At 57.2% G+C, this 56,475-nt stretch carries 56 protein-coding genes (2 of these 56 running past the window's edge); 28 read left to right on the top strand and 28 right to left on the bottom strand.

The features are described 5' to 3' along the window. Window positions 1–587 carry the start of a primosomal protein N' gene (locus tag HCU74_RS13350; RefSeq protein ID WP_168450910.1) on the bottom strand. 1,588 nt of this gene lie to the left of the window's left edge, so the window shows 587 of its 2,175 coding nt (coding positions 1–587); it begins with the start codon at window positions 585–587; the stop codon falls past the left edge of the window. Window positions 588–823: 236 nt separating this feature from the next. On the opposite strand from HCU74_RS13350, the gene rpmE reads away from it, so the two are divergent. The 4 genes from rpmE (at window position 824) to HCU74_RS13330 (ending at window position 3,820) form a co-directional block, all read left to right on the top strand. Beyond that, the gene (rpmE, locus tag HCU74_RS13345) at window positions 824–1,042 is read left to right on the top strand and encodes a 50S ribosomal protein L31 (RefSeq protein ID WP_168450944.1); all 219 of its coding nucleotides are present in this window, start codon (window positions 824–826) and stop codon (window positions 1,040–1,042) included. Between the two features lie 51 nt (window positions 1,043–1,093). Next, window positions 1,094–1,918, top strand: coding sequence for a thermonuclease family protein (locus HCU74_RS13340; protein ID WP_168450909.1), 825 nt, complete (start codon window positions 1,094–1,096; stop codon window positions 1,916–1,918). A 116-nt stretch (window positions 1,919–2,034) separates the two neighbouring features. Then, window positions 2,035–3,282 (top strand): malic enzyme-like NAD(P)-binding protein, encoded by a 1,248-nt coding sequence (locus HCU74_RS13335; protein WP_168450908.1) that lies wholly within the window; start codon window positions 2,035–2,037, stop codon window positions 3,280–3,282. 130 nt (window positions 3,283–3,412) lie between these two features. Then, on the top strand, window positions 3,413–3,820 hold the full coding sequence (locus tag HCU74_RS13330; RefSeq protein ID WP_168450907.1) for a PaaI family thioesterase: 408 nt from the start codon (window positions 3,413–3,415) through the stop codon (window positions 3,818–3,820). Here the strand turns inward: HCU74_RS13330 and HCU74_RS13325 are convergent. Both HCU74_RS13325 and ilvD read right to left on the bottom strand, forming a co-directional pair. Then, a complete protein-coding gene (locus tag HCU74_RS13325; RefSeq protein WP_168450906.1) occupies window positions 3,817–6,564 on the bottom strand; it encodes a bifunctional diguanylate cyclase/phosphodiesterase in 2,748 nt (915 codons plus the stop codon). The genes HCU74_RS13330 and HCU74_RS13325 overlap by 4 nt on opposite strands. A gap of 168 nt (window positions 6,565–6,732) precedes the next feature. Further along, entirely contained in the window at window positions 6,733–8,577 is a 1,845-nt protein-coding gene (gene ilvD / locus HCU74_RS13320; RefSeq protein WP_168450905.1) for a dihydroxy-acid dehydratase, read from the bottom strand. A gap of 211 nt (window positions 8,578–8,788) precedes the next feature. Between ilvD and HCU74_RS13315 the strand changes: the two genes are divergently transcribed. After that, a complete protein-coding gene (locus HCU74_RS13315; RefSeq protein WP_168450904.1) occupies window positions 8,789–9,865 on the top strand; it encodes a mechanosensitive ion channel family protein in 1,077 nt (358 codons plus the stop codon). A 28-nt stretch (window positions 9,866–9,893) separates the two neighbouring features. On the opposite strand, the gene HCU74_RS13310 is transcribed toward HCU74_RS13315, so the two are convergent. After that, complete coding sequence (locus tag HCU74_RS13310; RefSeq protein ID WP_168450903.1) at window positions 9,894–10,370, bottom strand: NUDIX domain-containing protein; 477 nt, start codon at window positions 10,368–10,370, stop codon at window positions 9,894–9,896. A 199-nt stretch (window positions 10,371–10,569) separates the two neighbouring features. On the opposite strand from HCU74_RS13310, the gene HCU74_RS13305 reads away from it, so the two are divergent. Next, window positions 10,570–11,352: an SDR family NAD(P)-dependent oxidoreductase gene (locus HCU74_RS13305; protein ID WP_168450902.1), complete on the top strand. Its 783-nt coding sequence runs from the start codon at window positions 10,570–10,572 to the stop codon at window positions 11,350–11,352. A gap of 21 nt (window positions 11,353–11,373) precedes the next feature. Here the strand turns inward: HCU74_RS13305 and HCU74_RS13300 are convergent, their stop codons facing one another. The 5 genes from HCU74_RS13300 to trxA all read right to left on the bottom strand — a co-directional run bounded on the left by HCU74_RS13300 (window position 11,374) and on the right by trxA (window position 17,241). Continuing rightward, entirely contained in the window at window positions 11,374–12,372 is a 999-nt protein-coding gene (locus HCU74_RS13300; protein WP_168450901.1) for a sensor domain-containing diguanylate cyclase, read from the bottom strand. A gap of 234 nt (window positions 12,373–12,606) precedes the next feature. After that, window positions 12,607–13,746, bottom strand: a complete 1,140-nt coding sequence (gene hemW / locus HCU74_RS13295; RefSeq protein ID WP_168450900.1) for a radical SAM family heme chaperone HemW — start codon at window positions 13,744–13,746, stop codon at window positions 12,607–12,609. 127 nt (window positions 13,747–13,873) lie between these two features. Then, on the bottom strand, window positions 13,874–15,337 hold the full coding sequence (gene ubiD, locus HCU74_RS13290; RefSeq protein WP_168450899.1) for a 4-hydroxy-3-polyprenylbenzoate decarboxylase: 1,464 nt from the start codon (window positions 15,335–15,337) through the stop codon (window positions 13,874–13,876). An 80-nt stretch (window positions 15,338–15,417) separates the two neighbouring features. Further along, on the bottom strand, window positions 15,418–16,686 hold the full coding sequence (gene rho, locus HCU74_RS13285; protein WP_168450898.1) for a transcription termination factor Rho: 1,269 nt from the start codon (window positions 16,684–16,686) through the stop codon (window positions 15,418–15,420). Window positions 16,687–16,914: 228 nt separating this feature from the next. Beyond that, window positions 16,915–17,241, bottom strand: coding sequence for a thioredoxin TrxA (gene trxA / locus HCU74_RS13280; protein WP_168450897.1), 327 nt, complete (start codon window positions 17,239–17,241; stop codon window positions 16,915–16,917). A 202-nt stretch (window positions 17,242–17,443) separates the two neighbouring features. Between trxA and elbB the strand changes: the two genes are divergently transcribed. Next, window positions 17,444–18,097 carry an isoprenoid biosynthesis glyoxalase ElbB gene (gene elbB, locus HCU74_RS13275; protein WP_168450896.1) on the top strand — a complete coding sequence of 218 codons (654 nt, stop codon included), beginning with the start codon at window positions 17,444–17,446 and terminating at the stop codon, window positions 18,095–18,097. A 55-nt stretch (window positions 18,098–18,152) separates the two neighbouring features. After that, the gene (gene waaA / locus HCU74_RS13270) at window positions 18,153–19,427 is read left to right on the top strand and encodes a lipid IV(A) 3-deoxy-D-manno-octulosonic acid transferase (RefSeq protein WP_168450895.1); all 1,275 of its coding nucleotides are present in this window, start codon (window positions 18,153–18,155) and stop codon (window positions 19,425–19,427) included. Between the two features lie 3 nt (window positions 19,428–19,430). On the opposite strand, the gene HCU74_RS13265 is transcribed toward waaA, so the two are convergent. After that, window positions 19,431–20,849, bottom strand: coding sequence for a TolC family outer membrane protein (locus HCU74_RS13265; RefSeq protein WP_168450894.1), 1,419 nt, complete (start codon window positions 20,847–20,849; stop codon window positions 19,431–19,433). Between the two features lie 146 nt (window positions 20,850–20,995). On the opposite strand from HCU74_RS13265, the gene HCU74_RS13260 reads away from it, so the two are divergent. The 5 genes from HCU74_RS13260 (at window position 20,996) to HCU74_RS13240 (ending at window position 25,748) form a co-directional block, all read left to right on the top strand. Continuing rightward, entirely contained in the window at window positions 20,996–21,454 is a 459-nt protein-coding gene (locus HCU74_RS13260) for a DUF1249 domain-containing protein (protein WP_345889691.1), read from the top strand. Between the two features lie 159 nt (window positions 21,455–21,613). After that, complete coding sequence (locus tag HCU74_RS13255) at window positions 21,614–22,417, top strand: metallophosphoesterase (protein WP_168450892.1); 804 nt, start codon at window positions 21,614–21,616, stop codon at window positions 22,415–22,417. Further along, the gene (locus HCU74_RS13250) at window positions 22,414–23,001 is read left to right on the top strand and encodes a YqiA/YcfP family alpha/beta fold hydrolase (RefSeq protein WP_168450891.1); all 588 of its coding nucleotides are present in this window, start codon (window positions 22,414–22,416) and stop codon (window positions 22,999–23,001) included. The genes HCU74_RS13255 and HCU74_RS13250 overlap by 4 nt, the downstream gene beginning before the upstream one ends. A gap of 130 nt (window positions 23,002–23,131) precedes the next feature. Then, entirely contained in the window at window positions 23,132–25,021 is a 1,890-nt protein-coding gene (gene parE, locus HCU74_RS13245) for a DNA topoisomerase IV subunit B (protein WP_168450890.1), read from the top strand. A gap of 325 nt (window positions 25,022–25,346) precedes the next feature. Beyond that, window positions 25,347–25,748, top strand: coding sequence for a DUF805 domain-containing protein (locus HCU74_RS13240; protein WP_168450889.1), 402 nt, complete (start codon window positions 25,347–25,349; stop codon window positions 25,746–25,748). 56 nt (window positions 25,749–25,804) lie between these two features. Here HCU74_RS13240 and HCU74_RS13235 read toward each other — a convergent pair whose 3' ends face one another. Further along, window positions 25,805–26,470, bottom strand: a complete 666-nt coding sequence (locus HCU74_RS13235; RefSeq protein ID WP_168450888.1) for a nitroreductase — start codon at window positions 26,468–26,470, stop codon at window positions 25,805–25,807. Window positions 26,471–26,717: 247 nt separating this feature from the next. On the opposite strand from HCU74_RS13235, the gene HCU74_RS13230 reads away from it, so the two are divergent. Further along, window positions 26,718–28,553, top strand: a complete 1,836-nt coding sequence (locus HCU74_RS13230) for a putative bifunctional diguanylate cyclase/phosphodiesterase (protein ID WP_168450887.1) — start codon at window positions 26,718–26,720, stop codon at window positions 28,551–28,553. Here HCU74_RS13230 and HCU74_RS13225 read toward each other — a convergent pair. Further along, window positions 28,550–28,801, bottom strand: coding sequence for a DUF2164 domain-containing protein (locus HCU74_RS13225; RefSeq protein WP_168450886.1), 252 nt, complete (start codon window positions 28,799–28,801; stop codon window positions 28,550–28,552). The two genes, HCU74_RS13230 and HCU74_RS13225, sit on opposite strands and share 4 nt — an antisense overlap. 187 nt (window positions 28,802–28,988) lie before the next feature. Here HCU74_RS13225 and HCU74_RS13220 point away from each other — a divergent pair, with 187 nt between their 5' ends. After that, window positions 28,989–29,762, top strand: coding sequence for a sulfite exporter TauE/SafE family protein (locus tag HCU74_RS13220; RefSeq protein ID WP_168450885.1), 774 nt, complete (start codon window positions 28,989–28,991; stop codon window positions 29,760–29,762). A 246-nt stretch (window positions 29,763–30,008) separates the two neighbouring features. On the opposite strand, the gene HCU74_RS13215 is transcribed toward HCU74_RS13220, so the two are convergent. The 6 genes from HCU74_RS13215 to ectA all read right to left on the bottom strand — a co-directional run bounded on the left by HCU74_RS13215 (window position 30,009) and on the right by ectA (window position 36,211). Beyond that, the gene (locus HCU74_RS13215; RefSeq protein ID WP_168450884.1) at window positions 30,009–31,433 is read right to left on the bottom strand and encodes a sodium/proline symporter; all 1,425 of its coding nucleotides are present in this window, start codon (window positions 31,431–31,433) and stop codon (window positions 30,009–30,011) included. 36 nt (window positions 31,434–31,469) lie between these two features. Then, complete coding sequence (locus HCU74_RS13210) at window positions 31,470–32,369, bottom strand: TPR end-of-group domain-containing protein (RefSeq protein WP_168450883.1); 900 nt, start codon at window positions 32,367–32,369, stop codon at window positions 31,470–31,472. Continuing rightward, on the bottom strand, window positions 32,357–33,796 hold the full coding sequence (locus tag HCU74_RS13205) for an aspartate kinase (RefSeq protein ID WP_168450882.1): 1,440 nt from the start codon (window positions 33,794–33,796) through the stop codon (window positions 32,357–32,359). The genes HCU74_RS13210 and HCU74_RS13205 overlap by 13 nt, the downstream gene beginning before the upstream one ends. Window positions 33,797–33,851: 55 nt before the next feature. Next, the gene (locus tag HCU74_RS13200; protein ID WP_168450881.1) at window positions 33,852–34,235 is read right to left on the bottom strand and encodes an ectoine synthase; all 384 of its coding nucleotides are present in this window, start codon (window positions 34,233–34,235) and stop codon (window positions 33,852–33,854) included. 120 nt (window positions 34,236–34,355) lie between these two features. Beyond that, window positions 34,356–35,630, bottom strand: coding sequence for a diaminobutyrate--2-oxoglutarate transaminase (gene ectB / locus HCU74_RS13195; RefSeq protein WP_168450880.1), 1,275 nt, complete (start codon window positions 35,628–35,630; stop codon window positions 34,356–34,358). A gap of 44 nt (window positions 35,631–35,674) precedes the next feature. Then, complete coding sequence (gene ectA / locus HCU74_RS13190) at window positions 35,675–36,211, bottom strand: diaminobutyrate acetyltransferase (RefSeq protein WP_168450879.1); 537 nt, start codon at window positions 36,209–36,211, stop codon at window positions 35,675–35,677. Window positions 36,212–36,442: 231 nt separating this feature from the next. On the opposite strand from ectA, the gene HCU74_RS13185 reads away from it, so the two are divergent. From HCU74_RS13185 to HCU74_RS13155, 7 genes are all read left to right on the top strand, one after another. Then, window positions 36,443–36,967: a MarR family winged helix-turn-helix transcriptional regulator gene (locus tag HCU74_RS13185; protein ID WP_168450878.1), complete on the top strand. Its 525-nt coding sequence runs from the start codon at window positions 36,443–36,445 to the stop codon at window positions 36,965–36,967. Further along, the gene (locus HCU74_RS13180) at window positions 36,954–37,319 is read left to right on the top strand and encodes a c-type cytochrome (RefSeq protein WP_168450877.1); all 366 of its coding nucleotides are present in this window, start codon (window positions 36,954–36,956) and stop codon (window positions 37,317–37,319) included. Before HCU74_RS13185 ends, HCU74_RS13180 begins: the two co-directional genes overlap by 14 nt. Window positions 37,320–37,469: 150 nt before the next feature. After that, the gene (locus HCU74_RS13175) at window positions 37,470–38,423 is read left to right on the top strand and encodes a YbgA family protein (protein ID WP_168450876.1); all 954 of its coding nucleotides are present in this window, start codon (window positions 37,470–37,472) and stop codon (window positions 38,421–38,423) included. After that, complete coding sequence (gene phrB / locus HCU74_RS13170; RefSeq protein WP_168450875.1) at window positions 38,420–39,790, top strand: deoxyribodipyrimidine photo-lyase; 1,371 nt, start codon at window positions 38,420–38,422, stop codon at window positions 39,788–39,790. The genes HCU74_RS13175 and phrB overlap by 4 nt, the downstream gene beginning before the upstream one ends. Window positions 39,791–39,914: 124 nt before the next feature. Then, on the top strand, window positions 39,915–40,511 hold the full coding sequence (locus tag HCU74_RS13165) for a putative ATP-dependent zinc protease (protein WP_168450874.1): 597 nt from the start codon (window positions 39,915–39,917) through the stop codon (window positions 40,509–40,511). Next, entirely contained in the window at window positions 40,508–42,043 is a 1,536-nt protein-coding gene (locus HCU74_RS13160) for an inactive transglutaminase family protein (RefSeq protein WP_168450873.1), read from the top strand. The genes HCU74_RS13165 and HCU74_RS13160 overlap by 4 nt, the downstream gene beginning before the upstream one ends. A 1-nt stretch (window position 42,044) precedes the next feature. After that, on the top strand, window positions 42,045–43,157 hold the full coding sequence (locus tag HCU74_RS13155) for an alpha-L-glutamate ligase-like protein (RefSeq protein ID WP_168450872.1): 1,113 nt from the start codon (window positions 42,045–42,047) through the stop codon (window positions 43,155–43,157). Between the two features lie 131 nt (window positions 43,158–43,288). On the opposite strand, the gene HCU74_RS13150 is transcribed toward HCU74_RS13155, so the two are convergent. The 3 genes from HCU74_RS13150 to HCU74_RS13140 form a co-directional block, all read right to left on the bottom strand. Then, window positions 43,289–43,990, bottom strand: a complete 702-nt coding sequence (locus HCU74_RS13150) for a thiol:disulfide interchange protein DsbA/DsbL (RefSeq protein WP_168450871.1) — start codon at window positions 43,988–43,990, stop codon at window positions 43,289–43,291. A 171-nt stretch (window positions 43,991–44,161) separates the two neighbouring features. Next, window positions 44,162–44,788 (bottom strand): c-type cytochrome, encoded by a 627-nt coding sequence (locus HCU74_RS13145; protein WP_168450870.1) that lies wholly within the window; start codon window positions 44,786–44,788, stop codon window positions 44,162–44,164. Window positions 44,789–44,843: 55 nt separating this feature from the next. Then, window positions 44,844–45,143 (bottom strand): c-type cytochrome, encoded by a 300-nt coding sequence (locus tag HCU74_RS13140; protein ID WP_168450869.1) that lies wholly within the window; start codon window positions 45,141–45,143, stop codon window positions 44,844–44,846. 162 nt (window positions 45,144–45,305) lie between these two features. Here HCU74_RS13140 and yihA point away from each other — a divergent pair, with 162 nt between their 5' ends. Continuing rightward, window positions 45,306–45,965: a ribosome biogenesis GTP-binding protein YihA/YsxC gene (gene yihA / locus HCU74_RS13135; protein ID WP_168450868.1), complete on the top strand. Its 660-nt coding sequence runs from the start codon at window positions 45,306–45,308 to the stop codon at window positions 45,963–45,965. A 7-nt stretch (window positions 45,966–45,972) separates the two neighbouring features. On the opposite strand, the gene polA is transcribed toward yihA, so the two are convergent. Beyond that, window positions 45,973–48,699, bottom strand: a complete 2,727-nt coding sequence (gene polA, locus HCU74_RS13130; RefSeq protein ID WP_168450867.1) for a DNA polymerase I — start codon at window positions 48,697–48,699, stop codon at window positions 45,973–45,975. Window positions 48,700–48,965: 266 nt separating this feature from the next. Between polA and HCU74_RS13125 the strand changes: the two genes are divergently transcribed. Next, a complete protein-coding gene (locus HCU74_RS13125; protein ID WP_168450866.1) occupies window positions 48,966–49,226 on the top strand; it encodes a hypothetical protein in 261 nt (86 codons plus the stop codon). 4 nt (window positions 49,227–49,230) lie between these two features. Here the strand turns inward: HCU74_RS13125 and HCU74_RS13120 are convergent, their stop codons facing one another. Beyond that, window positions 49,231–50,076, bottom strand: coding sequence for a metal ABC transporter substrate-binding protein (locus HCU74_RS13120; protein ID WP_168450865.1), 846 nt, complete (start codon window positions 50,074–50,076; stop codon window positions 49,231–49,233). Window positions 50,077–50,169: 93 nt separating this feature from the next. Between HCU74_RS13120 and HCU74_RS13115 the strand changes: the two genes are divergently transcribed. Genes HCU74_RS13115 through HCU74_RS13105 form a run of 3 tightly spaced genes read left to right on the top strand, consistent with a single transcriptional unit; the run spans window position 50,170 to window position 52,202 of the window. Then, window positions 50,170–50,640, top strand: a complete 471-nt coding sequence (locus HCU74_RS13115; protein WP_168450864.1) for a Fur family transcriptional regulator — start codon at window positions 50,170–50,172, stop codon at window positions 50,638–50,640. After that, window positions 50,633–51,409 carry a zinc ABC transporter ATP-binding protein ZnuC gene (znuC, locus tag HCU74_RS13110; protein WP_168450863.1) on the top strand — a complete coding sequence of 259 codons (777 nt, stop codon included), beginning with the start codon at window positions 50,633–50,635 and terminating at the stop codon, window positions 51,407–51,409. Before HCU74_RS13115 ends, znuC begins: the two co-directional genes overlap by 8 nt. Next, window positions 51,402–52,202, top strand: coding sequence for a metal ABC transporter permease (locus tag HCU74_RS13105; RefSeq protein ID WP_168450862.1), 801 nt, complete (start codon window positions 51,402–51,404; stop codon window positions 52,200–52,202). The genes znuC and HCU74_RS13105 overlap by 8 nt, the downstream gene beginning before the upstream one ends. On the opposite strand, the gene HCU74_RS13100 is transcribed toward HCU74_RS13105, so the two are convergent. The 5 genes from HCU74_RS13100 to HCU74_RS13080 are packed head-to-tail and all read right to left on the bottom strand — an operon-like array spanning window position 52,196 to window position 56,207. Further along, window positions 52,196–52,861 (bottom strand): SCO family protein, encoded by a 666-nt coding sequence (locus tag HCU74_RS13100; RefSeq protein ID WP_168450861.1) that lies wholly within the window; start codon window positions 52,859–52,861, stop codon window positions 52,196–52,198. The two genes, HCU74_RS13105 and HCU74_RS13100, sit on opposite strands and share 7 nt — an antisense overlap. Beyond that, a complete protein-coding gene (gene cyoE, locus HCU74_RS13095) occupies window positions 52,854–53,777 on the bottom strand; it encodes a heme o synthase (protein ID WP_168450860.1) in 924 nt (307 codons plus the stop codon). The genes HCU74_RS13100 and cyoE overlap by 8 nt, the downstream gene beginning before the upstream one ends. Continuing rightward, a complete protein-coding gene (locus tag HCU74_RS13090; RefSeq protein ID WP_246864621.1) occupies window positions 53,774–54,826 on the bottom strand; it encodes a COX15/CtaA family protein in 1,053 nt (350 codons plus the stop codon). Before HCU74_RS13090 ends, cyoE begins: the two co-directional genes overlap by 4 nt. A gap of 26 nt (window positions 54,827–54,852) precedes the next feature. Beyond that, window positions 54,853–55,470: a hypothetical protein gene (locus HCU74_RS13085; protein WP_168450859.1), complete on the bottom strand. Its 618-nt coding sequence runs from the start codon at window positions 55,468–55,470 to the stop codon at window positions 54,853–54,855. Continuing rightward, entirely contained in the window at window positions 55,467–56,207 is a 741-nt protein-coding gene (locus HCU74_RS13080) for an SURF1 family protein (protein ID WP_168450858.1), read from the bottom strand. Before HCU74_RS13080 ends, HCU74_RS13085 begins: the two co-directional genes overlap by 4 nt. 50 nt (window positions 56,208–56,257) lie before the next feature. On the opposite strand from HCU74_RS13080, the gene HCU74_RS13075 reads away from it, so the two are divergent. After that, a protein-coding gene (locus tag HCU74_RS13075; RefSeq protein ID WP_168450857.1) for a DUF2909 domain-containing protein crosses the window boundary here: on the top strand, window positions 56,258–56,475 show its 5' portion. Its footprint extends 25 nt past the window's final position; the window shows 218 of its 243 coding nt (coding positions 1–218); its start codon is at window positions 56,258–56,260; its stop codon lies beyond the right edge, outside the window.

Raw genomic sequence — 56,475 nt, 5'->3', positions numbered from 1 at the left:
TCATTCAGTGGCGGCCCCTGCACGCCGCCCCCTACCGCCGCGGTGGTTGCAGCCTCTTCAACCAACGCTTTTTTCTCCAGCTCGCGCAGGGTTGCCCGACTGAAGCCCAACTCGCCCAGGGCTTCGCGGCTCAGCACACCGTGTTCGCGAAATGCCTCGCAAAGGGCGCGCTGCTGTTTTGCCTGGGGGGGCAGAGTACTGACATCGACACCGGCGCACAGCTGCCAGCGCTCTGCTTTGGCTCGGGCCGGGGTCGCGGCCTTGCGCAGTGCCACCGGCAACATCTGCTGCAAGCACTCACCTACCGGATGGTGGTAGTAATCCGCAGCCCACAACCCCAGACTCAGTAGCGGCGGCGACAGGCTGGGCCGCTCATCGAGGACTTCGCTGACGGCCTTGAGGCGACTGGCATCCACCGCTGCCCCCTCTGCCGGCGCGATCACCACGCCCACCACCTCCCTGCGACCAAAGGGCACCCGCACCCGCAGTCCGGCCTCGATCACGCGGCCAAGGCTATCGGGCCAGAGATAATCGAAACGGCGGCGCAGGGGACAGGGAATCGCCACTGATACAAGCAGAGGGGGCATAGCAGTCCGCAGATAAAAAGAGGGAGTGTATAAGAAATTGTGACCAAAGAGCGGAAATCTGCGGGAAAACCGCCGGGGGCCTTGCTTCTGCGTACGATTCTGCTACTATTCGCGGCCTGTTTTTTCGGTGGTTTTTTGTTCAGTTTGAATGTATCAAACCATTGGCCACCGAGCGCATCAGCCCAGCGCGGTGCCCGGCAAATGACCGGGTGGCGGCGCCCGAAGAGGATTTAATGATGAAAGCCGATATCCATCCAAAGTACGAAGCCATCAATGTGACGTGCAGCTGTGGCAACAGCTTCGCCACCCGTTCTACCCTGGCAGAAGACCTGCACGTAGACGTGTGCGGTGCCTGCCACCCGTTCTACACCGGTAAGCAAAAAATGCTCGACACCGGCGGCCGCGTTGATCGCTTCCGCAAGCGTTTCGGCAGCCGGGGCGGAGCCAAAGCCTGATCATTGTGTCGAGTTTGCACCTTGCGGCAAACCTCAGGACACAATAAAAAAATGCCCGGACGCCACCGTTCGGGCATTTTTGTATTCGCCGTTCTGTTTTTTTTCACGGCGACAGCCATCGCCGACTGCCTGCCCTCCGGGCCACTGGAAGCGGTGCAGGTAGACACCGCAAGTGATGGTGACTCGCTACGACTACGAGACGGGCAGCGACTGCGACTGCTGAGCATCAACGCCCCCGAGCGCGCTCGGGACGGCAAGGCCGGCGAAGATTTCGCCGAGCAGGCGCACCGGGCACTGATAGCCTTACTGCCCGCCAACAAGCGGGTCTATATTCGCCGCCACGGCAGCGACCGCTACCAGCGCCTGCTCGCTGAAGTATATACCCGGCCAGATGGCGGCCACTTGGGCGAAGCATTGCTACGGCAGGGTCTGGCACGGTTTATCGCCGTACCGCCTCAGCTTCGCCAGCCCGACTCCCGCTGCCTTATCGCTGCGGAGCAACAAGCGCGACAGAACGCACTGGGGCTGTGGTCCCGTCCGATTGCGGCAGCGACCGACCTGAGCCACCCCCGCGACAGCGGCTTCAAGGTGATACGGGGGCGAGTCGAAAAAATCAGCACAAGCGCCACAGCAATATGGGTCGACCTCGACGGTGATGTGGTGCTGCGTATCAGCAAACGGGATCAGTCCCATTTTGCCGACCAACCCTGGCAGCACTGGCCGGGAAAAGAAATAGAGGTTCGCGGCTGGCTCCGCTGGCGGAAAACCAAGGGGAATTTCGCACCGTTGAAAATGGACCTCCGCCACCCGTTGATGATTGAGGTGCTCGACCCGGACACCACCGGCGGTACAGAAAGTGGTCGGCGAACACAATGAATTCCTGCAAAGGCAGAGCTGGCGCGGACCTTCGCCAGGGGCAAACTTGTGGGAATAGATACTTTTATATATGCTTTCTCGCCATTTGAGAGAGCACAGACACCGAGAGCATGACAATGTCTAAAGATGTGAAGCAGGCGGCTCTGGATTATCACTCCATTCCGACACCCGGCAAAATCGGCATCTGCCTGACCAAACCCGCTGAGACTCAGTACGACCTGTCGCTAGCCTACAGCCCTGGCGTCGCCGAACCCGTGCGCGAAATCGCCAAAGACCCCCTCAACGCCTATAAGTACACCAGCAAGGGCAATCTGGTCGCGGTAATCTCCAACGGCAGCGCCATCCTCGGCCTCGGCGACCTCGGCCCCGCCGCCAGCAAACCGGTTATGGAAGGCAAGGCACTGCTGTTCAAACGCTTTGCCGATGTTGATTCCATTGATATCGAAGTGGACGCCGAAGACCCACAGGCCTTTATCGACACCGTGCGCCGCATTGCCGGCACCTTCGGTGGGATTAACCTTGAAGACATAAAGGCTCCCGAATGCTTTGAAATTGAGCGCATTCTTATTGAACAGTGCAATATTCCGGTATTCCACGACGACCAGCACGGCACCGCCATTGTTACCGCTGCGGGTATGCTCAATGCTCTGGAAATTCAGGGCAAGTCTATCGAGACCGCGAAAATCGTCTGCCTGGGTGCCGGCTCTGCCGCGATCGCCTGCATGCGCCTGCTGATTAGTCTGGGCGCCACCTACGACAACCTGTATATGATCGACCGCAGCGGCGTTATCACCCCCGGTCGCGCCGGCCTGAACCCCTACAAGGAAGAATTCGCCAATGCCAGCGGTGCAACCACCCTGGCCGAAGCAATCGTTGGTGCCGATGTCTTTGTCGGCCTGTCCGGCGCCAACCTGCTCAGCGAAGAGATGCTGCGCAATATGGCAGATAAGCCTATTGTTTTCGCCTGCTCCAACCCCGACCCGGAAATTGTGCCGGAACTGGCCCTCTCGGTGCGGGACGACCTGATTATGGCCACGGGCCGTTCGGACTATCCCAACCAGGTTAACAATGTTCTCGGCTTTCCCTTCATCTTCCGCGGCGCCCTTGACGTACGCGCCACCACGATTAACGAAGAGATGAAGGTCGCCGCCGTTCACGCGCTGTGCGAACTGGCACGGGAGCCCGTCCCCCAGGCGGTCATTGACGCCTGCTCTGTGGGCGAGCTGAGCTTCGGCCCAAACTACATCATCCCCAAACCGGTAGATCGCCGCCTGCTCGGCAAGGTTTCCGCTGCGGTCGCCAAGGCCGCGGTAGACAGCGGAGTAGCGTTACTGCCCTACCCCGAGCACTACCCACTCAGCTAAATCGGGCCACACCCCCAAAAGCCGCGCCTGTCGCGGCTTTTTTGTCCCTGCCGTAAACGCCACAGCCTTTTACAAGGCGGGGTAAAAACGATAATGTATTCAACGAAAACATAAGTGGCGGGGATGCGCGATGATCGACAAACAGGAATTGGCTGATTTCTTTGCCCGGGAATTCCCCCAGGCTGATATTGAACTGGAGCATTTGGGAAAACTGAGTGCCACCCTGCGCAAACGAATCGGCCACAGCGACCTGCGACCCGGGGGCACGGTGTCGGGCCCAACCTTGATGGCACTGGCTGACGCAGCACTCTACGCTGCCATACTCGGCGAAATTGGCCTCGTGGCCCTGGCGGTGACGACCAATCTGAATATCAACTTTTTGCGCAAGCCCAGCGCCAATCGGGATATCCTCGCCGAATGTCGGCTAATCAAACTGGGCAAAACCCTCGCTGTGGGCGAGGTGTCGCTCTACTCAGAAGGTAACCCCGACCCCGTGGCCCACGTTGTCGGCACCTATTCCATTCCACCACAGCGTTAAATCTGCGCCAGCGTCGCCTTATTGCGGGCTTCCTCGACGTATGCGACAAACTGCGCACTTGGGACAGGCCGACAGAAATAATAGCCCTGGAAGTACTCACAATTCCGCGCTTGCAGTAACGCCAACTGCTCTTCTGTCTCCACACCTTCGGCAACGACTTCCAGACGCAGGTGGTGGGCCATCGACAGAATCGTCTCGACAATCACCAGGTCACTCTCGTCGGAGGCCACATCGCGCACAAAGCTCTGGTCGATTTTCAGTTGGTGGATCGGCAACTGCTTCAGGTAACGCAGCGAGGAGTACCCGGTGCCGAAATCATCGAGGGAAATTCTGACCCCCAGTGTTTTCAGCTCATTCATTTTTGAAATGGTGTCGATCACGTTCTCAACAATCAGACTCTCGGTAATCTCGAGAATAATCCGGCTCGGATCGACGCCGAAGTAGTCCAGAGCGTCGCGCACATCCTGCACAATATCGCCGCAATGGAACTGTCGGGCACAGACGTTGATCGCCAAATGATCGAGGTAAATGCCGTCATTCTGCCACTCCTGTAGCTGCCAACAACCGGCGCGCAGCACCCAGCGCCCCAGCCGCTCGATTAGCGCGCTCTCCTCGGCGATGGGAATAAATTCCCCCGGCGCCACAACACCGCGCTCAGGGTGGTTCCAGCGCACCAGCGCCTCGGCAGACACACACTGCCCGGCAGAATCGAGCTGGGGCTGGTAATACAGCTCCAGCTGATTGTTATCGATGGCGTAGCGCAGCTCCTTCTCGACCTTGAGCCGTTGGTCGGCCCGCTTTTGCATGGCATCTTCAAAGAAGCAATAGGTATTTCGGCCGCTGTTTTTCGCGTGGTACATCGCGGTATCGGCCTGCTTGAGCAGGTCGTCCGCCGATGTGTCCCGAGCGTTGACACAGAGACTGATACCGATACTGGTGGAGATATGGTAGTCATTGCCGTTGATATCAAAGGCTGCGCCCAACAACTCAGTAATATGACGGGCAACCTGCTCGGCGCGAGCGGGCAATTGCTCGCTCTGGGCCACCGGACTCAGCACCAGACTGACAAACTCGTCGCCGCCCACACGAGCGACCAATTCCGCGCCTGCACCGTTGCGCAGCCGTTCGCCGATCTGCACCAGCAACTGGTCGCCAAAGCCGTGCCCCAGCGAATCATTGATATGCTTGAAGCGATCCAGATCAAGAAATAGCAGGGCAAAATGCAGCTCGCCGTGGGCAACACTGGCCAGCAGTGCCTTCAACCGAACGTGGAGCATATGGCGATTAGGCAAGCCCGTCAGCGGGTCGTAAAACGCAAGGTGTTCTATCGCCTGCTGACTGTCGAGTAATTGCAGGGTGCGCTGGTTAAACAGATGGGTGAGCGCCCCCAGTTCTCCGCGATCTTCGGTGAAGATCAATTCCGACTCCCCCTCCTGCAGGGCCAGCTTGGTACGTAGCTGCTGGGACATTTGCTTCATCGGAATGGCAAGCTGGGCGCGTATCAACAACCAGGTCACCACCAGCACGGTCAAAATAGCGTAGATAATGACATCGAACAGGCTATCGACAAACTCCGTGGCTTCAAGCCGAGCGGCGCTGTCGGGCATCACCGTAACGATATTCCAGAAGGTGCCGGGCATAGTGGTGACCGAGACGTAGATCTTTTCCCCCAGAAGAAAGTCACTGCCCATAATGGCACCAGCCTGACTCGCCCTGGTCGCCTCCGCCGTACCAAAAAAATAGGCTGAACTGATTCGCTGCGCTTCCTCGCGGCCAATCTGGTAGCTCTCGTCGCTGATTTTTTCCGCCAGGGTATCAATTGCCGTGCTGCGCTGTTTCAAGCCCTTCATCTGCACGCTGAGCATGGCGACTATCGGCCTGTACTCGGGATATCGCCGGGCCAGCTCATCAATGTGAATATAGGGCTCAAGGGAGTTACCCGTTGGCGAGTCCCCCTCCCTCACCATTTTTTCATTGGGGAAGGACAGCAAGCGACCGCTGCGATCCACTATAAAGGCGTAGCCGCCAAAGCTGTACGTGGCCTGAGCAAGTAGCTCGGCAATCCCTTCCAGCTTCAGATCCACTGTGGCCACCCCCAGCAATTCACCATTGCGGTGCATCGGCGTGGAAACCGTCACCATCTGTTGGCGGGAATGGGGGTCGATATACGGCTTGGACCAGTAGTCCTGCCCAGGGGCCAGATAGCGGGCGGGCACGTACCACTCTTCCCGGTGATAACCCGCACCTTCCATCAGATTGTAGTCGTTATAAAATTCCAGCTCTCCGCTGGCGTTACGACCCCAAAAAATACTGCAGCGCTCGCAGTCAGGCTCAAAGGCGAAGGGCTCCGGCCAAACGCCGCCCCCGGCAATAATACTTTCTGCCCCGGGCGGGTTTAACATATCACGCAGTAGCAGTCGGCCGTTGTCGTGGTCGATCACCCACTGCGCGGCCCGCGCCATATTGTGTGCAATAATCGATGCCTTCGCCGCGCGCCGCTCCAGCTCCGCCAGCACATCGCTTCCTGCGCCGGCAACCGTCTGCGAGGCCTGACTGCGAATCAGCGACTCACCGACGGTTTTACCAATGATAAACAGGCTGACAACAACCAGAATGAAAAGGGCTGCAAAACTGGCAACCACGCGAAACTCAAGCCGGTGAAACCAGCGAATGGGGAAGTCGTTATCCGGTTTTTTTTTGCGCGACGATCTACTTAGCACCTGAATCACCAAGGCTATGGGCATGTGTCACCGATGTCAGTACCTGTTCGGTCATCCCAAGCCCTCCATTGCAGATGCCATTTCAGCACATTCTATCAGCTACACCACATTGGGGGTGTACGTGGTTTTACGACAACGACCTTCGCAAAACCCTACGTACTCCCTTCAAGAATAGCCCAGCGCCGCGTTCTGTCAATCGAGCTGACTGACGTCCCGCACAGCGCCTTTATCGGCACTGGTCGCCATTTTGGCATAGGCTTTCAATGCTGCAGACACCTTGCGCGGACGCTCTTTTACCGGCTTCCACGCGTCGGCACCTCTGGCCTCCATCGCCTTGCGACGCTTGTTCAGCTCGCTATCGTCCAGCAGCACATTAATGGTACGGGCAGGAATATCTATGCGGATAATATCCCCCTGCTCGACCAGCGCAATTGCCCCCCCTGCAGCCGCCTCCGGCGACGCGTGGCCAATTGACAGCCCCGATGTGCCGCCGGAGAAGCGACCGTCGGTAAGCAGGGCACAGGCCTTACCCAGCCCTTTGGACTTGATATAGCTGGTGGGGTAGAGCATCTCCTGCATACCCGGGCCGCCCTTGGGGCCTTCGTAGCGCACAATAACCACATCGCCCGCCTTCACCCGGTCGTGAAGAATGTCATCAACGGCGTCTTCCTGGCTTTCACAAATATGGGCCGGGCCTTCAAAGACCAGAATGCTTTCGTCAACGCCGGAGGTTTTCACCACACAGCCATCAACAGCGATGTTACCGTAGAGCACCGCCAGACCACCTTCGGTGGAGAAGGCATGGGCCAGCTCGCGAATACAGCCATTTTCCCGATCGGCGTCCAGCGACGGCCAGCGGGTGCTTTGACTAAAGGCGGTCTGGGTAGGTATACCCGCGGGGCCTGCCTTGTAGAACTCCTTCACCGCGTCATTATCGGTCACCATGATGTCCCAGGTAGAAAGCGCCGAGGCGATGCTACTCGCGTGCACCGTGGGCAAACCGGTATTGAGCAGGCCAGCCCGGGCCAGCTCACCGAGAATGCCGATAACACCACCGGCACGGTGTACGTCTTCCATATGGTATAGCGGGGTATTCGGCGCGACTTTACACAGCTGGGGCACCGTGCGCGACAGGGCGTCAATGTCCTTCATGGTGAAGTCCAGCTCGGCCTCCTGAGCAGCGGCCAGCAGGTGAAGAATGGTATTGGTCGAGCCGCCCATGGCGATATCCAGGGCCATGGCGTTATTGAAGGCATCACGACAGGCGATATTGCGCGGCAGCACACTGTCGTCGTCCTCTTCGTAATAGCGCTTGGTAATTTCGACGATACGACGACCCGCTTCGCGGAACAGTTTTTCCCGGTCGGCGTGGGTGGCCAGCAGCGAACCATTGCCCGGGAGCGACAGCCCCAGGGCTTCCGTCAGGCAGTTCATCGAATTGGCGGTGAACATCCCCGAGCAGGAGCCACAGGTCGGACAGGCCGAGCGCTCGTATTCCGCTACGGTTTCGTCGTCAGCGGAGTCGTCGACCGCAATTACCATCGCGTCAACCAGATCGAGCTTGTGCTCCGACAGCTTGGTTTTACCCGCTTCCATCGGCCCGCCAGACACGAAAATCACCGGAATATTCAGCCGCATCGCCGCCATCAGCATCCCCGGAGTGATCTTGTCACAGTTGGAGATGCACACCAGCGCATCGGCGCAGTGGGCGTTTACCATGTACTCCACGGAGTCGGCAATAATATCCCGGCTGGGCAGACTGTACAGCATGCCGTCGTGGCCCATGGCAATGCCATCGTCTACAGCGATGGTATTGAACTCCTTGGCGACCCCACCGGCTGCTTCGATTTCGCCCCCGACCAGCTGTCCCATGTCCTTGAGATGCACATGGCCAGGCACAAACTGCGTAAAGGAGTTGGCGACGGCGATGATCGGCTTATCGAAATCGCCGTCCTTCATACCCGTGGCGCGCCACAATGCGCGGGCACCTGCCATATTGCGACCGGCGGTGGAGGTTTTGGAACGGTATGCAGGCATGCTGACCTCTTATCTGTAGACTCTCCAGTAAAGGCCGCAAGTTTACCACAGAGAGGCCATTCTGAGTGGACTGCGACATCGTGGAGAAAGCGCCGTACTATTGCCACTACCGACGACAACGCAAAGGCCGTCAATCTGGTAGATTGGCGCTGTTGCATCTATCCAGCTGCTACGCGGACACCACGCCGAGCAGACGACCACAAGGCCTGATATGAACGATCCTGTAAGCACTGCCCACTCGCTGATCCTCCCCTGGCTGCCCAGCCTGATTACCCTGTTGGTGCTCGGCATCGCCTGGCTGTTCACCGCCAAGATATTTACAGTGCAAAAGGAGCATGGCGCCGATATTCGCTACCGGGAGCAAGGCACCAAGCTGATTTTCCGCCTGCTTGGGCTGGTCATGCTGATCGCCACATTGCCGATGGACAGCGAGTTACGCGGCCAGTTGTTTTCATTGATCGGCCTCCTCGCCAGTGCCGCGATTGCCCTGAGTTCCACATCGGTGATGGGAAACCTGATGGCGGGTTTTATGCTGCGCACAGTGAACAGCTTTCGCGCAGGAGATTACATCGAGTTTCGCAACGAACTCGGGCGAGTATCCCAGCGAGGCTTACTCCATGTGGAAATCCAGAATGAGACCAGCGAGCTGGTGACCGTACCCAATCTGCTGCTGGTACAGGAGCCTTACAACGTTGTGCGGTCCTCCGGCACGGTGATTTCCGCCGATGTCTCGCTGGGCTACGACGTTGACCGCCGCGATATCGAGGCAGCCCTGCTAAAGGCCCTCGAGCAGTCCGAACTGGGCGACGGTTTTGTACAAATTCGCGGGTTGGGCGACTTCTCCGTCACCTATCGTGCCAGCGGTTGGCTGGACGAAGCCGGGCTATTAGTGAGCACTCGCTCCAAGCTCAGGGGCCGTATGCTGGACGCCCTGCACGAAGCCGGCATTGAGATCGTATCGCCCAACTTTATGAACCAGCGGGTGCTCGACCCCGCCGGAAAAATCATCCCCGCCAAACGCCACCGCCAGCGCGAAAAGGACACCGACGGCCACGCCGAGGGCGTGCTGTTCAACAAGGCCGAAATCACCAGCACCGTTGATACGCTGGAAAGCAAGATTCAGTCGCTGAAGGAAAGCCTGAAAAACGAAGAGCTGGATGAAGCCGAGCGCGACGAGATCAAGGCCGAGCTGGGCATACGCACCGAGGAACTCGAAGCAGCCCGCACCATCGCCAAGCTGGAAAGTGAAAAAGACCGCAAAGCCGACAAAGACAGCAGCGACGAATAGGGGTCTGTCCCCGGGGACAGACCCCTGTTTACAGGCGGGTCTTCAGCCAGTCGGTTAATGCCAGGCCCGTCCCCATTGGCCAGGGCTTGATCTCTTCCGGCGGGACAATTTTGTAGTCGTCCAGCTCGTGGTTCAGCGCGATCTGGCCCGCAGCCTTGATGTGATAGGCAATAATGACCTGGTTTTGCTGGGCAAAGGGGTACACGCCCACCAGACGGGTTTCCAGCGCGTGGAGGTTCAACTCCTCCTGGGTTTCCCGCCGCGCGCATTCTTCCGGGTCTTCGCCCGCTTCCAGAAAGCCGGTGATAATCGAATAGAACTTTTTCGGCCAGCTGACGTTGTGGGCCATTACCACGCCGCCTTCAACCTCGACGATCATCGCCACCACTGGCACCGGGTTGTTGAAATGCACAAAACCGCAGCCAGGGTCAGAACAACCGCGACGGATTTCATGGTCAATTAATACCTCACCGATCGGCGCGGCGCATTGGGGACAAAATTTCATCTGTTCACTCTCATTTCACTGCGACAGGACTACACCGATGACGGCTCACCAGCGATTCCTTTCATTACCAAGCCGTCGATAATGCCCAGCCCGGATCAAAACCGCAACTTGGCCGCCCCCGGTCCTGGTATGAACCTGTCCAAGCTGCGCGATTCGTGGCAGCCTGTGTGCCTGCCACCCTCTTTGCACTGGAGTCGCTATGGAATTGAATTTAAACAATCGCCTCGCCCTGGTCACCGGAAGCTCACGGGGCACCGGACAAGTGATCGCAGAAACACTGCTGCGCGAAGGGGCTACGGTAATATTTCACGCATTGGAACAGCGCGATGCAGTGGATGTCGCCAAACGCGCGAAATGCTATAGCTGCTGGGGCGATATCACCAGCGAGGCCGGGCGCGCGCAGCTGGTAGAGCAGATTAGCACCATTGGTGAGATTGATATTCTGGTAAACAACTACGGCACCGGCAGCGCCGGCAAATGGGCCAGCTGCAGTGAAGAGGACTGGCTGACAATGTATCAGCACAATGTGCTGTCGGCGGCGGGGCTATGCCGTGCTTTCAGCCCCGCGATGCGCCGGAAAGGCTGGGGACGCATTGTGCAACTGGGCACTATCGGCAGCCACCAACCGAATAATATTATGCCCCATTACTATGCCGCCAAGGGCGCTCTCGCCACTATGACGGTTAGCCTGACCAAGGAACTCAGCGGCAGTGGTGTCACGGTAAATACCGTATCGCCGGGGCTGATTCACACCGCCGAGCTGGAGCAGAGCTATCGCCGACGAGCCGCAAAGTTGGGCTGGGGTGAGCGCTGGGAGGATATCGTTGCCGGCATTGTGAGCCACGATTTTCCCAACCCCTGTGAACGCATCGCCGAACGGCAGGAAGTAGCAGATCTGGTGGCCTTTTTGTGCAGCGATCTGGCGGGGTTTATCAACGGACAAAACATCCGCATTGACGGTGGTGCCGTGCGCTATGTGTAATCGACGCCGTCAATCACTCGCTCAACCGCCGATTGCGTAGCCTGGGCCGACCGGAAGATGGACCTCTACAAGCTCAGAAATCTCAACGCGATTTCGCCCGGCGTGTTTGGCCTGGTAAAGCGCGCGGTCAGCGGCTTCGATCACTGACTGGGGCTGGCCGGGGGTAACGAGGTCACCGAAGTATATCCCCGCACTGATAGTTACCACCGAAGCGCAGGAAGAACTCTTGTGTGGAATGGCCAGTGCTGCGATACCATCGCGCACCGTGTCCACATGCTGGTAAAACGTGGTCACCAATGACTCACCGATACTGAGCACAACAAACTCTTCACCGCCGTAGCGCGCCACAACATCGGTCTCGCGACTAAAGCCGTCCTGCAGCACCATGGCGATTTCCCGCAGCACATCGTCCCCGGCTTGATGACCATAGCTGTCGTTAAATTTCTTGAAGAAATCCACATCAAAAAATGCAATGCTTAAAGGGAACCCCAAACGTTCATGCAAGCCCACCATTCTCGCCAACTCTGCGTCGAAATGGCGGCGATTATATAAGCCCGTTAGATCGTCGCGACTGGCAATGTTTTCCAGCGCGCTGTTTTGTTCTCTTAGCAGGCGGTTCTTACTCTCGATCTTTCTGGCATAGCGCACTGTGTCGCTGACATCGTGGGCCATCATAATGGTGTGGGTCCAATTTCCGCCGTCATCGTTTAACGGCGACATATTCATTTCACACCAAAAGGTCCCTCCGGTGAGGCGTCCAACTTCAAAGGTGTAACGAAAACTCTCACCCGTGCTCAGGGTTTGACGAATAGTCGAACGCAGGGATTTGTCTAACAAAATGCCATGAAGTTTGCTGGCGCCGTCTACAGGACCTAGGATGTCCGCTCTGTCAAAACCAAACAGCATTGCACTGGAAGGGTTGGCATAGACGCATTCCCAGCCGTGGCTGCCCGTGGCAAATATCATGACTCCTTCGCTGCTAGCATCCAGAGCTGATCTCAAAACCTTCTCATCAATCATAGACTACCCCCATAATCCAAAGGGCGCCGGTAAATTACCCTCCTTTCATGGCTTGAACTACTCGTTATAAACTAATCGCGCTGTAGCAAGGCATATCGGGACTCTACTTGATTTACACGCGGGCGACGATATGTAGATTCCGAAGGTTTACAACTGAAGTGATCACACCGCAACACCGGGCGAAATTTCCCATCTGCTCAGGTGCAAAGATAAAAAGGGGAATAGATTCAAATACTAAAGGAATTCGGCCAGTACACTGTCAAGAAATTCAAAGCCTTTATCCGTTGCTGCGATAGTTCCTTTTCGTCTAACCAGCAAGCCATTGGCGCGCAATTGCTCTAACGAATTATTTATATCGCCCAGAGGCACTCCCGTTCGTTGAAAGAACAGCGCTTCATCCACACCCTCGCGCAGGCGCAGGGCATTCATCATAAATTCGAGGGGCAATTCTTCCCGAGCAATCATCTCCCGCTTGCTGGTGCGGCTACCTATTCGGCTGAGATAATCCTCGGGCTTGCGGGTTTTCTGGTAACGAAACACCTCCCTGCTATCCGCTACGGTGATTTTGCCGTGGGCACCGGCGCCGATCGCCAGATAATCACCAAAACACCAGTAATTCAGATTATGCTTTGCCCGATGCCCCTGCCGGGCATAGGCGGATACTTCATAGCGTCCAAAGCCGGACTCGGCCAACAGCTCATGGCCCTCCTGCTGAATCGCCCCCAGTTCAGACTCCACCGGAAGTTGTGGTGGCCGTTTGTAAAACTCGGTATTGGGCTCGATAGTCAGCTGATACCAGCTGATATGGGGCGCTCCGGCATCAATGGCAGTCGTCAGGTCTGCCAGCGCCTGTGCCGCTGTCTGCCCGCTCAAACCATGCATCAAGTCGATATTGAAATTATCGAAATCAGCCTGCCTGGCACTGTGGATGGCGGCCAGCGCGTCGCTGTCACTGTGGATTCGACCCAATTTCTTTAACTGTTCAGGATCAAAACTCTGCACACCGATAGACAGCCGATTGATACCAAGCGTCCGGTAAGCGGCGAACCGCCCCACCTCCAGGGTCCCGGGATTGGCCTCAAGCGTGATTTCAATGTCTGCGGCAAAGCCCAACCGCGCGCGCAATCCGGCAAAAAGCCTGGAATAGGCCGCTGCACTGAACAAACTGGGGGTCCCGCCGCCGATAAAGATGCTGTGAATCGACCGCCCCTGAACAAAGCCAAGATCCTGATCGAGGTCTTCAAGCATGGCGTCGACATAGGCAAATTCGGGGAGCTCACCTTGACGGGCATGGGAGTTGAAGTCGCAATAGGGACACTTACGCACACACCAGGGGATGTGAATGTAGAGCGACAGCGGCGGCAGAGTATGCATTAACGGGAGAGGCTGGACGGGAGACGGGAAACGCCCAGTGAGCGGCGAAACGCAAGACGCAAGATGCAAAACGCCAATGCCGGTATTGCGTCTCGCATCTTGCCCCTCGCGTCTTGCACCACAGCTCTCACAACCCCAGCTCCTGCCATATCTCATCGATTTTCGCGACTACTGCCGGGTCTTTCACAATCGGCGTGCCCCACTCGCGGTCAGTTTCGCCGGGCCACTTGTTCGTGGCATCCATGCCCATTTTTGAACCCAACCCGGACACCGGCGAGGCAAAGTCGAGGTAGTCGATGGGGGTGTTCTCGACCAGTACCGTGTCTCGCGCCGGGTCCATACGGGTGGTGATTGCCCAGATCACATCGTTCCAGTCCCGGGCGTTGACGTCGTCGTCACATACAATCACGAACTTGGTGTACATAAACTGGCGAAGAAACGACCACACGCCGAACATCACCCGTTTGGCATGGCCGGGATACTGCTTCTTCATGGTGACCACCGCCATGCGATAGGAACAACCTTCCGGTGGCAGATAGAAGTCGATAATCTCGGGAAATTGCCGACGCAACAGAGGCACTAACACCTCATTCAAGGCGACGCCGAGCACCGCAGGTTCATCCGGTGGGCGACCGGTGTAGGTGCTGTGATAAATCGGCTGATCGCGATGGGTAATATGGGTCACGGTAAACACCGGAAAGCGATCAACTTCGTTGTAGTAGCCAGTGTGGTCGCCGTAGGGGCCTTCGTCTGCCATTTCCTCGGGGTCGATGTAGCCCTCCAGAATAAACTCGGCAGTGGCAGGCACCTGCAAATCGTTGCTGATGCTGGTGGTCAGTTCGGTTTTCTCGCCCCGTAACAGTCCGGCAAAAGCGTATTCGCTCAGAGTGTCCGGTACCGGCGTCACCGCGCCCAATGTTGTCGCGGGGTCCGCTCCGAGGGCCACTGACACGGGGAACTTCTCGCCGGGGTGGGTGGCCTTGAACTCCTGAAAATCCAGCGCGCCGCCGCGATGGGACAACCAGCGCATAATCAGCTTGTTGCGACCCAGCAACTGCATTCGGTAAATACCGAGATTTTGCCGCTCTTTGTTCGGCCCGCGAGTAATCACCAGTGGCCAGGTAATCAGCGGCGCGGCGTCGCCGGGCCAGCAGGTTTGAATCGGCAGCTTACGCAGATCGACGGCATCGCCCTCAATGCGGTGCTGCTGGCAGGGCGCCTTGCTGACCATTTTTGGCCCCATGTTCAACACCTGCTTGAACACCGGCATTTTATTCCACGCGTCCCGCAATCCCTTTGGCGGATCGGGTTGGCGCAAAAACGCCAGCAGCTCACCGACTTCGTGCAAGGCCTCAATGTCCTTCTGCCCCATCCCCATCGCCACGCGCTTTTCCGTGCCAAACAGATTGGCCAGCACCGGATAGTCATAGCCCTTGGGATTTTCAAACAGCAAGGCGGGGCCACCGGCACGAAGTACCCGGTCGCAGATTTCGGTCATTTCAAGATTGGGGTCAACAGGGTAGCTGATACGCTTCAGCTCGCCCTGTTTTTCGAGATGCTGGATAAAGGATCTGAGGTCGCGGTGGGTCATGACTAAACGCGAGACGCAAGACGCGAGACGCGAAAACCGCTACTGCACCGGCGTCTGACGTCTCGCGTTTTGCGCCTTGCTTATTTCCTTTTCATTGAATCGAAGAATTCGCCATTGGTCTTGGTGTCTTTCAGCTTGTCGATCAAAAACTCGATCGCGCCGGTGTCTTCCATGCCGTGCAGCAGTTTGCGCAGTATCCACATTCTCGACAGTTCTTCTTCGCCGGTGAGGAGTTCTTCGCGACGGGTGCCGGAGCGACGAATGTTAATGGCGGGGTAGACGCGCTTCTCGGCGATTTTGCGGTCGAGGTGCAGTTCGTTGTTACCGGTGCCTTTAAATTCTTCGTAGATCACTTCGTCCATCTTGGAGCCGGTGTCGATCAGGGCAGTGGCGATAATCGACAGGCTGCCACCTTCCTCAACATTCCGCGCGGCGCCAAAGAAACGCTTGGGACGTTCCAGTGCGTGGGCGTCGACACCACCGGTGAGTACCTTGCCGGAGCTAGGTACGATGGTGTTGTAGGCGCGGGCCAGACGGGTAATGGAGTCGAGCAGAATCACCACATCGCGCTTGTGCTCTACCAAACGCTTGGCCTTTTCAATAACCATTTCAGCGACTTGTACGTGACGAGCAGGGGGTTCGTCAAAGGTCGAGGCGACCACCTCGGCTCCCCGTGCACCGACAGAGCGCTGCATTTCGGTCACTTCTTCCGGACGCTCGTCGATCAGCAGCACAATCACATAACATTCGGGATTGTTGCGAATCACGCTCTGGGCAATGTTCTGCAACATCAGGGTTTTACCCGCCTTTGGCGGTGCAACGATCAGCCCGCGCTGGCCCTTGCCGATTGGCGCGGCGAGATCAATGATACGGCCGGTCAGGTCTTCGGTAGAGCCGGTGCCCATTTCCAGGGTCAGGCGCTCATTGGGGAACAGGGGAGTAAGGTTTTCAAACAGAACTTTGTTTTTGGACTGCTCAGGTCGAGTGAAGTTAACCTGGTCTACTTTGAGCAGGGCGAAGTAGCGTTCGCCTTCTTTCGGTGGCCGGATTTTGCCGGCAATGCTGTCACCCGTTCGCAAGTTAAAGCGACGGATCTGACTGGGCGACACGTAGATATCATCGGGGCCCGCCAGATAAGAGCAATCTGCAGAGCGCAAAAAACCAAACCCATCTTGCAGAATTTCCAGTACGCCATCGCCGTGAATGTCTTCTCCGCTCTTGGCGTGGCGCTTGAGTATGGAGAAGATGATGTCCTGCTTGCGAGAGCGGGCGATGTTGTCGAGGCCAATTTCCTTGGCGATATCGAGCAATTCCTGGGCAGACTTGGTTTTAAGATCAGTAAGGTTCATAGGTTCGTGGGTAGTTGGTTTGAGTAAAGATGAGACTCACGAAGAACGCAGGAGTGCCGGGTGACCTACACAAAGGTGACCGGACGTGCGGACGACGCAGACGTAGCAGAAGCGAAAAAACTAACAGGTATTATTGTGAAAAATGGGGATTGACGAGACTCTATCACCGAATGGCAGGAGCGTAAAGCCTAAAAATCTGCCCCGCCGCAATTCCGCGGGGCAGTGTCATCACAGAGCGCCGTCGATGAAGTCGCAAAGTTGGCTCTTGGACAGTGCGCCAACCTTGGTTGCCTCGGCGTTGCCGCCCTTGAAAATCATCAGCGTGGGAATACCGCGTACGCTGAACTTGGCGGGAGTATCGGCATTTGCGTCAACGTCGAGCTTACAGATTTTGATCTTGCCAGCGTAAACACCAGAGATCTCATCGAGTACTGGCGCGATCATCTTACAGGGGCCACACCACTCCGCCCAGAAATCTACCAGCACAGGCAGATCGGACTTAAGCACTTCTTCTTCGAAGCTGCTGTCAGTGACGTGAACGATGTTGTCGCTCATCTTGGTTCTCCGAGTTGGTATCGTAAAATTCAGGATCGGCGATGATAACACAGCTAAATTTGCGATGGAAAAGCCCATCGCCCCTGCACGGCGGCCGCACATGCGCTAAAGTAGGCGGCGACGCTGGCAAGGCAGGGCAGGGCAACACCTGCCCCCGACCAAAAACCAGCCCAATATCATACACATAGCTAGGGAGCGAGTAATGACAAAGGTCGCAGTAATTCTTTGCGGAAATGGCGTCTATGACGGCTCGGAAATTTACGAAAGCGTCATCAGCTTTATGGCCCTGGAAGAGGCCAACATCAACTATCAATGTTTCGCCCCCAACATTGAACAGATGCACGTGATTAACCACCTTACCGGCGAGGTCGCCGAGGGGGAAAGCCGCAATGTGCTGGTAGAGGCCGCGCGCCTGGCACGGGGCAACATCAAGGACCTGAAAGACGCGAAGGTCGATGACTATGACGCCCTTCTGGTTCCCGGCGGCTTTGGCGCGGCGAAGAACCTGTCTAATTTCGCGGTAAAAGGCGCAGACATGCAGGTGCTGCCGGAATTCCTTCAGTTCGCCCAGGCCATGCACCAGGCCGGCAAGCCCATCGGACTGATTTGTATCGCCCCGACGATGGCGGCGAAAATTTTTGGCCCCGGGGTGAAATGTACCGTGGGCAACGACGCCGAGGTATCGGCGGCAATTGCCGCTATGGGCGGCGAGCACTTCGACTGCAAGGTCGACCAGGTCTGCGTTGACAGTGAGCGCAAACTGGTCACCACCCCCGCGTACATGGTCGCAAACAGCATTTCCGAGGCAGCCAAGGGCATTCGCACCACCGTGGACGAACTGCTTAAAATGCTATGACATCCCTGATCGCGGCGGCTATGCTGGCCGCCCGACGTTAAAGACAGCGAGTTCCATGGCACGACTGCTATACAGTATTTTATTTTATCTGCTGCTGCCGCTGGTGCTGCTGCGGCTCGCCTACCGTGCACTGAAGGCCCCCGATTACCGCCACAGGGTGGCAGAGCGATTCGGCTTTTTTCGCTCATCTCCGCCCCCCGGCGGGCTGTGGGTGCACGCCGTATCCGTCGGTGAAACCATCGCCGCCGCACCACTGATCCGGCATTACCTGCAGCAACACCCGGATCTGCCGGTGACGGTCACCACCATGACCCCCACCGGCTCTGAGCGGGTACGTGCGCTGTTCGGCAACCGGGTGTTTCACGTGTACGCACCCTACGACACACCGGACAGCATTCGCCGCTTTTTGCGAAGAATAAGACCCCGGGCCGCAGTCATCATGGAAACCGAAGTGTGGCCAAACATGGTTTGCCAAACCGCCGCCAGCGGCGTGCCAGTGGTGTTGGCCAATGCGCGACTATCGGCAAAATCTGCGGCGGGTTATCAACGTGCCGGCGCCCTCAGCAAACCGGTGATGCGCGCCTTTTATCGAATTGTTGCCCAACACCAGGCCGATGCCCGGCGTTTTGCTGAACTGGGGGTAGAGCCCCACGCGCTGCGCGTCTCCGGCAGTATCAAGTTTGATTTGACACTGGAGGAGACCCAGCGCCGGTCAGCCCGGGAGCTTCGCCAGTCGCTGGGCAGCGACCGCCCGGTGTGGATTGCGGCAAGCACCCACGAGGGCGAAGACGAGTTGCTGCTTGCAGCCCACCGCAAACTACTCACGCAACTGCCTGAAGCGCTGCTGATACTGGTGCCGCGCCACCCCGAACGCTTCGACAGCGTCGCCCGGCTTATCGAAAACCAGGCGATGTCCTACCTCCGCCGCAGTGCCAGCACCGGCGATACCGGGTCAATACAGGTGTTACTGGGCGATACTATGGGCGAGCTGCTGGTGCTGCTGGGCTGCGCAGATGTCGCCTTTATTGGTGGCAGTCTGGTCCCCCACGGCGGCCACAACAGCCTCGAGGCCGCGGCATGGGGTCTGCCGATACTCACCGGCCACAGCGACTTTAACTTTGCCGATATCAGCCAACGTTTAGAGGAGGCGGGGGCGCTGATAAAAACCGACGCTCAGGAGATCGGCGCTGTACTAACCTCGTTATTGGCCAATCAGGGCAAACGAGAGTCGATGGGCAGTGCCGCTCTGGCGGTCATGGAGGGGAATCGCGGCGCGCTGGCAACATTGATTGCCGAGATCGACGCCGCATTGGCGAGCGGGGCAGAGTAAGCCTCAGCCCTTAGTCTCTTTCAGCGAAACAGCGGTGCTTTCCTGCAACCAGCGATTCAGCTGCTGAATATCTGCCGGACTCAGGGTCCCCGCATTCAGTTTCAACTTGAGCAGATCCACCACGTAGCTGTAGCGGGCATTGCTGTAATCGCGCATGGCCGCATAGAGTTTGCGCTGTGCATCCAGGACATCAACTACATTGCGCGTGCCCACTTCATAACCGGCCTGAGTCGCATCCAGGGCGCTGCGCGCCGACACGATATTCAGTTTCCGCGCCTTTACGGTCTGCACGGCGGTGTGCACTGCAATATGCTGGGCGCGGGTGCCGGCGATCACCTGACGCTGGGCCAATTGGGCGTTGTATTTGGCTGCATTGTACTGCTCGTAAGCCTGGCGCCGCCCGGCACTGATACCGCCACCGGCAAACAGCGGCATGGTCAACGTGACCCGCACTACCTCACTTTCGTACTCGCTCTCCGGCGGCACCGAGAAGGTACTTGGCGGATCAAAGGTGCGAGAGCCGTCGGTGTCATCCTTGGTATAGGAGAAACTGCCCGAAATTTTCGGCAAATGCTCGGAACGCTTTGCCCGGGCCATATCGTGGGCCGAACCCGACGCGGCATTGGCGACCTTTAACTGGTAGTTGTTCGCCAGGGCAAACTCTACCCAGGCCGCGCGATCGGCGGGCTCCGGCAGCACAATGGGGAAATCCCCCTTCAGCGACCACAGATTGTGGTGCTCCTGTCCGGTAAGCGTGCTCAGGTTCTCCTTGGCGACGGCCAGCGCCCCCTCAAAGCCCAGGCGCTGGGCCACGGTGGAATCGTAGACTGCACGGGACTCATGTACATCGGTAATCGCGATCAAGCCCACATCAAAACGCTGCTGGGTTTGTTCCAGCTGACGCTTCGCCGCGCGCTCTTCAGCCTTGGAGGCGTCGAGATTTTCACGGGCACGCAATACATTGAAATAGGCCTCGGCCACGCGAACAATCAGCTGCTGCTGATCGTAGGCAAGCTGGGCCTGTGCGCGCTCACTCACCCGCTTGCCCGCGCGATAGCTGAACCAGGCGGGCAAGTCGAACAGTGGCTGAGTCAGCGACAGTGAATAATTTTCGGATTCTGAATCGGTTGAGGTATGCTGATCGATAACCGTTGCCGAGGTGCCGGAAAAGGTCGTGCTCTTCGACGCCGCATCTGTCTCTGACTCCTGATAGTATGCTTGCCCGGTCAACCGTGGCAGCAACGCGGACCGCGCCAATACCTCGGTTTCACGGTCAGCGCGATAGGTCGCCTCAGCGGCCTTCAGTTGCGGGTCGTTCTGTACCGCCAGTTCGTAGACATCCAGCAGGGTTTCAGCGTGGGCCGCCGGTGCACCAAGGGCAACCGCAAAGGCGACACGAAGCAAGTGACGATGGGCAATCATAGAGTTAACCTGTGTTGCTAACGGGGAAACGGTGGGCTGCGTGAGCATCGCAGTTTATCAGACTCACCCTTATTGAAAATGATTATTAACTAATTGTATGGATTATGAAGCCGCTCGCCCTGAGCCGTATTACAAGTGGGAGCAATGTGAAAGATACCGCCTATAAAGTCGATCTCAGCACGCTTCTCGCCGACTGCGAGATGAATTACCTGCGCCTGAGCAAACTGATACCCGACGAGTTGGCCGAAGGCAGCAGTCTGTCCATTGGCGTTGGCACCGAGACGCTGCAACTGCATATTATGGAGCGCGCGCCGTACACCACGATGATCGACCTGAGCCTTAACCACGCCAGGACGCAGGGCTGGATGGAAACCCGTCTGCAGGTGCGCATGTATCACGACGCCGAGCTGGCCGAAGTGGTCGAGTCCCAGGGCGTAAGACCCATTCGCCCGCGCTACACCTACCCCAACGACGCCATGTTTCAGCAGGATGAAAAAGCCCAGCTGAACCGCTTTCTCGGCGAGTGGCTCAGCCAGTGTTTGCGTTGCGGTGAAATTAGTGCACACTCTCTAACAGAACTTGTTAGCCAGCAGAGCAATGATTAACGGGGAATTTGAAGTCCATCACACTAACCAGTCCCGGACCTATACCCCCCTCCCACGCATCCGTGTCATGCTGACTATAATCAGGTAACGATGTAGGAGGCTCGCTGGTTTTCCTACCCAGGGTAGCAACGCATTTTCAAGGAACCCACGAGATACTTTGTGACTACTGCAAGGGCTGCGGCCCCATCGGAACTCTGCGTGGTACAGATCAGTGACTGCCACCTGGGTACAAGTCTTGGCGATTGCCTGCTGGGCATGGACACCGATCACAGCCTCGACGAAGTACTTAAATTAATTCGCGACAATCACCCCCATATCGATGTCCTTGTCGCATCGGGCGACCTGTCGGGCAACGCCGCCAAATCCGCCTACCAGCGTCTGCTGCCCAAGCTCAATGCACTCGCCGATCGCCTTGTGTGGCTGCCCGGCAACCATGACGATCTGGGCGTGATGCAGCAAGTCGCGGCCCCGGAGCTGCTGTGCAGCACCCTGGAGCTGGATCCCTGGCAGCTGGTATTTCTCAACTCTGCGGTGCCGGAACAAGTCGGCGGACATCTGGCCCCCTCACAGCTGCAACTGGTTCGCGACTTACCCGACGACAATCCCAGCCTGATTTTCGTTCACCATCATTTACGCGCCTTGGGATCAGACTGGCTGGACGAGCAACGCATCGACAATGCTGATGAGCTGTTCGACATTATCGATAGCCGCGACAACATCGCCGCCATCGTTTCCGGCCATGTCCACCAGCAGTCAGACACCCGGCATCGCTCCCATCGCTTGCTGACCAGCCCATCGACCTGCATTCAATTCGCACCAAACAGTAATTCCTTCGCCGTAGACGAGCTGAACCCCGGGTACCGCTGGTTCACCCTATTTGCCGACGGTCGGGTAGATACCGGCGTAGAGCGGGTAAGCGGCGTGAGATTCACCATCGACAGAACAGCAGACGGTTACGAATGAGCAACACGCTAATTTATATTCATGGCTTCCTTTCATCTCCTGCATCACACAAAGCGCAACAAACCAGACTCTACGCTGAGCGCCACCTACCCGGGCTGAATGTACTGATACCGGATATGCCCAACACCCCCGCGGCCGCCCACCAGCGCCTCGACGAAATCATCAGTGCCGAGCTGAACAAAAAAGACAACCAGCTCGCCCTTATTGGCAGCTCCCTGGGAGGGTTTTTTTGCACCGTTTTCGGCGAGCGCTACAACCTTCCCGCGGTATTGATCAATCCCGCGGTTCGCCCCCACACCTTTGGCGATGCCTTCGTCGGCGAACATCGCAACCCCTATACCGGAGTAGACTTTACCGTCACCCCCGATGACCTCGACTGTCTGCGCGACTTACACCCCGAGACCATTACCCCCTCGCGCTACTGGGTAATGGTGCAGGAGGGCGACGAGACCCTCGACTATCGCCACGCCATGGATTATTACCGGGAGTGCAGGATTCTCTGTGAGCCTGGCGGCGACCACAGTTTTCAGGGATTCGAGCGACATCTGCCCGAAGTAGTGGCATTTCTGCGCCTGAACAGTTAACAATACGGCCTGAATTCAACTAGGATGGCGCGGGTAGCCCGCCCTCTCCATAGTCGCACCCCGCATCGGCCAACAATACGATTCGCCTGAGCGCGTGCCGACAAGGGCCAGTCAACAAAAATGGGAAAGCATGTCTAACTACACCTCACAGTCTATTGAAGTTCTCACGGGCCTGGAGCCGGTGCGCAAACGCCCCGGCATGTACACCGACACCACTCGGCCTAACCATCTCGCCCAGGAAATTATCGACAACAGTGTTGACGAAGCACTGGCAGGGCACGCCAGCGAAATCACCGTCACCCTGCACAACGACAACTCACTGAGCTGCGCGGACAACGGCCGCGGCATGCCGGTGGATATTCACCCGGAAATGGGCCTGCCCGGGGTCGAGGTGATCCTTTCGACCCTGCACGCCGGGGGTAAATTCTCCAACGACAACTACCAGTTTTCCGGCGGTCTGCACGGGGTCGGGGTATCGGTCGTCAACGCTCTGTCCACCCTGCTTGAGGTCACCATCAAGCGCGACGGCCAAGTGCATCAAATGCGCTTTGCCAACGGTGACAAGGCATCTGATCTGGAAGTGATCGACACCTGCGGCAAGCGCAATACCGGCACCCACCTGCGCTTCTGGCCCGACGCCAAATACTTCGACAGCCCCCGCTTCTCGGTGCGGCGCCTCAAGCACGTGCTGCGCGCCAAGGCCGTACTGTGTCCCGGGCTCAAGGTCATCTTTCTCGACGAAACCGGCGAAGAAAGTGAGGAGTGGTATTACGAAGACGGTCTGTCAGACTACCTGTCCAGCAATACCCGCGACTACGAAACCCTGCCTCCGCAGCCCTTTATCGGCCACTTTTCCGGCAATAATGAAGGCGTGGATTGGGCTGTGCAATGGCTGCCCGAGGGCGGCGAGCTGATTACCGAATCCTACGTCAACCTGATTCCTACCGCCCAGGGCGGCACCCACGTCAACGGGCTGCGCAGCGGCCTGCTCGACGCCATGCGTGAATTTTGCGAATTTCGCAACCTGATTCCCCGCGGCGTAAAGCTCACCCCCGACGACATCTGGGACAAGTGCAGCTACGTGTTGTCGTCGAAACTCGCCGACCCCCAGTTTTCCGGCCAAACCAAGGAACGGCTCAGTTCGCGGGAAGCCTCGGTGTTTGTCTCCGGCGTCGCCAAGGACGCCTTCAGCCTGTGGCTGAACCAGCACACCGAAGAAGCCGAGAAGCTCGCTGAGCTGTGTATCAACAACGCCCAGAGCCGATTGCGCAAGGCCAAAAAGGTGGTGCGCAAGAAAGTCAGCGCCGGCCCGGCACTGCCTGGCAAACTGGCAGACTGCTCCGGAGTTGAAAGCGAGCGCTCAGAGCTGTTTCTGGTAGAGGGCGACTCGGCGGGCGGCTCAGCCAAACAGGCACGGGACCGCCAGTTTCAGGCCATTCTGCCGCTACGGGGGAAAATCCTGAATACCTGGGAGGTGGACTCACAGCAAATCCTCGGCTCCCAGGAGGTCCACGACATCTCCGTTGCCCTTGGGGTCGACCCCGACTCCAGCGACCTGAGCGGGCTGCGCTACGGCAAGATATGCATCCTCGCCGACGCCGACTCCGACGGTGCCCATATCGCCACCTTGCTGTGCGCGCTGTTTTTGCGCCACTTCCGCGCAATGGTCGAGCAGGGCCACGTATTTATCGCCATGCCGCCGCTGTATCGTATCGATATCGGAAAAGAGGTGTACTACGCCCTCGACAACGGCGAGAAGCAGGGCATTATCGACCGCATTGAAGCCGAGAAAATCAAGGGTAAAGTGTCCGTGACCCGCTTCAAGGGCCTCGGTGAAATGAACCCCCTGCAACTGCGTGAAACCGTTATGGACCCCGACACCCGTCGATTAGTGCGCCTGAGCATTGAAGATCAGGACAACACCGACGAACTGATGGATATGCTGCTCGGAAAAAAACGCGCCGCCGACCGCAAGGAATGGCTGGAGCGCAATGGTGATGAAGCCGACGTATTGATGTAACCCTCTGTTCGCGAGGTAGCCTCGCTCCCACAGATCCGCACCACCTCCTGTGGGAGTGTGCCCCGCACGCGGAGCCCTCCGCATCTTTCCCACCATGCAGCATTTCGCGAAGTGGCCTCGCTCCTGCAGGCCTGAACCACCCCCCTGTGGGAGTGTGCCCCGCACGCGGAGCCCTCCGCATCTTTCCCACCATGCAGCATTTCGCGAAGTGGTCTCCCTCCTTCAGGCCTGAACCACCCCCCTGTGGGAGCGTGCCCTGCACGCGAAGCCTTCCGTAATCATAATTAATGGACCAGAATTAGCCGAAAACTGCATAGGAAAAGTGATGGCAACAGACGAACATCCCCTCAACTACTACCTCGCTGCCTGGCAGCGCTACGGCAATTTCTGCGGCCGCGCACCACGCCGGGAATACTGGTACTTCATTCTGTTTCATATACTTGTCAGCATGGCCGCCAACCTGATTGACACAGTGTTCGGCACAATGAATTTTCAACGGGGAATAGGCTTGTTGGGCAGCATGTATTTTGTTGCCAGCCTGCTACCGGCGCTGGTCATGGCTGCGCGGCGATTGCAGGATACCGGGCGTTCGCCCTGGTGGTTATTGCTGTTAGTGATTGCCCCTATCGGGCCATTCATACTGCTGGTCATGACGCTGTTTGACAGCCAGCCCGGCGAGAATGCCTATGGTGCCAACCCCAAAGGGGCTGACACCAGCGCCGGATAGTAGCTGGCTTGTCAGCGGATCACGTGACCGGCAAGCAACTATCGGGAGATCGAGCCTCAGGAAATCAGCGTGACGGTATCTTCCAGTGGCGCGCGGTCCATAACCACTTTATTAATTTGCTCACCTTCCTGCTCATAGCCAAAGGACAGGCCGCAAATAATGCCGTGACCCTCAGGGAGGTTGGCGATTTTCAACACTTCGTCCGGATAGAACGCCAGCGCTCCCTGGGGAATGCTCGCCATGCCGTGCTCAACCAATAGCAGCATCAAGGTCTGCAGATAGATACCGATATCCACCCCATTTACCGGCCCCATGCTCACCGGCATCGACAGAAAGCCCACGTGGGGGGCACCGAAAAACTCCCAGTTTTTCAGCATCAGCGCCTGACGCTTGTCCTTTTCATGGCGCTCGATACCCATGGTGCCATAATAGGTCATGGCGCAGTCGTACTGACGCTCTTTGTAGACACCGGTAAGTCCCACATCACCGGGGGGAAATGCCGGCGACGGCGCCTTGCCGGAGAGTATTTCGGCCATAATCGCTTCCTGCAAACGAGCGCGGGCCTCACCCGACACCACAGTAAAGTGCCATGGCTGAGTGTTGCAGTTGGAGGGAGCATGCCGGGCCGTGTCGAGAATTTCCCGCAGGGTGGCTTCCGGTATCGCATCGGGCTTGAAGCCCCGAATCGAGCGACGATTTTTGATCGCTTGGGTAACGTGCATAAGTAAAACCTTGAACAGTAGTAAATAGATGGCAATGTGCACCAACTTCGCACCTCAGGTACACATATGCTCCCCGGCGTATAATTGCGTATATTAACATCGCTCGGGATTAAGCAAGATAACATACCATTGGCGGCTGATCTGTCGAATTTCCAGGTGCAAGGAAACCGCCCATTGGCAGGGCCGTGAACCGTCATCCCAACAAACCCGGTCGCTTCAGCCAGCACCGCGAAAGGAACACAATGTAATGGCGTCATTGCGAGCCTTTATTAAGGAGTATCATTCTACCGAGGCGGGCGTTCGCCTGTTTAGTGATGCCCGTAATATCCACCTCTTCAGTTGCCTGGGTGCTGCAGTGCTCACACTGCTACTTTGGGGCGAGGTGCCCGGCCAATGGCTGCTAAGCTGGCTAGCCACGATGACCTTGTTTCAGTGCCTGCTCACCCTCTGCGCACGCCTTTATATTCGCTACGGTAAAATCGCCCACCTGCGCTTCTGGTTACGAATTTACAGCGTGTTGAGTATCAGCACCCACCTGACGTGGGGCTCGCTCACGCTGATGTTCGAGGATTATCTGGGGGTGTGGCAGCAGCTTTTCATACAACAACTGCTGTTTGTCGTTATTCTGGGCTCACGGCATTTGCTCAGTCGTATATATTCACTGTTCAGCGCAAATGTCGTAGCCCTTGCTCTGCCATCTCTTATCGGCCTGCTCTACACTGAGCACATTGAATGGCAGTCTCTGGTGAGCGGCGTTATTCTGGGCTCGGGCGCGCTGTATATTCTCTATCTGGCCAAACGCGACGCCGAGGACTTTCTTGCCCAGCTAAATCGCGACCCTGTGACTTCATTGATGACGCGTCGCACATTTTTTCGCGAGCTACAGCGCTCTCTGGTACCCGGCGACAGCGTGTTGGTCTGCCAAGTCAGAAATTACACCGCTATCTGCAATACCCTCGGCGACTCCGCCGGCGACGCCGTGCTCAAACACCTGAGCGAACTTCTGCAGGACGCCCTGCCTGGTAATGCCATTATCGGCAGGCTGTCCGATGCTGAGTTTGGCATGTTGGCGCGGTTTGCTCCGGAGCGCATCGCCTCCCGGCTGCTCAGCCATAGCAGCCGCAACCTGCAATGGAACGGCCACGATATTCTCCTCGACATAAGCCTTGGCACCGCGAGCGATGACGGCAAATACAGCGACGGCAAGGCCACAGTGCGCCGCGCCCAATTGGCGGCCGCCAGCAGCGATGCCCACGGCAGCCTGGTGAGCTACCACCCGGTATTAATGCAGCAGGCCGAGCGGGAAATTCGCCTGCGCGCGGGCCTGGCCCAGGCCCGGCAAAACGGCGAGCTGGCCCTCCACCTCCAGGCCAAGGTCGATATAAAGACCGGCAAGGTGAACGGCGCCGAAGGCTTGTTGCGCTGGCATAGCCCTGTTTTTGGAGAGGTCAGCCCGGTTGAATTCATTCCCCTTGCGGAAAAAACCGGCTTGATTATTGAAATTGGTAACTGGGTCATCGAACAGGCCGCCGATTTCCTGATGCATTTGCCCGGCTCCGACTATTTTTCGCTGGCGATCAATGTGTCGGTGGTGCAGTTTGCAGAGGAAAATTTCGTCGATGAATTCCGCAAGCGAATGCCAACACTGCCGCCGGGGCGCCACCTTGAGCTGGAAATCACCGAAAGCGTGGTGATGCTCGACACTACAGTAGTACGCAAGAAGCTCGCAGAGCTCTCGGAGATGGGTATCCAAATCGCCCTTGACGATTTCGGCACCGGCTACTCCTCGCTCAGCTATCTCGCCGAGCTTGATATCGACACTCTGAAAATCGACCGCAGTTTTATCAACAATATTTTGAGCGACGAGAAGGCCGCAAGACTGGTTAAAACCATGATAGACATGGCTCAGGGGATGGGGCTTACAGTGGTAGCCGAAGGCATTGAGACGGTTAATCAACTGGATAAGCTGAACGGCTGGCACTGCGATAGCGCCCAGGGCTACTACATTGCGAAACCCATACCCGCCATGGCTTTTTACTGCCAGTATTCCGGCTACCCTAAAACCGCCGGGGCAGCACGCTAACCGGCTCCCGGTGACTGCTCCAGTTCGAGAATTGCGTCACCGAGTTCATCGAGGCGGCGCTGGAGAATGGCCTGGGCATCGTAGAGGCCGCGATTGTAAAAATAAGCGCCAATTTCTGTCGAAATAAAATCCAGTAAAAATTCAGCCTCGAATTGCCCGAGATCCTGATCGAGTTCTTCTGAGAAATAGCGCTGGAGTGTCGCCGCCATGGTGTCGCGTTCTTGCCGGGAAAATTGCATAACAGTCATGGGATCTCTCCTTTGGGTGAGCTTCACCCCTATCGACATATAGATGGGTTCTCAAGAACCTGATCGGCAGACCCTTCCAGCCTAGCAGTAAATGACCGCAGGCGCAGCGCCTTTCATTGGCCCATCAACTGTTATTCCGCCAAGTGCCCGCGTAGAATGCGGCCTTTGTCGCGACCCCTTCGGCCCCATGACTGACCTGCATCTGTACCAATATATTCTGATCGGCCTGTGCTTTGTATGGAGCGGGTTTGTACGCTCCGGACTCGGTTTTGGCGGCTCGGTGCTGTCGCTTCCCTTTCTGCTGCTGATCCACAATGAACCGCTGGTATTTCTGCCACTGATCTCCGTTCATTTGCTGTTTTTCTCTTCACTGACCATCGCAATGAACAACCGCGAACAATTGCGCAATGGTGAAAGCGGCCAGGGCACCGTCGACTGGCCCTATCTGTGGCGGATACTGGGGATAATGATCGTGCCCAAGCTACTGGGCGTATTTGGGCTTATTACCCTGCCCAGCGGGGTGCTCAGCGGGATTATTTTCACCATCGTATCGGTTTACGCCCTGACCTATATCTTCAACCGCCCCTTTCGCAGCAACAGCCGCCTGGTAGATACCCTGTTCCTGATGCTGGGCGGGTATATCAGCGGCACCTCGTTGATCGGTGCGCCCTTGATTATTGCCGTGGTCGCCCAGCATGTGGCTCGGGAACAGCTGCGCGACACCCTGTTTGCCCTGTGGTTTATTCTGGTCACTATCAAAATGGCCGCCTTTATCTGGGTTGGTGTCGATCTCCAACTGGAGCACCATCTGTGGTTGCTACCCTGTGCCGCTGTCGGACATGTCATTGGCTTGCGGGTACACGAGCATATGCTGAAGGCGGAAACCCCGGTGTTCTTTCGAGTAATGGGCTCGGTGTTACTGGTGATAAGTGTGATTGGACTGATTGGGGCGATTAGCTGATATTTCAGTGCTATTCGCGGGCAAGGCCCGCTCCCACAGGAGCAGAGCTAGTCGTATGATCCCCAGGCGCCGGCAGTGAACTGATATTCCAGCGCTATTCGCGGGCAGGGCCCGCGCTTGCAGAGGGGTGGATCAACTGTAGGAGTAGCGACGGCATTTGTGGGAGCGGGCCCCGCCCGCGAAAATCGCCCAGCGAGCCACCGACCCTGCTATAGGGGGTGGAGATTTACGCGGCAGAAACCTGCCTTAGGCTACTCCAGCCTTGCTCTGCCGCTTACCACTCACACTATTCGCCACAAGATAAACCAGTACCCCGACAACAATACCCGGCAGCCCTTCATAGACCATATTGTGCAGGTCGAAGTACCGCCACAACAGGGCAGTCAGTATTCCCGCACAGCTCATTGCAATGGCGGTTGTCTGAGAGGGCCGCCCGCCAAAAATCAGCACCAGTAGCATGGGCACAAAGGCACTGGCTAATCCCGACCAGGCCATAACTACCATGGCGAACACACTCTGGGCGCTGAACAGGGCCCAGGCCAATGACAGCAGGGTAACAACCAGCGTCGAGGCTTTAATAAGCAGAGGTTTTTCAATGTTGTGGGGCAACAGGTCGTGGGTAAACGCTGCGGAGGAGCTCAGAATCAACGAGTCCGCCGTGGACAGGGTTGCCGCAAAGATCCCGGCCAGTACGAGGCCTACCAATACCGGTGGCAGTAGCTGTTGGGCCATGGTCGGCAACGCCAATTCGGCGTCAAAGCTACCGGCTTCCGGAATATACAGCCGCGACAGTAGACCCACCGCCGTGGCCATAAGATAAAACGCGGTAAACCATAGGTAGTACCAGGTGCGCGCTCGATTCATATCGCCGCCATCGGAGAGCGTCATAAACCGCACCATCACATGGGGCTGCCCCACCACCGACATACCGGCAAACAGCCAACCGAGAGCAAAGAGCAGGGCGCCGGCAACGCCGGGAAAGGCGAGATCATCGGGAAACCAGTTCATAAAACGGGGGACGTCGTGGAGCTGTTGCAGCGTCGCAGATGCACCACCGAGGCCATCGACCGCTACCCAGAGCAACACCCCCATCGCGGTAATCATCACAATGGACTGTGCGGCATCGGTCCAGATCGATGCGCGGATTCCGCCGGCCAGGCAATACAGCGCCACCAGGATCGCACCGGTCACTGCACCCGCCCACAGCGGCCAGTCGAACAACACATGCAGAGCCTTGCTCCCGGCCAACAACTGCGCCGCGGCATAGGCCATAAGCAGGGTGAGGCAGATCAATGCCGCCAGTCGCTGGTAGCGCACCATGGGTTTGCCACCCCAATTGGCAAGCACCCCGAGGTAGCTCACCTCGTCGCGCTTTTCAGTCATATTGCGCAGTTTGCGATGAACAAAATGAGAGGCGATAAAGTCGCCGCTGATCCAGCCGAACATCACCCAGAACGCCGACAAACCCACCGTATAGGTGTAGCCAATCACGCCGATAAACATATAACCGCTGTTATTGGTGGCCACCGCTGACAGCCCCACCAACCAGGGCTTTACGCTGCTGCTGGCGAGATAGTAGTCCTGGCTGTGATGCTGGTTTTTGAACAGTGACGACAGCCCGATCAGCACAAACACTGACAGGAACGCAATAAAACTCCAGGCGGTTATCATTCAGCACTCCATTGTTATTGTGTGTCCGCCCGGTTATCAGGCCTTACCTATCGGCACCGATTCCAGCAGCTCGTGCACCAGGGGGTGATCCCGCAACGGTGCCAGCGCCGGATCGCGATCCAGCTCTTCCCGGTAGATTTCGGATTGACCCACAGCTTTGGCGAAGTAGCGAGCTCCTTCGTCCAGGTGGTCCATCGAGGCATAGGCGCAGGCCAGCTGGTAAAACGCATGGGCGTTGGAGTCATCCAATTGCAGGGCGTGGCGGCACAAATTGACCGCCCACTGGGGTTCGCCCTGGTCGAGGGCCGCGTCGGCCTTATAGGTAATAGCTTCTATATCGTTGGGACGGGTAGCCAGTATCTGGTCGTAAATCGCAATTTTACCGGCGGGATTGGTTTCCTGACTGGCGCGTAACCACAGCGAATGAATCTCCTGGGTGCGAGTGATTTCCTCGCGGTTGGATTCGATATGTGCCGTTTCCTGCTTCAACTGCTTCTCGATAATACGCAGTCGCTTCTCGTATTCCATAACGAGTTCCGCCACCTGCTCACTGGCGGCGCTGTGAACCTTCTCCTTGATCTCCCGCAGGGAGTTCCAACCGATAACAACCAACGCCGAACTGACCCCGGCAATCAGGTAGAAGAAGTAGGTCACAGTATTGGTCGCATAGGACACGGCCTTGTCAGCCGCACCCAACTCCCGATCAACCACCTCCTGGGTAAGCTCCCGGTGCTTGCGCTCCATGTCGATGCGCAGGGAGCGCACCTCATCGAGAATATAACGCTCTATAAAGGGGGAGTAGAGGGGCTCTTTCAGCGATTCGACGTGTTCGTCTATCGCCTGATCGCGCTCCTTCTCAGAGGCGGGGAGCTGGGCCACTGCCAACAGTGGCCACAGCGCCAAAGCACAGATCCACGCGACCGCTATGCCGCGCATATAGCGTCGCCATGGTCGTGCACTTCCACCAGGCAGCGGTGCAGGCTGGCTACTGCCGCCTCGTAGTCATCTTCATTGATGACAAACTGCATATCGACCTGACGCATCGACTGATGCATGGCCAGCACACTGATATCGGACGCCGCGAGCGCGGAAACCGTTTTGGCCAACATGCCTGGCACTTGCATATCGCTGCCGATGGCTGAAACAATCGCCACTTTACGGGTGCTCACTTCAGCGGTTTCAAACTCTTCATTCACCGCTTTAACAATACGCTTCACCGTTTTCAGGCTGGTGCCCAGATAGTGGGTGATGGTATTGGCATTGATGTCTTTAGTGATGACCGTCGCCTTGAACCGCTCAATGGCGTTGAGAATACGCTGCTCGTATTTCCACAGTGAGCCCACCATATCCTGGTCGAACACCTCCAGGGCATAGACCTGCTTGCGACCAGCGATAATTTCCACACAGGGGCTTTCACTGCGGTAGTCGCAGTCGATCAACGTGCCATTGTGCTCGGGCTCGAAGGTGTTTTTCACCCGCAGCGGAATATTGTCCTGACGCAAACCCTTCGCAGCGCGGGGGTGAATCGCCTCCATGCCCAGGTTGGCCAACTGGTCTGCCACATCGTAGTTGGTGCGGCCAATGGGCACGACCTTGTCGGCACCGACAAGGCGCGGGTCGGCGCTGCTCAGGTGGTATTCTTTATGGATAATCGCCTCGGTAGCCTTGCTGATAACGGCAAGACGACTGAAGGTCATCTCGCTGTAACCGCGATCGAAGGTCGCCATCAGACCTTCGCTGCAATAGGCGTAGCCAGTAACGATGGGAATTTCCTTGGTCAAGTCGATCTTGTCCAGTTCCCGGGCAATATGCGCATCCAGTGGAATCGCACTTTCCATACGCCAGCCGGACAGGTCAACGAAACGGGCGTTAACGCCGTCGCGCTTAAGCAGTCTGGCGGTATTCCAGGCGCTGTGTACCTCGCCGATACTGGCCAGCATTTCACGCACGGTCAGCAGGTGGTCGGCCAAACCAAAGTGTCCGTGCTGGCACAGCAGGTGCAGGTTATCCATGCACCGCTCGGCCTCGTTCAAGCGACCGTCAATAAAAGCATTGGCCTCGGCGCACATATCACTGTCGCCGTAGAGCTCACTGTTGATTTGATGCAGGGCCTCGCCGACCTTGCTCAGCGCATCCCGCCACAGGGCGTCGGCACCTTCGCCTTCAGCAAACAGGGCATACACCCCCGGATTGCCGTTGCGCTTGTTTTCCAACAGCAGATCGGTGATACCGCCGTAGGCCGATACGACAAAAATACGGCCGTAGAGGTCGTCGCCGCTGGCGCCGGCCAGAATGATATTGTCGCGTACCGCGGCGTAATCACTCATTGACGTGCCGCCGATTTTTTCCACACTGTGTGACATGTTTTTCTCCATAGCTGATTAAAGTGACTGCGTCCAAGGGCTTAGGCGCAGCTCATCAATCAATCGGATAAACACCATTCTCGTCGTGAACTTCCTTGCCGCTCAGCGGGGGATTAAACACACAGGCCATTTTCATGTCTTCGCTACCGCCGCGCAGCAGGTGCTTATCGTGCTTGTCGAGGATATACAGCGTGCCGGGCTCGATTTTATACACCTTGCCATCGGCCAGGGTTTCGATTTCGCCATTCCCCGCCATGCAATACACCGACTCCAGATGGTTCTGGTAGTGGATAAGGGTTTCGGTACCCGCAAAGATGGTGGTGATGTGGAAAGAAAAGCCCATATTGTCGTCTTTCAACAACATTCTTACGCTTTCCCAATTGCCACCATTGACCTTGCGTTCCGAGTTTTCACAATCTTCCAGTGTTCTTACAATCATGCTTTGTATTCCAGTAAATTCAGTATGTAAAAATTCTCGGCAGCCAGACCGGCTGCCGATTCGGGCTTGCCCACTCGGGCTTAGCCTGCCAAACCCGGGAGGTTCGGCCACAGTATTTGCTTAGGAAGCCTTGCGCTCGAAAGCTTTCTCAACCACTTCGGCGACGGCTTCAGCCATGATATCCAGGCCGCGAATCAGCTCGTCTTTTTCGATGGTCAGCGGGCAGAAACACTTCACGATCTGGCCACGGTTACCACAGGTCTCGATAACCAGACCGCGCTCAAAACAGGCTTTGGCTACTGCATCGGCGGTGTCGCCGTCGGCCATAGAAATGCCCTGCATCATGCCGCGACCCTTGGGCTTGACCCGGGTCACACCATAGCGATCAGAGATCTTCTTGAAGCGGTCGGCCACAATGGCAGCTTTTTCGATGACACTGTTGGCAAAGGTCTCGTCTTTCCAGAACTCGCGGATCGCCGCTGTGGCGGTAACGAAAGCGTGGTTGTTACCGCGGAATGTACCGTTGTGCTCGCCCGGCTCCCATACGTCGAGGTCAGGGCGCAGCAAGACGATCGCAAAGGGCAGGCCATAGCCGCTCAGCGACTTGGACATGGTCACGATGTCGGGCTTGATACCGCTGGGCTCAAAGCTGAAGAAGGTGCCGGTACGGCCACAACCCGCCTGAATATCGTCAATAATCAGCAGAATGTCATGTTTGCGACACAGTTTTTCCAGACCGCGCAGCCAGTCAGCGTTAGCGACGTTCAGGCCACCCTCGCCCTGCACACACTCGACAATCATTGCCGCCGGCAAATCGACACCGGAGGAGGGGTCGCTGAGCAGGGTATCCATCATTTTCAGGCTGTCGATGTCGCGACCGTGATAGCCACAGAACGGCATGCGCGATACATCGCCCAGCGCCACACCGGCACCACCGCGGTGGTGGCTGTTACCTGTGGCCGCGACGCTACCCAGGGTCACCCCGTGGAAGCCGTTGGTGAACGACACGATAGTGTTGCGTCCTGTCACCTTACGCGCCAGTTTCAGCGCGGCTTCAACCGCATTGGTGCCTGTGGGGCCGGTAAACTGGAAGGTGTAGTCCAGGTCGCGGGGCTTGAGAATATATTCGTTAAAGGTCTCAAGGAACTCGGCCTTGGCCTTGGTGTGCATATCCAGGCCATGGGTAATGCCGTCGGCCATGATGTAGTCCACCAGTGCCTGTTTCAGCACCGGGTGGTTGTGGCCGTAGTTCAGCGTGCCGGCGCCGGCGAGAAAGTCGAGATACTTTTTGCCGTCCTTGCCGTACAGGTGCTCGCCCTGGGCCTTGTCAAAGGTCACCGGAAATGAACGTGCGTAACATTGAACTTCTGATTCGAGCTGGTCAAAAATAGTCATGATAAATCCTCTTAGCTTCCTTTACTGTTCTGTTTAACCGACCGTTATTTATCTAAAGGGGGTCGAGGGAAGGGGCCTATACGCAGCAATGACTCACTGTCGTGTACCCCATTAAAGTGTTTGTCTTTCTCAAACCAGATAGCGTGGTTCAACTCGGCTCCCACGTCCCGCGCAAAGCTGCGGAACAAAGCCCAGGACGCCTCGTTATCCGGAGTAATCGTTGATTCAAGATAATGGACATCGGCGCAGGCCGGACGTTTCACTATCTCGTGCATCATTTTCTTTGCCAGACCTCGCCCGCGCTGACTTTTATCGACCACAACCTGCCAGACAAAAATCGTGTCCGGTTTTTCAGGGGGGATATGCGCAGAGATGAAACCGACCAGGCGGCCATCTTCTTCCACCGCCACCGATGTAGACGCAAAATGCGTGCACTGCAATAAATTGCAGTAAATCGAATTCGGATCCAGGGGTGGACTCGCCGCAACGAGTTGATTGAGGGGAAACCCGTCTTCGGCAGTCGGTTGACGAAATACGAGCTGGAAAGCGTCAGAGTCAGTCGCTTTATTTGATTTCAACACAATTCATTTGTGTTCATTATAAACTGAATGTCACAAACCCGTGGTTCAGTACAGAAAACCACTGATTTAGACAGCTTATGAACCCAACCTCCCTAATAATTGCTTAGTACACGATGTATTATACGCAGGTAGACGGGTATTTTTCAAATGAAGACTTTGTGAACTATGTATTACTTGGGTGCATTTTAGTCCTAACGGCACTATTATTGTGCACTCAAACCGAGAACGATTATGAACGAGAAACTGATTGAAGAAGTGCTGATCGCACTGCGCCGCGTGACCCGCGCCGTCGATCTGCACTCCAAGCACCTGATGAAAACCTCGGGCCTCACCGCCCCGCAAATTCTTATTCTGCAAACGCTGCGGGACAACGGCGACGCGATTATTTCTGATATCGCCAAGCAGGTCAGTCTGAGCCAGGCCACCGTGACCAGCATTATCGACCGCCTTGAAAAGCGCGAGCTGATCGTCCGCGAGCGCAGCAGCCGCGACAAGCGCAAGGTCTACGCCTGCCTTACCGAGGCCGGAGCCGACACCATACGCAACGCCCCGACACCGCTGCAGGAATATTTCAAAAGGCAATTCAGAGACTTGCAGGATTGGGAGCAGATGCAAATTATCAGCTCGCTGCAGCGAGTGGCGATGATGATGGACGCACAGCACATTGACGCTGCGCCCTTGCTCGACGTGGGCGCGATCGACCGCCAAAGTGAGAGCGAACTGCCCAAGTTTGGATACAGTCATGGCCAAAAATAGCCTGTTCGCCGCACTTGTCGCCCTGGTCTGCGCAGCCTGCGTCCCCGACAGCAGCGCTCCCGCAAGCTCCAGCAAGACCCAAATGCCAGATTCACCAGCGCTGAAGTCCCTCTATATTCAAAGCTGTTACAGCTGCCACGGCACCGGGGTCAATGGCGCGCCACGCACCGGCAACCAACAGGACTGGGCACCGCGTCTGGCCACCGGAATGGACACCCTGCTAAACCACACGCGAAATGGCTACAACGCGATGCCACCGCGGGGCATGTGCATTAACTGCAGCGACGACGATTTCCGCGCGCTCATTAACTTCATGGCCCACCCCGGCAACTTGCCAAACGCTTCGAAATAGGACTACGCTAAAGCTGAACAGGGGTCGCCTGTCGACACACCCCCGCCCCAGCGCATCTATTCACGCCGAGGTCTCGTATACAGGCTTATGCCACGGGCTATCGACGCCCCGACACCTGCGCTCACCCAGCCTCGGAGAAGCTAAAGCAACATGGATTTACCCGCGCAAATTCAGATTGGTATCAGCGCCTGTCTTATGGGGGACGAAGTCCGCTACGACGGCGGCCATAAACGCCTTCCCTTCGCCACCGACGAACTCAGTCGCCATTTCAGCTTTATCAAGGTCTGCCCGGAGCAAGCTATAGGTATGGGCGTGCCGAGACCCACAATACGCCTGGTGGGCGACCCCATTCATCCACGGCTGCAGGGGAGTAACGACCCCAGCCTTGATGTGACCGAGGCAATGCAGGTTTTCGCCAGCGATACCGCCCGTCAGCTCAACCATATTAGCGGCTACATTCTCTGCGCCAAGTCCCCCAGCTGTGGCATGGCGCGGGTGCCCGTGGTCAACGACGCAGGCCAGGGGCTCGGCAAGATCGGTGTCGGCATCTATGCCAAAAAACTGATGGAGACCCTGCCACTACTGCCCGTAGAGGAGAATGGCCGACTCAACGATGTCCACCTGCGCGAAAACTTTGTTATGCGGGTCGTCGCCTATGCCCGCTGGCAGGCGCTGCAGACCAGGGGCATCACCGCCGCAGGACTGGAAGAGTTTCACCGCCGTCACAAATTTTTACTGCTTGCACACAACCAGCGCATCTACCGCGAACTCGGCCCAATCGTCGCCAACGGCAGCCGCGACCTGAACGCCGCGGCCGATACCTACATCAGCCTGTTTATGGAGGCACTGAAAACCCCCGCTCGACCCGGCAATCATCGCAATACGCTGATGCATATTCAGGGCTTTTTCAAGGATCACCTGGATCGCACCGAACGCGCCCAGCTGAGCAAGGTCATCAGCGACTACGCCGCCGGCGAGTTACCACTGCTGGTGCCGCTGGAAATGCTCAATATGTTCCTGCAAAAGTACGGAATCGACTACCTGCTCGACCAGTACTACTTTGAACCCTATCCTCGCGATCTGAAGCTGCGTATTGGCCTGTGACAGCGCTGGTCTGGTTTCGCAACGATCTGCGCTGTCTCGACCACCCTGCACTGAGTGCCGGGGTCGAGCAAGGCAGCTGTCGCGCCGTGTACCTGCTTTGCCCGCAGCAGCTGGACGAGCATATTATCGCCCCCATTCGCCGCCAGTATCTGCGCCTGGCGCTGGATGCTTTGGCCGCTGAGCTGGCGGCTCTGGGCATCCCCTTCGACATTATCGACGCCGGGCACTTTCGCGACGTTCCCGGGGTGCTCAACCGCTACTGCCAGCAACACCGAATCAGCGAAATTTTCGCCCACGAGGAATTACTGCTGGACGAAATCGAACGGGATCGTCAGTGCGCGGAAACCCTGCCTGTTCCCCTGCACTTACTGGACGACTGCCTGCTCCATCCAAAACTGGTGTGCAAGGACAACGGCGAGCCCTACAAGGTATTCACCCCATTTTCCCGCCGCTGCCGCAGCCGGCTTCGGGAATATTGGCCCCGCTGCCTGCCCCGCCCAAAGCCCCAGGCCGCACCCATAAAAGCCACCAGCGCACCGGTGTTTGGTGAAGAAAAAGACGCCACCGACTGGCCGGTCAGCGAACGTGATGTTTTAGCACAATTGAAAACCTTCAGTCGGGAACGCGCCCCGGACTATGGTCGCCAGCGCGACTTCCCCGCCGAGGAGGGCACATCGCGCCTGTCAGCGGCGCTGGCCCTGGGCCTGCTGAGTCCGCGCCAATGCCTGGCGCGCCTGCAACTGGAATGCGGCGACGCCCTGTGGGACACCCAGTCCGGAGCTGGCATCTGGTTTAACGAACTGCTCTGGCGGGAGTTCTATCGCCAGGTCTGCTATCACTTTCCGCAGGTGGTTCGCGGCCGCGCCTTCAAACCCCACACCGAGCACCTCCAATGGCGTAACAACCGCGAGGAATTTGCCGCCTGGCAGCGCGGCGAAACCGGCTACCCCATCGTGGACGCCGGTATGCGCCAGCTCCTCACCACCGGCTGGATGCACAATCGCCTGAGGATGATTACCGCGTCGTTTCTGTGCAAACACCTGCATATTGACTGGCGCTGGGGCGAGGCGCATTTTCTCGCCCACCTGATCGACGCCGATTTTGCGTCCAACAACGGTGGCTGGCAGTGGGCGGCATCTACCGGCACCGACGCGGTGCCCTATTTCCGCATTTTCAACCCGACCACCCAAAGCAAGCGCTTCGACGCCGACGGGCGCTTTATCAAACGCTATGTACCGGAGTTGAGCGACCATAAGGGCAATGCACTGCATCTCCCCCCGAATGTAAAATATTACCCGAATCCCATCGTCGATCACGCCGAAAGCAGGGCCTTTACCCTCGCACTTTTTGAGAAATTAAAGGACTAAGCCTCCGTACATCGTTTTTATCTATCGTGCCGGTAGCGCAACAACCCGCTGTGGGCTTACTGGCGCATTTTTCCGCAAGTGTTCTATGCTGATTGAGCATTTGCCGTATTCGACAGGAGGTTTCGTGAGACATCTTTCACCCTATCTATCGGCCCTGAGTACCGCTTTTATTCTGCTGATGCTCGCCGCTCCCGCCGCCCTAGCAGAGCAGCAACGCACCTTCGGGCTAACCGAATATGTGTATATCGAGGAGCTGGGTGTCAAGTACAAAGCCAAGATTGATACCGGAGCCGAAAGTGCGTCGATAAACGCCATTAATGCCAAAGTCGAGAAGGCGAAGGGCGACGATGAGGATGATATTGTTCACTTCGATCTGGTGCTGCCCAGTGGCGAACTGAAGTCGGTAAGCCTGCCGCTGGAAAAGCATATCCGCATCATTCGCCGAGCCGGAGACATGGACGAAGATGACAAATACTACCACCGCCGACCGGTGCTGAAGCTGACCCTGTGTGTGGGCGGCCGCTCGGAAAAAGTCGAGGTCAACCTGGCCGACCGCCGTCAGTTCTCCAAGCCGATGCTGTTCGGCTCGGATCCACTGATTGCCTTTAATGCCATCGTCGATCCGTCACAGTCATTCCTGCAAAATAAGACCGCCTGCGAGAAGGCGGAAGAAACTACCAGCGACGACACCGTCGCAAATAACGAGGAGAGCGCCGGATGAAAGGCGTAAAGCTGCATGTAAGAGTGCTGGCGATTGTTCTGATGCTGATCGGTGCTGCCAGCACCGCATGGCAGATTTTTGCACTGAATATTCCGGTGAGCGCGGATACCGAGGAACCGGTGTGGGTGATTGACACCCGCATCAGTTTTACCGCCCGCCCCAAAAACCCGATCAAGGTGCAAATGTACCTGCCGCCGAGCTGGAGCAAGTTCATTACCCTTGACGAGAGCTTTGTCGCCCGCAATTACGGGGTCAACATCGACGACCTGGAACACAACCGCACCGCGGTGTGGTCTGCCCGCCGCGCCGACGGCCAGCAGCAGCTGTTCTACCGCCTGATGCTGACCCAGCGCAGCAATACCCGCTTTACCAATGAGGAGCCAGGCCCCCAGTTCCGCGAAAGCCCTGACCTTCAAGGGGTGGAAAAAGTCGCCGTCGAGGCTTTGTTGAAACCTATTCGCGAGCACTCCGCCGATATCGAGACCTTTATTCGCGAAGCGATCAAGCTCATCAACAATACCGACAACGACAATGCGCGGCTGCTACTGCGCAACGACTACTCGCAGATCAACAAATCCCGAGTGCTGGAGCTGCTGTTGTCCTCGGCCCATATACCAGTCGAACAGGTACACACGGTAAGACTGGCCAGCGGCGTGAGTCAGTCGCCCGAATTGTGGATGCGCAGCTATAACGGCCAACGCTGGCTGTACTTCAACCCCGAGACCGGCTCCTTTGGCATGCCCAAGGACCGCATTGTGTGGTGGACCGGCAGCGAGCCAATGGTCAAGGTAGATGGCGGCCATCACCTGAAGGTGGAAATCAATTCTACCCAACAGACGGTAAACTCCATCACTCTGGCACAAAGTATTCAGGAGGCCCGCGACGGCAACAGCTGGGCGCTGTCGATGTACAGCCTGCCTCTGCAATCCCAGCAGACCTTTGAAATCATCCTGATGATTCCCATCGGCGTCATGCTGATTCTGGTGCTGCGCAATATCATCGGGATCGAAACCCTGGGCACCTTTACCCCTGTACTGATCGGTCTGGCCTTTCGGGAAACCCAGGTGCTGTGGGGCATTATTATGTTCTCCAGTATTTCGGCGCTGGGCCTCGGTCTACGCAGCTATCTTGAACACCTGCACCTGCAATTGCTGTCGCGACTGTCAGTCGTGCTGACCTTCGTGGTAATCGTAATGGCGCTGATCAGCGTACTGGGGCATCAGCTCGGCCTCGACCGAGGCTTGTCTATCGCCCTGTTCCCGATGGTTATTCTGACCATGTCCATAGAGCGCCTGTCCATCGTCTGGGAAGAGCGGGGCGGCCTGCACAGCATGAAAGTAGGCTTTGGCACACTGGTTGCGGCAACCCTGTCTCATCTGATGATGAGCTATTCGCCGTGGATTTATTTCGTGTTCACCTTCCCCGGAATTTTGCTGGTGTTTATGGCCTTTATGCTGGCCCTGGGGCACTACCGCGGCTATCGCTTCAGTGAGTTACTGCGGTTCAAGGCACTGATTAAGGACGGTAACTGATATGTCACTGTTCAGCACCTGGCGGGAACTTCGCCAGAAAGGCATCATGGGTATCAACGAGCGCAACGCCGATTTCGTGTTGCGCTACAACCAGCGTCATCTCTACCCCCTGGTAGACGACAAGATACTGACCAAGAAGAAAGCCATCGACAACGGCATTCACGTGCCACCGATGTATGGCATTGTTGACTCGGAAAAACAGATCGGCAACTTTCGGCAGCTCATTCAGGATCATCGCGACTTTGTGATCAAACCCGCCCAGGGGGCCGGGGGCGATGGCATTATGGTGATCGCCGACCAGTTCGAGGGCTATTACCGCACCACCGGCGGCCGTCTTATCAGCGCCGAGGATATCGAGTTTCACCTGTCAGGCGTTCTCTCGGGCATCTATTCTCTGGGCGGCCACCGCGACCGGGCATTGATTGAGTACCGGGTTATCCCCGACCCCATCTTCAGCGCCATCAGCTTTGAGGGTGTTCCCGACATTCGCATTATCGTGCTCAAGGGCTATCCGGTGCTGGCCATGTTGCGCCTGCCCACCCGCCAGTCCGGCGGAAAGGCGAACCTGCATCAGGGTGCTATTGGTGTCGGTGTCGATCTCGCCACCGGCATCACCCTTGACGGCACCTGGCTGAACAAAAAGATACAGACCCACCCCGACACCACCAACCCGGTGCGCGGCGTGCAGCTGCCCTATTGGGAAGGCTTTATGTCTCTGGCCACCCGTTGCTACGAGCTCACCGGGCTGGGTTATATCGGCGTAGACATGGTGCTCGACAAGGATCTGGGGCCGCTGATGCTGGAACTCAATGCGCGCCCGGGGCTGAATATCCAGATCGCCAACGACACCGGTCTGGCGGCGAGATGCCGTCAGGTAGAAGCGGAGATCGAACGCCTCGAGCAAAAAGGCATAAAGCGTGCCGCGGCAAGTAAACGACAGAAATTCTGTCAGACCCGGTTCGCCAATCCCGAGTGCGCCGCACTGGCGGCACAGCGAGCCGAGGAAGCCCGTCTGCTAGAAGAGCAGGAAAGAAAGCAGCGGGAGGCGGAAATGCCGATTGTTGATGCGGGGGTAAAAGTTCAGGTGAAGACACCACCTGATGGTAAGGGCTGACAGTAGCAGGTCTGGCCAAGAAACCTGATCCAGCCCTTCCGTTTTTCCTTCTGGAGAGTATTGGTTTCGTCCGGCAGGGTGAAACCAATACTTACCGCAACGATGCAAGCAGAGGCAAAGCAATAAGGAAGTTACTTGGCCGCGCGCTCTTTCTCAATCAACTCTTCCGCCACCTTAAGCATATTCGCCTTGCTACCCGCAGCGCGACCGGTCACCCGGTATTTGCCATTGACGATCAGCTCGGGGGTGCCGGCAATGCCATAGCTACGCGCACGGGCGTCAGCCTGCTTCACCTGGCTGTTGACGCCAAAAGAGTCAAAGGTCTTGCGGAAGGTTTCTGCGTCCAGGTCGGTGTGCGCCAAAAAGAGCTTTTCCAGCGCGTTTCGATCCCGCAGGGGATTTTTGTTCAGGTTGATTTCGTCGAACAGGGGCTGGTGTACCTTGTCCAGCACACCCAGAGTCTTCGCGGTATAGAAGGCCTTGGCATGCAATACCATCAGCTCGTTCCACATCGCCGGAGAGCGCACCAACACGACGTCGTCGGGCAGCTGCTTTTCCCAGGCGTGCATCATCGGCTCAAAATCAAAGCAGTGGCTACAGCCGTACCAGAAGACCTCGGTCACTTCGATTTTATCGGGGTCTGAGGTGCGTACCGGCTGGGCGATACGGACAAAACCCTCGCCTTCACGCTGCTCAACACGCTCGGTCTTAACCGCGCTTTGGGTCTTGGCGGGAGCAGTTTTCGCCGCCGTGGGCTCGGCGCCATCGCTACACGCGGACATGGTCATGGCCAAGACGCTGAATATCAGCAGTGAAAGGTATCTTTTAATCATTGTTTCCCCCAAAAGGATTTATCGTTACAAGCACAACTGATGTGTTATCGGAAGAGTTCTGACCCAGGCGATTAGGTCGGGTTCCGCAAACTGAACTCCGCCGCCTACCATACCAAAGTCGCGCCCATAAAAAAGGCGGCTAACGCCGCCTTTTTACCAAGCTGCCACGACTTATTCGTGCAGGCCTTGAATAAAGCTGGAAACCGCCTCGATTTCCGAGTCACTCATCTTGAAGGCGATGCTACGCATCACCATGGCTTCGCCGTCGTTGGCACGACCATCGCGACCGTCCTTCGCGGCACGGAAGGCCTTCAGCTGAGCCGCGGTGTACTCGGCATACTGGCCAGCAAGCCTCGGGAAGCCAGCGGCGGCCATTCCGGCACCGGTAGGTGAATGGCAAGCAGAGCAGGCGGGGATAGCGCGGTCGGCGATACCGCCACGATAGATTGCCTCACCTTTTTTGACCAGTGCGGGATCAGCCTGACCCGTGGTGGATTTTTTGCTCGCGTAGTAGGCGGCAATATCGGCAATATCCTGGTCAGACAGATTATCGGTCTGGCCAGCCATCATCGGCACCGGACGTGCACCGGATTTGATGTCCTGGATCTGTTTGATCAGGTAGCGCTCACCCTGGCCCGCCAGTTTGGGGAAGCTCGGAGCGGGGCTGTTGCCATCCTTGCCGTGGCAAGCCGCACAGGCCGCAGACTTCGATTTACCGGCAGAGGCATTACCCTCCAGCGCCATTGCCGTGCCGCTGAGCAGCAGTGTTGCCATGAAAACTAGCAGTGGTTTTTTCATAATCACTTACTCTATGTAAAGACAGAAACTGTAATAATTAAAACGTGGCGAAACCTTACTTGGCTTCGGCCATAAATTCGATCAGGGCCTTGAAGTCCTCATTACTGCAATCAAAACACAGCCCCTTTGGCGGCATGGTGCCAAAACCTTCGGCGGCGTGCTTGACCAGCGTGTCCATTCCCTTTTCCAGTCGCGGCGCCCAATCTTCGGCTGATCCGGTCTTGGGGGCACCGTTGGCACCAAAGCCATGACAGGCGTAGCAGCTTTTCTTGTAGCGGTCGGCCACGGACATTTCTGCGGCATTGGCAACGAGGCTACCGACAGCCAGAAGTACGGCGAATAAGTACTTTTTCATGATTTACCCTCTCTTCCGAGCTGCGCCTGAATATTGCGGTGCATTCGGTTTAAGTAATGACCCCCCGCAAAAACTGCGGCATTATACACAACAAGCCCGAGTCGGGGCCATTTTTTGGCCCGGGACTCGCCCCTGCTTTTGGTGTTTTTCCCCGGATTTCACATGTCTGTCAGTCATTCTGTTAACTATCGTCGCGCTCAGTACATGAAAAGCGCACCCACTCTTGCCCAATGCCCGAAGGACAGCGGCGCAGAGGTGGCCTTTGCCGGTCGCTCAAATGCAGGCAAATCCAGTGCCATAAACCGGTTGACGGAAAACGGTAAAATGGCCAAGACCAGTAAAACACCGGGACGGACCCAGCTGATCAACTTTTTTTCCGTTGATGCCGCCGATGCCATGCGCATCGTCGATCTGCCCGGCTATGGCTTTGCCAAAGTACCCATCAAGGTCAAACAGGAGTGGGAGCGCAACCTCGAGTACTACCTGCAACACCGTCAATCCCTGCGCGGGCTGGTCTTGCTGATGGATATTCGCCACCCCCTCACCGAATTCGATACCACCATGCTCACCTGGGCCCACGCCGCAGGGATGCCGGTGAGAATATTGCTCACCAAAACCGACAAGCTGAAGCGCGGCCCGGCACAGGCCGCCTTGTTGCAAGTGCGCAAAGCCCTGCAACCCTACGGCGGTCTGGTCTCTGCCCAGCTGTTTTCGGCCCCCCGGGGAGACGGTCTCGACGAGCTGCGCGAGCAGCTGGATATCTGGCTTACCACCCGCTTTGAGGACGAGGAACTGGACGCCGACATCGACCCCGAGGTCTAGCGCCGGGTCAGTGCGCCTCGTCCCAGTTGTTGCCGCTGCCTACCCCGACTTCAAGGGGAATGGCCAGCTCGGCAGCCGCTGACATCAGCTCGACGACCCGCGCCTGTACTTGCTCGAGCTGGCCTTCAGCCACCTCCAGCACCAGTTCATCGTGCACTTGCATAATCATTTTTGCATCGGGATTTTCATCGATCAGGTAGCGATCCACGGCGATCATTGCGTTTTTGATAATATCAGCTGCAGTGCCCTGCATCGGCGCATTGATCGCCGTACGCTCGGCAGCCTGGCGGCGCTGGCCGTTGCGCGCATTGATCTCCGGCAGGTGCAGACGACGCCCAAACAGGGTCTCGACATAGCCCTTCTCGGCGGCCAGCGCTCGAGTGTCGTCCATATATCGCAGCACCCCGGGGTAGCGCTCGAAATACAGGTCGATGTATTGCTGGGCCTCGTTGCGACCGATATGCAGCTGCCGCGCCAGCCCGAAGGCAGACATGCCGTAAATCAAGCCGAAATTGATCGCCTTGGCATTGCGGCGTTGCTCGTCACTCACGTCTTCCGGCGCCACACCGAAGACCTCGGCCGCGGTGGCGCGGTGAATATCCTCGCCATTTTTGAATGCGCGTATCAGCCCCTCGTCCCGGGACAAATGAGCCATAATACGCAGCTCGATCTGGGAGTAGTCCGCCGCCAGAATCTTGTACCCTTCTGCGGCGATAAAGGCCTTGCGAATCCGGCGCCCCTCGGCGCTGCGAATGGGAATGTTCTGCAAATTCGGGTCCGACGACGACAGCCGCCCCGTCGCGGCCACCGCCTGGTGGTAAGAGGTGTGCACCCGCCCCGTGCGTTCATCGATCAACTGGGGCAACTTATCGGTGTAGGTGGACTTGAGCTTGGCCAACCCTCGGTAGTCGAGAATCACCTTGGGCAGGGGATAGTCGTGGGCGAGTTCGACCAGCACTTCCTCGGCGGTAGACGGCGCCCCCTTCGGAGTTTTCTTCACCACCGGAATTTCCAGGCGCTCGAACAGGATTTCCCCCAGCTGCTTGGGTGAGGCGAGGTTAAACTCCCCCCCGGCAATCTCGTAGGCCTGCTGCTCCAGCTCCTTCAGTTTTTCTGCAATTTCCAGGCTTTGCTTGCCCAGCATCTCGCGACTGATTAATGCGCCGTTGCGCTCAATACGCGACAACACCGGCACCAATGGCAACTCGATATTGCGATAAACCTCATTCAAACCCTTTTCCGCGCCGAGCTGGGGCGACAGGCACTGATGAAGTCGCAGGGTGATATCGGCGTCTTCAGCGGCGTAGGGGCCAGCCTGCTCCAGTGCAATTTGGTTGAAACTGAGCTGCTTCGCCCCCTTACCGGCAATATCCTCGTAGTGCACGGTGGTTTCACCGAGGTATTTCAGCGCCAGGGTATCCATGTCGTGACGACTGGCGGTGGAATTCAGCACATAGGACTGCAACATGGTGTCGTCGGCAATACCGCGCAGCGCGATGCCATGATTGGCCAGCACATTGGCGTCGTATTTGAGGTTTTGCCCCACCTTGGCACAATCGGCGTCCTCAAGCAGGGGCTTGAGCGCACCGAGCACCTCCTCCTCGCTGAGCTGATCCGGGGCATCGATGTAGTCATGTCCAAAGGGCACATAGGCCGCTTCCCCCGCTTCCACCGCGAAGGACACCCCCACCACCCGCGCCTGCATATAATTAAGGCTGGTCGTTTCGGTATCAAAGGCGAACAGCTCCGCTGCGGCCAGCCGCTCTACCCACTTGTGGAAAACCTCGGCATCCGTCACCACTTCGTAGCGGGTTGCTGTGGCGGGCTTGCTGCTTTCGACATCAGTGGCGGCCTCACTGCCCTGCAACTCTTCCACCCAGCTGCGAAACTCCATTTCGCTGAACAATGCCAGCAGGGCATCGTTGTCCGGCGCCTTCGGAATGAGTTCGGCAATACTGACCTCCAGCTCGACGTCACACTTGATCGTCGCCAGCTCATAGGACAGCATCGCCGCATCCCGCGAATCTTCCAGCTTTTTGGCCAGACTCTTGGCTCCGCGAATCGACAGCGAAGGCACTTCATCCAGACGCTGATAAATATCTTTGAGGCCACCCAGAGCCTGCAGAAGGGCGAGGGCGGTTTTTTCCCCCACACCTGCCACGCCGGGTATGTTATCGACCTTGTCACCCATCAGCGCGAGATAGTCGATGATAAGCTCCGGCGGAATACCGAATTTTTCCTTTACTCCGGCCACATCCATCCGCGTGTCAGTCATGGTGTTCACGAGGGTAACGTGGTCATTGACCAGCTGGGCCATGTCCTTGTCGCCGGTGGATACCACGACCGGGCGTTCGGCCCCGGCCTGGGCTGCCAGCGTACCAATGACGTCATCGGCCTCAACACCATCGACCACCAGCCTCGGCAGCCCCATGGCATCAATGATGTCGTGAATGGGCTGAATCTGACTGCGCAGATCATCCGGCATAGGCGGGCGCTGGGCCTTGTATTCGGCAAACATCTCGTCGCGAAAGGTCTTGCCCTTGGCGTCAAACACCACCGCAATCGGACTGTCGGGGTAGTCCTTTTGCAGCCGCCGCAACATGCTGATTACTCCGCGTACGGCTCCGGTGGGCTGGCCACTGGAATTGCGCAGATCGGCCTGAGACATGGCGTGGAATGCGCGATAGAGATAGGAGGAGCCATCCACCAGCACGAGGGGCGAAGTATCAGTCATTGCAATGTGTTCACTAACCGGAAAAGAGGGGAGGAGTGTAACACGACCACCGATACGGTAAATCGTTCCGGCGCCGACACTGAAACACAAATGTTACCTAACCGTGACATCGGTAACATGACGCAGCACACATATCCCGCGGGTTACGTAGAAATTAACAAAAATTAAGCAGCTATTCGGGAATTCACTGTGTTACCTTATGTAACACGGGGTGACAAACGCACTCCGTGAGGGTCAAGCAGACCCACCGTAAAGGAGAAAGAGAGATGAAAAGACTTACCAGCGCAATCTTGATTTTGGTTGCCAGTGCCATGGCGACTGCTGCCGAGCCAGAAGTGGGCACGAAACAGTCGCTGGTATTGGCTTATCAATCCGGGGAAGAAACCTACACCCCAACGGTAAACTACGCCAGCAAGGAATCTGCCGAGCGCGTTCTGGAAAAAACTCTGGACGCCGTGTCAGCCAGCCTGAGCGTATCACTGGATGATTTCGCGGCCTTCACCATTCCCGCCGACGACGCCCAGTAAGCGCTTAACCCACAATGGGTGTAAAACAGCGCTGTAAAGTACTTCCCAGCTGACGGTATAAGCCCATAAAGCCGTCAGCTTTTCGCACATCACTTCCCAATGGGTCTAACTCCAGCACCACCACCGACACATCCCGCGTCAGCGCATTAAGCAATGAGCGCGAATACTGTGGTTCGCGAAACACACAGGAAAACTCTCCAGCCTGCAGCCGCTTGCGCAGCTCGACCAAGTGACGCGCTCCGGGCATTTGATCTTCCGCCGACACTACCACTTCACCTCGGGGCAAGCCGTAGCGCTTCTCCAGCCGCGAAAAGCCATCGTGCAGAAACAAATGCCGCACACTCTGGCTACGCGCCAGTGACGCCGCCAACTCACGGTCGTAGGCCTGCAACTCACTGACGAAACGCGCCGCGTTGGCGTGAAAATAAGCACTACGCAAAGGCAGGCGATCGGACAGCAGCAAGGTGATCTGCCGAGTCACCGACACAACCTCGGCGACATCCAGCCAGAAGTGAGGATCGACACCACCGGGCTCAACATCGGGGTACAATGCCCGGGCATCACTGAAGCGACGCAGCGGCCGCTCAAGATGGTGCTCCAAGGCGGGCCCAAACCACAGCACCAGATCCGCCGCCGCCAGACGCTTCATATCCGACGGTCGCAACTGAAAGTCGTGGGGCGACTGTCCCGGCGCCTGCAGCAGCTCAACCTCAATGGCATCACCACCTATATCCGCTGCCAACAGAGCCAGCGGCTGTATGCTTGCCACGACCCGCAGGGCCTTCCCCTGACTGACGCTTGAAAACAGGGCCAGTGACAGTACCAGAACATAAAACAGACTACGGCGCATGAGGCATCAAATTCCAGACAGTAACGGTGGTGCGGATTCGGTTAATGCAATATTATAACATTAAACCTTGTGCAAGAGCGCTCCTTCTCAGTCATGTCCCTGAATCACAACCACCAACGCTGCATTGACGACGCAATGGCCATGGCCCGGCATCGCTGCAGCGAGCGCGGCGCACGTCTGACCCCGATACGCGCAGACATTCTCAAGCTGATCTGGGCCAGCCACCAGCCCGTGGGTGCCTATGACTTGCTGGAATCCCTGAGCGCCCGTAGCGAGAGGCGCAGCACCCCACCCACGGTTTATCGCGCCCTCGATTTTTTACTCGAGCAAGGCTTGATTCATCGCATCGCCTCATTGAATGCCTTTGTCGGGTGCAACGACCCCGGCCACGGCCACTCCGGGCACTTTCTGATTTGCAAGGACTGCAATAACGCCACGGAATTGCTCGCCGATGGGATAGGCACAGCGATACAGTCCGCCGCCCGCCAGCAAGACTTCACTATCGACAGCCAGAGCGTGGAAATCGTCGGTCGCTGCAAACACTGTGCAGGCCAAAATGACTGAACAGGCCCTGCTGCAGCTGCGTAATGTGTCGGCACAACAGGGTAGCAACACCTTGCTGTCCAACATCAACCTGAGCCTGAGCCGTGGGCAGATCATGACGGTGATCGGCCCCAATGGCGCCGGCAAGAGCACACTGCTGCGGGTGGCGCTGGGCCTGCGAAACTGTGACCAGGGAGAGGTGCAACGACGCCCTCATCTGCGCGTAGGCTATATGCCGCAAAAACTCAGTCTGAACCCGCTGATTCCCATCAGCGTCAGCCGCTTTCTGCGCATGGCCAATAACCGTCGCACCTCTATCAAGGACGCACTGCAGCGAGCCGGCATCTCCCACCTGGCCGACCGTCCGCTACACGATATTTCCGGCGGAGAAACCCAGCGTGTGCTGCTGAGCCGGGCGTTGCTGGCGCAACCCGAATTACTGGTGTTGGACGAACCCGCCCAAGGGGTAGATATTACCGGACAAACCGCCCTTTACGAGTTGATCGGCAAGCTGCGGGACGATCTCGACTGTGCGGTGCTGATGGTGTCCCACGACCTGCACTGGGTGATGGCACAAACCGACACCGTGATCTGCCTGAACCAGCATATTTGCTGCCACGGGCACCCGGAAACTGTCAGCAACGACCCGGAGTACCTGTCTCTGTTCGGTCGCCGCCACGCCGAGGCCATCGCACTGTATCAGCACGATCACGACCACCAGCACGATATGCACGGCGAAGTCATCCAGCCTTCGGATCACTGCGATCATAGCGGCCACCACCATGATTGATATTCTGTTATATGCTGGCATTGCCGGCTTGATTCTCGCGGCCATCTGCGGCCCTCTGGGGGTATTGGTCACCTGGCAGCGCATGGCCTACTACGGTGACACTCTGGCCCATTCCGCGCTGCTAGGGGTGGCACTGGGCCTCAGCCTGCAGATCGATATTCAGCTGGCGGTGTTGCTGGCCTGTCTGCTGATCGCCAGCTCCTTATTCGCCCTGCAACTCTGGCGGAACACCAGCCTCGACAGTCTGCTCGGTATTCTGTCTCACAGCAGCCTGGCACTGGGACTGGTCTGCCTGTCATTTATCGACGGCCCGGGGTTCGACCTCAACGCGTTTTTGTTTGGCGACCTGCTGGCGGTCATGCGCGACGACCTTTACCTGCTTGCGGCCATCGGTGGCGCGGCACTGGTATTGCTGGTGATATTCTGGGGCGACCTGTTGTCGATGATTGCCCACGCAGAACTCGCCGCAGTGGAAGGGGTGAAGGTACAGCGGCTGCGACTGCTGCTCATGTTGCTGATTGCGGCCACTGTGGCGGTAGCGATGAAGATCGTTGGTGTCCTGCTGATCAGCGCCATGCTGATTATTCCAGCCTCAGCCGCCGGGCGGCTCGCCCGCAGCCCCGAGCAGTCGGCACTGCTCGCGGCGCTGGTCGGCATGGTCGCGGTGTTGATCGGTCTTGGCGCCGCCTGGCACTTTGACAGCCCCGCTGGCCCCAGCATTGTCCTCACCGCCGGCCTGATCTTTATTATCAGCCACTTCGCCCCGGGGGCGCGGCGTGTCAGCAATCAGTAGTGTTCGCGAATGGTCAGGTAGGTCGTCTTTAACTTACTGATATTCAGAGGCGCCTTGAAGAAGCCCTGGGAGTGCCCCTGGGGATTCACCAGTGCAATATTGGCGCTGTGCTCAACCAGATAATCGGCGCCGCCACCGGGCACTTTGGCAAAGGGAATATTCAATGCCGTAGCAAAACGATGGATTTCCAGAAAATCCCCGGTAATGCCCTTGAAACTCGGATGGAAAAATTCCAGGTAATTCTTCAACTGCTCCGGCGTGTCTCTGGCGGGATCAACACTGGCTAACCAGATCTGGGTATTGGCCTGTACCTCTGGCTCCAACTCCTGATAAAACAGCTTCATTTGCGCCAGGGTGGTTGGGCAAATATCCGGGCAATAGGTAAAGCCAAAAAACAGCAGATTCCACTTACCCTTCAGGTCTTCCGGGGTAATAGTCGCACCGCGCTCATCAAGCAGACTAAAGCCGGGAATCAACCGAGGGTTCTCGTAAAGATAGGCCCCTTGGTCACGCAGCTCATCGCGGGTCATTACTCGAGCTTTGGTAAAGGCGTAGAAGAAACTACCCACCAAAAATGAGGAGATAACCACAATGCAAATCACGGTGGCGCGAATGCCGCGCTTTTGCTTCTGCGAATGGGAACCGTCGGTATTACTCATAGCCAGGCACCTCGTAGATTATCGTGGCGGGTAACATATAGTGGTCGAGCAACATCACCACAAATAACGCCATAAGATAAATAATCGAATATTTGAATGTTGCCATGGGAGCTTTCGGGTCTTTTCCCCGCAGCAGCACAATGGCCCAATAGATAAAACCTGCACCCAGACACACCGCGCCGAGCAAATACAGCGAACCACTCAGGCCCGTAGCGAAGGGGAGCAGGGTGACCACAAACAACAGGATGGTATACAGCAGCGTATGCAGCTTGGTGTAGCCAATGCCGTGGGTGACCGGCAACATCGGAATATCCACCTTGGCATAGTCGTCGCGACGGTGAATCGCGAGGGCCCAGAAGTGAGGGGGCGTCCACACAAAAATAATCAGCACCAGCAGCAGCGCGTGACCGTGCACTTCGTTGGTCACCGCCGTCCACCCCAGCAGGGGCGGGGCGGCCCCGGCAATGCCTCCGATCACGATATTTTGCGGCGTGGCTCGCTTCAGATAGAGGGTATACACCACCGCGTAGCCCAGCAGGGAAGCCAGGGTCAGCCAGGCCGTCAAGGCGTTGATCTCAATCAGCAAAATGGCCATGCCAAGCCCGCCGAGAATCGCAGCAAAGGTTGCCGCCTGCAGGGTGCTTAGCCGACCCTGGGCGATGGGGCGGTTATGGGTCCGCGCCATTTCCAGGTCGATGCGACGATCTACCAAATGGTTGACCGCAGCGGCCGACGCCGCACACAGAGCAATTCCGAGGTTGCCCAGAATCAGCACCTTCCACGGCACCATTCCCGGCACTGACATAAACATGCCAATCACCGAGGTCAGCAACATAAGCAATACAACATTGGGCTTGCACAGTTCGTAGTAGTCGCGCCAGCTAACGCGACCTTCTTCATTGGCAACCTGATTCATAAACGTACACCTCCGCGATTCACCTCGGCGGTGAACAGAAAATAGTTGGCACTCACTACCACCAACAGCAACAGCGCACCCACGAGGTTGTGAGCCACAGCGACCGCGATAGGAAAACTGAACACAATATTGCTGACACCCAGCAGTATTTGTCCGATCAGCACCACCAACAGCACCCAGGACATTCGGTTCGCCGCCATATGGCCGAGTCCGCGCAAGCGCACAAACATAAACAGCAGCACTATTGCGGTGAAGATGGCGCCAATTCGGTGGCTGACATGAATCGCCACTCGAGCGTCGTTATCCATGATGCCGCCAAGGTAGTTTGGGCCCACATGCTGGCCAATATTAAAGCCGCTGGCAAAATCCATCGGCGGTAACCAGGCACCCTGACAATGGGGGAAATCCGGGCAGGCGATGGCCGCATAGTTCGACGTTGTCCATCCGCCCAGGGCGATTTGCGCGGTCACTACCACAAGGGCCACCACCGCAAAGCGACGCAACGAACGCAGCCGCGCCTCGCCAATTGCCGGCACCTGCCAACGGTGGTTATTCAGCCTGAGCGTGAGCAACCACAGCAAACTGAGTGTGGTAAAGCCGCCCAGAAGGTGGGCGGTGACAACCTGGGGCCACAGCTTGAGCGTTACCGTCCACATGCCAAACATGCCCTGCAAAATAATAAAGCCGAGCAAAAATATTGGCAGTTTGAGCGGCTGTTGTGGCCCTCGATGGCGCACCGCGAGGACCAGCAGGGCAATGGTAAACAAGCCCAGACTGGTCGCCAGATAACGATGAATCATCTCCGGCCAGGTTTTATCGTGCTCAACAGGCGCGTGGGGAAACGCTTCATTCGCCCGGGCAACTTCGTGTTCTTCATTCGGCCAGAGGATATGACCGTAGCAGCCCGGCCAGTCCGGACACCCCAATCCCGCGTCGGCAAGTCGAGTGAATACTCCCATACCCAGTACGATAACCGCGACGAGACACGCACAAAACGCAAGGCGAAAACCGGGCTTGCGCAGTTCAGGCTGATTAAACAATTGCATCATGATGTTTTACCATTTCCAGCGGCGCACTACTTAAGCAGGCGCTTCATATCCTTCAATACATCCTTACCCAAGGCGGTCAGCGTATCCTGCTCGGTGTCCTGGGCACGGTAGGCCATCATCATCCAGCCGAGCGGGTCAATCACATAAAAGCTTCGATCATCCCGCGGCGACGCCGACATATGAGACAGCGCCTGCATGTAGTCCGGGCCGTCGGCATAGAGTACGGTTAAATCGCTATGCTCCGCCTCGAGAAAATCCCGCAACTCCGCTGAAATCCGACCATCCAGCGCGATATAAACACGCTCGACTCGTCCGGTTTTTTTACCCAGGGCAACATGGGTCTGGCGGGTGAGATAAAGCATACGCTCACAGGGGCCCGTACACGTCTGTCCGCCAACCACCGCCCATACCCATTTTGAATCGACCTGATCGAATAAAAACTCACTGCCATCAGTGCGCTTAAGATGGAGTTCTTCCATCTGCACCGGCGGCACAATAAGGGTGCCGCGATTCACCGTCGAGAAGTTGAGGATATTTTTCTGTGCCAGCACAAATAACAAACTCGACAAGGCGATAACCACAATGGGTATCGCCAGAATGACGGTAAGTTGTTTTTTTCCGGTAGCAGACCCTTCAGATGTCATCGCTTGCTCTCCTCGGCACTCGGCTTACGCCGCGTGAGAATATTACTGTTACGGATAATAAAGATCACACCAAGCACTGCGGCCATCGCAAACCACTGAACGGCATAGCCCCGATGCTTTTGCGGCGATACGTTAATCAACAGACGATCGGTTCGCAGAGCCCCTGGGCTGTGCTCGCTCAGGCGCAAAATTGTCGGCAGCAGCGAATCCACGTCTTCAGCGGCGCGGTCATAATCAAACCACTGACGACGGCGCGGCCAGTGCTGCTGATCCACTTCGCCGAGGCTGTAAGGCGTTTCCAGCGAGCGGTATAACTCGCCCTCTACACGCTGAATACCCTCGGGAAAATCCACCTTCGGCAGTGTTTGTCGCGACGGATCGGCGGCTATCCAACCACGCTCGACCAATAGGTGCCGACCGTCGGTCAATTTCAGGAGCGCGATTATCTCATAACCGAAACGTCCCTGCCGAATTCGATTATCCAACAACCAGTAGCGCTGACTGTCAAAGCGACCTTCGGCGAACACCGGGCGGTAATTCGGGTATTCCTCAAGGCTGCTGACATCGACGGGGGACAGACCCCGACGCTGCTCAGCGGCGTCCAGCAAGCGCTGCTTTTCCGCCGCCCGCTCCAGTTGCCAAAAGCCGAGACTGAGCAATACCGGTAGCATAAGAACAATCGCCAGCAGCGATTTCCAATCCAGTTGCCAGCGTAGGCGGGGCGCAGAGTCAGCCATATATTTGTTCCGATTGTGTATACTGCGGCAAATTTACGAGGAGACAGGTTATGTGGATAAAAGTCGTCATTGTTGTGCTGTTTATCGCCTTGTGCATCAGCCTGTTCAGCGGCCTGTTCTTTTTGGTGAAAGATCAGGGCAAAACCATGCGCACGGTGAATTCCCTCGGGGTACGACTCGCCATTGCGGCAACAATGATGGGCTTCCTGCTTTACGGCATTTATACCGGCGAACTCGGCTCCAATGCCCCCTGGGATCAGCGCCACGC

It is taken from the genome of Spongiibacter thalassae, from assembly GCF_012272835.1.
Classification (GTDB): Bacteria; Pseudomonadota; Gammaproteobacteria; order Pseudomonadales; family Spongiibacteraceae; genus Spongiibacter; species Spongiibacter thalassae.
Note: the sequence above shows the minus strand (reverse complement) of the source record. Positions and strands in the feature narration are given on the sequence as shown.

Excerpts from the sequence above, each read along its gene's own strand:
- rpmE (WP_168450944.1), top strand. The coding sequence starts at position 824 with ATGAAAGCCGATATCCATCCAAAGTACGAAGCCATCAATGTGACGTGC.
- HCU74_RS13340 (WP_168450909.1), top strand. The coding sequence starts at position 1,094 with ATGCCCGGACGCCACCGTTCGGGCATTTTTGTATTCGCCGTTCTGTTT.
- HCU74_RS13335 (WP_168450908.1), top strand. The coding sequence starts at position 2,035 with ATGTCTAAAGATGTGAAGCAGGCGGCTCTGGATTATCACTCCATTCCG.
- HCU74_RS13330 (WP_168450907.1), top strand. The coding sequence starts at position 3,413 with ATGATCGACAAACAGGAATTGGCTGATTTCTTTGCCCGGGAATTCCCC.
- HCU74_RS13325 (WP_168450906.1), bottom strand. The coding sequence starts at position 6,564 with ATGCCCATAGCCTTGGTGATTCAGGTGCTAAGTAGATCGTCGCGCAAA.
- ilvD (WP_168450905.1), bottom strand. The coding sequence starts at position 8,577 with ATGCCTGCATACCGTTCCAAAACCTCCACCGCCGGTCGCAATATGGCA.
- HCU74_RS13315 (WP_168450904.1), top strand. The coding sequence starts at position 8,789 with ATGAACGATCCTGTAAGCACTGCCCACTCGCTGATCCTCCCCTGGCTG.
- HCU74_RS13310 (WP_168450903.1), bottom strand. The coding sequence starts at position 10,370 with ATGAAATTTTGTCCCCAATGCGCCGCGCCGATCGGTGAGGTATTAATT.
- HCU74_RS13305 (WP_168450902.1), top strand. The coding sequence starts at position 10,570 with ATGGAATTGAATTTAAACAATCGCCTCGCCCTGGTCACCGGAAGCTCA.
- HCU74_RS13300 (WP_168450901.1), bottom strand. The coding sequence starts at position 12,372 with ATGATTGATGAGAAGGTTTTGAGATCAGCTCTGGATGCTAGCAGCGAA.
- hemW (WP_168450900.1), bottom strand. The coding sequence starts at position 13,746 with ATGCATACTCTGCCGCCGCTGTCGCTCTACATTCACATCCCCTGGTGT.
- ubiD (WP_168450899.1), bottom strand. The coding sequence starts at position 15,337 with ATGACCCACCGCGACCTCAGATCCTTTATCCAGCATCTCGAAAAACAG.
- rho (WP_168450898.1), bottom strand. The coding sequence starts at position 16,686 with ATGAACCTTACTGATCTTAAAACCAAGTCTGCCCAGGAATTGCTCGAT.
- trxA (WP_168450897.1), bottom strand. The coding sequence starts at position 17,241 with ATGAGCGACAACATCGTTCACGTCACTGACAGCAGCTTCGAAGAAGAA.
- elbB (WP_168450896.1), top strand. The coding sequence starts at position 17,444 with ATGACAAAGGTCGCAGTAATTCTTTGCGGAAATGGCGTCTATGACGGC.
- waaA (WP_168450895.1), top strand. The coding sequence starts at position 18,153 with ATGGCACGACTGCTATACAGTATTTTATTTTATCTGCTGCTGCCGCTG.
- HCU74_RS13265 (WP_168450894.1), bottom strand. The coding sequence starts at position 20,849 with ATGATTGCCCATCGTCACTTGCTTCGTGTCGCCTTTGCGGTTGCCCTT.
- HCU74_RS13250 (WP_168450891.1), top strand. The coding sequence starts at position 22,414 with ATGAGCAACACGCTAATTTATATTCATGGCTTCCTTTCATCTCCTGCA.
- parE (WP_168450890.1), top strand. The coding sequence starts at position 23,132 with ATGTCTAACTACACCTCACAGTCTATTGAAGTTCTCACGGGCCTGGAG.
- HCU74_RS13240 (WP_168450889.1), top strand. The coding sequence starts at position 25,347 with ATGGCAACAGACGAACATCCCCTCAACTACTACCTCGCTGCCTGGCAG.
- HCU74_RS13235 (WP_168450888.1), bottom strand. The coding sequence starts at position 26,470 with ATGCACGTTACCCAAGCGATCAAAAATCGTCGCTCGATTCGGGGCTTC.
- HCU74_RS13230 (WP_168450887.1), top strand. The coding sequence starts at position 26,718 with ATGGCGTCATTGCGAGCCTTTATTAAGGAGTATCATTCTACCGAGGCG.
- HCU74_RS13225 (WP_168450886.1), bottom strand. The coding sequence starts at position 28,801 with ATGACTGTTATGCAATTTTCCCGGCAAGAACGCGACACCATGGCGGCG.
- HCU74_RS13220 (WP_168450885.1), top strand. The coding sequence starts at position 28,989 with ATGACTGACCTGCATCTGTACCAATATATTCTGATCGGCCTGTGCTTT.
- HCU74_RS13215 (WP_168450884.1), bottom strand. The coding sequence starts at position 31,433 with ATGATAACCGCCTGGAGTTTTATTGCGTTCCTGTCAGTGTTTGTGCTG.
- HCU74_RS13210 (WP_168450883.1), bottom strand. The coding sequence starts at position 32,369 with ATGCGCGGCATAGCGGTCGCGTGGATCTGTGCTTTGGCGCTGTGGCCA.
- HCU74_RS13205 (WP_168450882.1), bottom strand. The coding sequence starts at position 33,796 with ATGTCACACAGTGTGGAAAAAATCGGCGGCACGTCAATGAGTGATTAC.
- HCU74_RS13200 (WP_168450881.1), bottom strand. The coding sequence starts at position 34,235 with ATGATTGTAAGAACACTGGAAGATTGTGAAAACTCGGAACGCAAGGTC.
- ectB (WP_168450880.1), bottom strand. The coding sequence starts at position 35,630 with ATGACTATTTTTGACCAGCTCGAATCAGAAGTTCAATGTTACGCACGT.
- HCU74_RS13185 (WP_168450878.1), top strand. The coding sequence starts at position 36,443 with ATGAACGAGAAACTGATTGAAGAAGTGCTGATCGCACTGCGCCGCGTG.
- HCU74_RS13180 (WP_168450877.1), top strand. The coding sequence starts at position 36,954 with ATGGCCAAAAATAGCCTGTTCGCCGCACTTGTCGCCCTGGTCTGCGCA.
- HCU74_RS13175 (WP_168450876.1), top strand. The coding sequence starts at position 37,470 with ATGGATTTACCCGCGCAAATTCAGATTGGTATCAGCGCCTGTCTTATG.
- HCU74_RS13160 (WP_168450873.1), top strand. The coding sequence starts at position 40,508 with ATGAAAGGCGTAAAGCTGCATGTAAGAGTGCTGGCGATTGTTCTGATG.
- HCU74_RS13155 (WP_168450872.1), top strand. The coding sequence starts at position 42,045 with ATGTCACTGTTCAGCACCTGGCGGGAACTTCGCCAGAAAGGCATCATG.
- HCU74_RS13150 (WP_168450871.1), bottom strand. The coding sequence starts at position 43,990 with ATGATTAAAAGATACCTTTCACTGCTGATATTCAGCGTCTTGGCCATG.
- HCU74_RS13145 (WP_168450870.1), bottom strand. The coding sequence starts at position 44,788 with ATGAAAAAACCACTGCTAGTTTTCATGGCAACACTGCTGCTCAGCGGC.
- HCU74_RS13140 (WP_168450869.1), bottom strand. The coding sequence starts at position 45,143 with ATGAAAAAGTACTTATTCGCCGTACTTCTGGCTGTCGGTAGCCTCGTT.
- yihA (WP_168450868.1), top strand. The coding sequence starts at position 45,306 with ATGTCTGTCAGTCATTCTGTTAACTATCGTCGCGCTCAGTACATGAAA.
- polA (WP_168450867.1), bottom strand. The coding sequence starts at position 48,699 with ATGACTGATACTTCGCCCCTCGTGCTGGTGGATGGCTCCTCCTATCTC.
- HCU74_RS13125 (WP_168450866.1), top strand. The coding sequence starts at position 48,966 with ATGAAAAGACTTACCAGCGCAATCTTGATTTTGGTTGCCAGTGCCATG.
- HCU74_RS13120 (WP_168450865.1), bottom strand. The coding sequence starts at position 50,076 with ATGCGCCGTAGTCTGTTTTATGTTCTGGTACTGTCACTGGCCCTGTTT.
- HCU74_RS13115 (WP_168450864.1), top strand. The coding sequence starts at position 50,170 with ATGTCCCTGAATCACAACCACCAACGCTGCATTGACGACGCAATGGCC.
- znuC (WP_168450863.1), top strand. The coding sequence starts at position 50,633 with ATGACTGAACAGGCCCTGCTGCAGCTGCGTAATGTGTCGGCACAACAG.
- HCU74_RS13105 (WP_168450862.1), top strand. The coding sequence starts at position 51,402 with ATGATTGATATTCTGTTATATGCTGGCATTGCCGGCTTGATTCTCGCG.
- HCU74_RS13100 (WP_168450861.1), bottom strand. The coding sequence starts at position 52,861 with ATGAGTAATACCGACGGTTCCCATTCGCAGAAGCAAAAGCGCGGCATT.
- cyoE (WP_168450860.1), bottom strand. The coding sequence starts at position 53,777 with ATGAATCAGGTTGCCAATGAAGAAGGTCGCGTTAGCTGGCGCGACTAC.
- HCU74_RS13090 (WP_246864621.1), bottom strand. The coding sequence starts at position 54,826 with ATGATGCAATTGTTTAATCAGCCTGAACTGCGCAAGCCCGGTTTTCGC.
- HCU74_RS13085 (WP_168450859.1), bottom strand. The coding sequence starts at position 55,470 with ATGACATCTGAAGGGTCTGCTACCGGAAAAAAACAACTTACCGTCATT.
- HCU74_RS13080 (WP_168450858.1), bottom strand. The coding sequence starts at position 56,207 with ATGGCTGACTCTGCGCCCCGCCTACGCTGGCAACTGGATTGGAAATCG.